Here is a 57,671-nt window from a genome sequence, read left to right as displayed (position 1 = left end):
CCAGGCGCGCGCCCGCGGCGACGGTCAGCGTGGCCAGCGGATAGCGCTCGCTGTCGAGCACCTCCACCAGCGCGTTCGCGCTCGCGGCGCTCGCCCCCGTGGCCGCCACCACGGAGTTGTACGGCCCGGCCCGCGTGTCGACCCGGTAGACGTCTCGCTGCTCCAGCGGGAGGAGCGTCTCCTGCCTGTCGTAGAACCCGCCGCCCACCTCGCTGCTGAAGCCGTACGCGTAGCTCACGTACAGCGTGTCGGGCACGGGCCGGCCCTGCGCGAAGGCCAGTCGCCCGAGGACCGGGTCCACCGCGACGAGGATGTTCCGATTCACCGGTGGGGCGTTCGGGTCCGCGCCGGGATAGGGGAGGGTGGCGGCGGGGCGGTGCCAGGTGGACAAATCACAGATGACGATTTCGTCCGGAGACACCTCCTCCAGCGTGTTCGGCGCCGTCTCGCGGTGGAGCGAGAACGGGGGTGCGGCCCCGAAGGCGTACTGCTCGGGCGTCCTGTCCTGGGCGAGCGCGGCGCGGCGGGCCTCCAGCTCGTCATACAGCGGCCGGCGTCGCAGCGGGCCGGGCACGTTCAGCTCTCCGGCCAGCGAGCTGAGCGTGGTCTCCGACTGCGGCAGGTTGAACAGGTGCGTGTCACAACCGAGCACGTTGAAGCGGAAGAGGCCCGCGTCCGAGGCACCGGGCTCCGAGCCTGGGAGCACCCGGAAGGCGGGCGCGAGCACCACCGGATACGCCTCCAGTCGCCACAGGAAGAGGCCGACGTTGGGGAGGTTGTGCTTGCCGCGTTGGTTGTCGATGTGGCGCACGTCCACCGTGCGCGTCGCGTTCTCGAAGGGGGAGCCCACCAGCTCCAGCGCGTTCGAATCCCGCAGGTCCGGGGTGCGAAGGCTCGCGAGGCGCGGGTGGTTGACGTGCTGGGTGGTGCCCACGCGCTGGAAGAACTCCACCGCGCGCGCGGGCCAGCCCGTCACGTCGCGCGCGAGCTGCTCCAGCATGGCCGCGGTGCCCTTGCGCCGCCGGTAGGCCAGGGAGTTGGCCACATAGGCGCGCTGGCTGAAGAGGCCCGGGTCCACCGGCACCAGATCGCGCACCTTGAGCAGGTCGCCGATGTACGGCACCACCCACTCCTGGCACGTCTCGATGAACCAGTTGTCGTGGAGCTGGCCGATGTCCTCCTCGAGCGCCAGGAACTCGCGCTCCATGACGGCCAGCAGCGCGCGCAGGGGCTCGCCCTGGAGCGTGTCCTTGGCGCGGTGGATGGCCGGCAGCAGCTTGTACAGCCTGTCCTGCGGCGAGGGGCTCACGGGCTCACCTCCGACTCCACGACGAGCGTCACGCCCCGGTTTTCACCCTGGAGCGACGGGTCCAAGAGCAGCAGCTGGGCGGGCCGGAGCGTCGTGCCCTCCCACCGCGCGCCCCGGGCCCGGAGGAGCGAGAACAGCTTCTGCGCAGGCACCGTGGGCGTCGTGGGGTGCAGCCGCTCCAGGTCCACCATCACCACGCCGGGCACGTCCTGGAGGACGCGGATGACCTCCGCGCCGCTCACCGCCTGGGCGAACTTCCTCCGCGCGAACGAGAAGGCATCGCGCAGCGCGGCCTCCGCGCGGGCCAGCACGTCCTCGGCCAGGTAGCGCGCGTCCAGCCGCAGCCGGGCCTCCAGCGCGAAGTAGAGCTGCTCGTAGGAGGAGAGCGCGAACTGGCGCACCGGGTCGTGGTGCGTGCGCATGGCTTCCTCCAGGCTCTCGTAGAGCTGGGAGTCCTCGGCGACCGGTCCTCCGCTCTTCGCCGCCACGGTGACGTGGACGAGGATGCGCTCGCCGTTGGTCAGGTCCGCCGCCTGGGCCTTGCCGATGCCGGCGAACGTCGCGGCGAAGTCCTCGTAGTCCTGCAGGGACACCACGCGTCGCAGCGTCAGCACGGAGGCCGGGGCGTTGTCGCGCGCGTCGTCGCGGGACTCGGGCGCGGCGGCGCCGGTGGCGGGGAGCGGGTTGGTGACCTCGCGGATGCCCAGCGGCCTCACCTTGAGGAGCGCGAGCTGCCCCCGGTCCACCTCGCCCTCCGGGCCGATGCCGGAGCGGTACACCGCCGTCACGTTCTCCTGACCCGTGGGCAGGCGCGCGCCGGATACGCCGTCGCCGAACGTCACCACCACGGCGCCGTCGTCCTGGATGCGCACCATGTACACCTCCGCGCGCGCGTCCTGGCCGTAGAGGGTGGGCACCTCCTTCCAGAGCACGCCGTTGACGCGGACCTCCAGCGTGCTCTCCCCTCCGGTGTCGGTGGGCGCGGGCACGTGGGTGAGCGGCGGCTTGCGCAGCACGAAGCGCTGGAGCATGCGCGAGCCATCGCCGCCCCCGAGCACCTCTCGCACCGTCTCGCCATGCGTCGACGGCAGCACGTTGCCGTAGATGCTGACGGTGGAGCGCACCAGGTACGTGGACAGGTCCTCGGTCAGCACCAGGCGCGTGCGTCCATTCGCCAGCGGCTCCGCGCGGTCCAGCACCACCACCTCGCGGACCCACTCCCCCGACTCGGAGGTCTCCCGGAGGGGGCGGCCCTCGATAAGCAACACGTGGCCCGGCTCCAGGCCCGCCACCGCGCGGTCCAGCTCGATGTCGTTGCCGCCCACCGGGTCCGTCCTGGGCATCTCGCCAATGGGCAGCTCCTCGCTCTGCGCGAGGACGACGGTGCTGCGCAGCGGGAAGTAGGACAGGTGCTCGTTGGTGTCGAACGTGAGGCGCGACACCTTGGCGTTCATCGTGAAGTCCTCACGCGCCCAGGGCTGGATGTCGGTGATGCGATACAGCTCCACGTACTTGGACTTCCAGAGCGCCACCCAGCTGCCGAGCACCAACGTGGGGTACTCGCGGTCCAGGTCGACGATGCCCTGGACGGCCGTCTGGTTCTCGAAGTGGGGCCACTGGGTGAAGCGATTGTCGCCGGGCCTGTAGTCCGGGTTGTAGAGCTTCTTGATGTCCTCCGGCATCGCCTTGAAGGACGGCGCGTTGTAGCCGAAGAGGTTGCCGCGCAGCCGCAGCACGTAGGCACGCGGATGGTCCGCCGGGTCCGTGCGAGGTGTCTCGCTGCCCAGCCCCGGCTCCCACTGCACCACGGTGTGGTTGAGCGCCGGCTCCGTCGGGTTCGTCACCCGGGTGACGCGCGTCACCCAGCGCAAATCCCACTGCTCGCTGCCGGGAACTGTCTCGCGCTCCTCGCCCACGAGCAGCAGGGCGTCTCCGGGCTGGATGCCGGGTTGGATGCCCTGGAGGTAGAGCGTGTCCTCGCCGCGCAGCAGTTCCTGGGGCTTCGTCCTGGGCACCTTGAGGACGTTCCACTCCGCGCGGGCCTCCATCGACTCCGTCGTCTCGAAGGTCTGCGGCCTCGCGTCCTGGCCGGGGATGCTGAGCACCTGCACGCCCACGGGCACCGTCACGCGCGACGGGGCGCCGGGCGCCGACTCCACGGTGAACACCAGGTACGTGCTGGCGGCGACACCGGGCTTCAGCTCGTAGCCAAGCTGTCGCGCCAGCTCCAGCACAGAGCGCCGCTCCGTGGCGGTGCGCAGGAAGCCCTCGTTGGCGATGCGCTCCTGGTAGAAGGTCAGCACGTCCGCGGCCGTGGCCCACGCATCCAGCAACGCGATGGACAGGTCCTCCGGACTGCGCGTGGACAGCGAGGCCAGGGGCCGGGTGTCCTTGAAGTCTCCGTCCGGCAGGAACTCGCTCGGCAGGCGCGCCAGCATGCGCTGGAGGAAGCTGGAGTGCGTGCCGATGCGATACGCGAGCGCGGGTTGCCCCGGTCGGTTGTAGAGCGGCGTGGGCTCCGGCGGGCCCCGGTCCTCACACGCCTCGCAGTCCCCCGAGCCCTTGGCTGACGTGCTCACAGGCCCCCCTGCATGAAGAAGTCGAGCTTCCCGTTCTCGGGTTGGCTCGGGTCATTGTCGAGCCGGGCAATCTCCAGCCGCTCCATGGCGATGAGCCCGTCCTTCCACTCGTCGCGCGGCACCTGGCCGAAGCGGCGGAAGCGCTGCGGCTTGCCCGGCGCGTCCTCGGTCTCCACCCAGGCCACGCCGGGGACCTTCATGGCCGTGGCGACCAACTGGCTCAGGTACACGGGCTCGCCGAAGGAGAAGTTGTCCGGGTGGAAGAAGCCGCGCCGGCCGCCTGGCAGCTCCGCCGTGCTGAAGACCTCCAGCAGCGCGGCCTTCACGTTGGCGGCCAGGTAGCCCGGCGACACGCAGACCGTCATGGCGATGTCCAACGGCACGAAGAGGGGCGCGTCGACGCGCAAGTCGTAGCCCGCGAGGCGGAAGCGCTCCAGGAACGCGGTGAGCCGCTCGGAGAAGTCCGCGTCGACGGGGAAGCCGCCGCGCCGGTCCACGGTGACGAACATGGTGTGCCAGCTCCCCGTCCACCGCAGGCTGCCCACCGCGCGCTGCACCTCGGGGTGGCGTTGGGCCACCTCCGCGTAGTCGTCCTCCGTCACCGCGCGCTGCTGGACGCGGAAGGCCTCCGGCGCGTTGACACGCACCCGCTCCACGGACTCCGGCTCCACGCCGCCCCGCGCGGGCAGCGGATTGCGCACGCGCAGGATGGCGTCGCGCCAGTCTCCGCCCACCGGCGAATACACGTGGGTGATGGACTCCGCGCCCACGTTGCCGGAGGTGCCGTTGCCGATGCGGTAGGTGGCCGAGAGCACCACGTCGGGGCCGGGCCGCTCGCCGAGCACGTTGTCTCCGAAGCGCAGGCGCGCCCTGCCATCGTCCTCGACCTCGGCGACGAACTCACGGCTGAACCGGCCGCTGTTGAGCAGCGTGCGGCGAGGCGTCCACACCCGCCCGCTCTCCGCCTCGCGCAGCCAGATGGCGGGCAGCGCCTCTTCAGCGGGTGTGCGCAGCGCCGCCGCCGCGGAGGCCGTGGGGTCCACCGCGCGCCGTCCGTCCACCCGAGACACCTGGGTGAGCGGCCCGCGCGCGAGGCGGGGGCGATAGCGGCCCTCGGCGGACACCACGGGTAGCTCTTCCGTCAGCGTGCGCCCGTGGTCCACCAGCACCACGTTGCCGCGAGCCACGCTCACCGGCGCGGGCTGTCCCAGCGGGTCCTCCGTCTCACCCGTGGAGTCCAACGGCACCACCACGCTCCACAGGCACAGCTCGAAGGGCAGCGCGTCCTCGGGGTGCCACGCCACCTCCACGACGTCCAGGTCCATCAGCGCGTCGCGGGTGAACTCCACCTGCGTCAGCCGCACGGCGTGACGGCGCGACGGCTCCGCGTCCACCACCCGTCCCGTCTCGGGGCTGCGCGCCTCTTCCAGCAGGAGCACCAACCCGGGCGTGAAGTTGCTCGGCGTCATGACCCGCTGCGCCGGGTCGAAGTCGGCGGGCGGATTCAGGAGCGTGGCGGCCGTGGCTCCCTGGGGCAGGCAGCATTGGTCCTCGCCCCAGGTGTGGAAGACGATGCGGCCATGGCCGACATGGAGGGTGGCGGGGTGGAGCGACTCGAACACCTCCGCGCCCGCCGTCACGGCCGCCTGGAGCTGCCGTGCATCCAGCACGCGCGGCGCGTCGACGGAGGTGACGAACCGCGTGCCTGGCGTCACCTCGGTGGGGCCGGGCAGGGGCCAGCCCTCCGCGTTGGCGGCCACCTGCACCGTCACCCATGCGCGCGCGTTGCCGCCATCGTGCATGGGGTAGTCCAGGAGCTTCGCGTGGCGGCGCACGGAGCTGCGCTTGCGCGCGGTGCCCAGGTACGCCTCGGTGGCCACCGCGTCCTGGTAGTAGCTGAGATAGTCGGCCGAGTAGGCCATCAGCTCCACCAGCGTCACGCCCAGGTCCGCGGGGTTGCGCTCCTTCCACTGCGGCGTCACCTCCGACAGCCGGTCCAACAGCAGGCGCCGGAAGCTGGCGTAGTCCCGCGTGAGGTAGTCGATGGGCGGGTCATCGCCCGTGGGCGCGTCGGCGTGCTTCGGCGGGGCGCAGTCGAACTCGCTCGGGCACTCCACCTTGAAGGTGAAGTCCACGCGGGACAGGGGCCCGTCGAAGCCCTCGGGCGGCACCGTGTCCAGGAAGCCCCGGAGGAGCGCGAGCGTGTACGTGGAGAAGTCGCCCGAGGACGTGGTGCGCACCACCAACGTCTGCTCCGTCTCGTGCGTGCCCTCGTCGTCGTCCAGTTGCTTGCGCCGCGCGTACTCGGCCCGCTCGGCGGCGGTGGTGAGCGGGTCCGGCGGCGGGGTGTCCATGCGGAAGGCCAGGGCCACGCCGATGTCCTTGAGCCGCACGCCTCCGGTGATGGCGACATTGTCCGCGTTGAACGTCGCGGGCAGCGGTTTGTAGCAGCGCACCCACAGCGTCCGCTGGCGCTCCAGGCCGAGCGCCTCCGCCTCCTCGTCGAGCACCTCCAGGAAGTCGATGCCGTTGAAGGTGGGGTGGGCGTCCACCAGCCGGCGCCGCTGCTCGCTCTTGCAGACGTAGCGCGCGCCCATGTCAGAGGTCCCTCGTGAACTGGGCCGTCTGGCGCTGCTGCGTGCGGCGCACCACGTAGCGCACCGTCACCTGGAGGGAGGCCTCCACGCTGAGCGTCTCCACGGCCTCCACCTGGATGAGGTCCCCCAGCCACTGCTGGAGCGCGCCCTGCACCAGGAACTGGGTGGCGGTGGCCAGCTCGGAGCTGTTGGGCGCGAAGACGAGCTGTCCCAGGCCCGTGCCGAACGTGGGCCGGTTGACGCGTTCGCCCGGCGAGGTGAAGAGCACCTGTTCAATCAGGTGCCGCACGTGCGTGTCCAGGTCCGCGTCCGCCGTGCGGCCCCGTCCATCCAGTCGGTAGGGGAAGGCGATGTGCATGGCTCAGGTTCCCTTCACCCGGACCTGCGTCATCACCACCTGGGGCGGCCCCAGGGGCGCGGCGCCAATGGACATGCCCACGCTGTTCTGCAGGATGACGAACTGGCCTCCCGCGCGCACGCGCACCGCGGGCACCAGCCACTTCACCTGCACGCAGGGCCCGCCGCTCTGGGGCGGGAAGGCGCAGCCGGTCACCATGTACTGGTCGGCCATGGTGGCCACGGGCTGTCCGCCCACCTTGACGCGCGGATTGCCGGGCGTGATTTGCACCTGGCCGCCATGCGGACACATCACCGTGGCACCGACGTGGAGGAAGAAGGCTCCCATGGCTAGATGACCTCCAGCGCGCCGTTGTTGACGTTGACGCCCGTGGGACCGAGCTTGATGTTGGCGGCGCCGAACGACAGCTCGATGCCGGTGGCGCTGAGCACCACCTTGGCGGTTCCCCCGTGGTCGATTTCGATGCCGGTCGCCGTGAAGGTGGCCTTGAGCGGCATGGGCACGGCCGGAGGGCTCACCTCGATGGTGAGTCCGCCCGCGCCGGGCAGGTCATCGAGCTTCAGGGTGATGCAGTCCGTCTTCCACACCTTGGTGGTGGGAAGGCCGGGCGTGGCGGGGGCCTCGCCCTCGCCCCAGAAGCAGCCGGCGACGATGGGGTAGTTGAGGTCTCCGCGCTCGAACTCCACCCAGACCTTGGCGCCCATGGGTGGCACCGCGAAGAAGCCCTTGCCGTTGCCGCCGTAGGGCATGCACGGCATGGCCCAGCCGAGCTGGCTGTCGCCCAGCACGGTGGGCACCTTCACCTGCACGCGGCCCATCATCAGCGGGTCGATGTTGTTGACGACTTCGCCGCGGTACTTCCCGAAGTACGTGCTCATGGCGGCACCACTGGGGTGAGCGACCCGGTCCCCTCACGCGTGAGCGTGAAGCGCTGCTTGTATTCACCGGAGCGGATGGAGTGCGTGACGTTGCGCACGTAGAAGAAGCCGTCGTGTTCGAAGCCCGCGCCGCGCACGCCCACCAGCCCTCGCGGGCGCAGCATGTCGCCGTAGCGGGTGGCGTCCAGCTCGCCGGAGCCGGTGAGCACCTGGTCCGTGGACGCATCCGTCTGGCCCTGCGCCTTCGCGAAGGCCGCGATGTAGCCCGCGCCGTCCGGCACGTCCTCCAGGAGCGAGGTGCGCACCTTGGACTGCGCCAGCAGCGCGGGCATGCTGGCCAGGGGCGGCACGCGCAGGCTCGCGAAGGTCTTCACCGGGAGCGCGCGACCGAAGGCCATGGCCTGGCCGCTCACCGTCGTCGGGGCCAGCGCGTTGTACTGGAAGTCGATGGTGTCGACGTTCGTCTGCGCGCCCAGGTTCACCGACAGCGCCCGCTGCGGAATGCCCAGCCGGTTGGGCGGGCCCCAGTAGGCGGTGTTCGTCAGCGGCGCGGGGCCGGGCGTGACTTGGAAGACGTAGCCGTAGCGGCGCGCCATCTCCTGGAGGTAGGCGTAGTCGGTGCCTCGGAAGACGGGCGTGCGGTAGATGGGCAGCGGCACGTCCAGCGAGGGCGGCGGGATGATGACGGGAATCAGGCCGTACTGCGCGTAGCTCAGGACGAGCTGCGCGATGATGATGGGCTCCACCTGGGCGGGGTGCTCGTGGACCTTCTGCTCCAGGTCCATGGCGGTGCTGATGTCCTCGCCTGTGATGGTGAGCGTGGACGCGCCCGGGTGCTGCGACGGACTGAGGGTGCGGTGGGTGATGAGCCCGTCGAAGAGCACCTGCGGAATCACGTTGAAGGTGACGAGCAGCACCACGCGGTTCATCGGCTTGAGCAGCGGGTGGCCCACCAGCCCGTAGTCCAACAGGTGCATGGGGCCCGAGCGGCCCACGCCGAAGGTGAGCTGGAAGCCCGAGCGGCCCTCGTCGTTGTGGGTGACCTCCACGTTCTGGAGGGCCTCCATGAACGACGCGGGCGCGGGCACCGCCACGGTGGGGCCCAGCATCAGGGTGAGGTGGATTCCCAGCAGGCTCATCGCGCGCTCAGAACTCCGGCATGGCGATGCGCACCAGGGAGCCAGTCTCACGCATCAATTCAAAGGGGTTGAGCGTGTCGTTGGCGTCGCAGACGCGCCAGAAGTGCTCCGGGGCTCCCAGGGTGCGGTGGGTGAGCAAATCCAACCGGTCCCCTTCCGTGACGGTGACTTCGGCCAGGACTTTCAGGGCATTGCCCGCGGGGATGAAGCGGCGGCGCTTGTAGGCCGCCACGCGCCCGTCGGGGAGCGTGAGGGTGGCGGTTTCCAGGGAGGCGTAGCGACTGGTGGGGTCGAGCATGAAAGCTCCCGTGAGGCGTGGCGCTCAGCGTGGCAGCGAGGCATTGGCGACGCCGGAGATGCTGCCGACGACGGCCATGGCCTCCTTGACGACCTGGTGCGTGAGGAAGAGGGCGTAGCCGGGGTGAAGGAGGGGCAAGTCGTTGTAGGAGAGGACGCGCAGCCCCAGCGACACCTTGGCGCGGATGGGATTGAGGTTCGGGTCGAACGCTTCCTCTGTGATGGTGAACTCGGTGAGCTTCACGGGCAGCACCCGCTTGGGGCCCCAGATGAAGAGCGTCAGCGGCGCGGTGGCCGGCACCACCTCCAGCGTGCCCACCTGCATCAGCACCGCGTTGAGGATGACCTGCGCCGTCTTGGGGTAGACGAGCATCTCCAGCGCGGAGAGCTGCGGGTAGATGCCCAGGCTGCCGGCGATGGCGTCGCCGTTGGCGAGCTGGTCCGTGGCGTCTATCTCCACCTCCACCCGGATGTTCTCCACCGGGGGGCCCGCGAGCCGCAGCGCCTCCGTGCGGTCACTGCCGCCGTCGCCCGACATCTGGGGCGTCAGCGTGCGCGTCATCGTGTCCGGGTTGTATTGGAACACCACCAGGCTCGCGACGGGGTTGAACGGGTCCACCGCGACGATGGCGCCGCGCTGTGTGCGGGGTGTGCGTGGGAACGAGCTCATGGCGTCACTTCCCCCGTCCCAGGCCGGAGTACACGGCCCGCGCCACCTGCGCGCCCAGCGACTGGGGCGCGGCGTGCGGCGTCACGTGCACGGCGCCCGCGTCCAGGCGGGCCACCTCGCCGCCGGAGAAGCCCTGGGGCAGTCCCTCCGTGGCGAGCAGCCGCGAGAGCTCCTGTCGCACCGCCTCGCCCACCTGCTCGCGGTGAGCGGGGGAGACGCCGTGGAGCACCAGCTCGTCGATGTGCAGGGAGATGCGTCGTGGCGTCATGTCCACCCCGAGACCTCGGCTTCCGCCAAGGGCTTGTCGAGCTTGCTGAACTCCGAGCGCACCGCGCGCTGGAGGTGGGCCATCCGCACCGGCTCATTGGCGTCGGCGGCCAGGAAGGCGGCGTTGAGGGCGATGGTGCGGATGTTTCCGCCAGTGACGCTGAGCCGCGCCAGTCGCGCCACGTCCAGGCCCTGGGTGGGCGTGGCGGCGGGGAACATGCGCCGCCAGATTTCCGCGCGCTGGGTGGCGTCCGGGAAGGGGAACTGCAACACGAAGCGCAGCCGGCGCAGGAAGGCCGTGTCCAGCGCGTCCTTCATGTTCGTGGTGAGGATGGCCAGGCCGCTGTACGCCTCCATCTGCTGGAGCAGGTAGCTCACCTCGATGTTGGCGTAGCGGTCATGGCTGTCGCGCACCTCGGTGCGCTTGCCGAAGAGGGCATCCGCCTCGTCGAACAGGAGGATGGCGCCGCCCTCCTGCGCGGCGTCGAACACGCGGCGCAGGTTCTTCTCCGTCTCGCCGATGTACTTGCTGACCACCTGACTCAGGTCGATGCGGTAGACGTCCAGCCCCAGCTCGAGCGCGAGCACCTCCGCCGCCATCGTCTTCCCCGTGCCGCTGGCCCCGGAGAACAGCGCGCTGATGCCCAGGCCGCGCGTGCCACGCGAGGCGAAACCCCACGTCTCGTACACCCGCGTGCGCTGCCGGACGCTCGCGCAAATCTCGCGGAGGATGGCTTTCTTGTCCGCGGGCATGACCAGGTCGTCCCAGCCCGCCGCGGGCTCCAGCCGCTGCGCCAGCTCCTCCAGGCGGGGACGCGACTGCACGCGGCAGGCGGCCCACAGCGCGGCGCCCAATGAGGCCTCCTCCTGGAAGGGACCGCGCTCCCGCACCTCCAGGCTGGCGGCGCGGATGGAGCGCAGGGGCAGGTCGAACTGCGTGGTGACGCGCTCCAGCGCGCCCGAAATGGGGACGGCCTCGGCGTCGAGCGACTGGGCCCAGAGCACCTGCTGCTCCACGCGCGTGGGCCGCTTCACGTCAACGTGGAGCGAGGCCCGGTGCCTCATGCGAAGAGGCTCGCGCGCGGTGATGAGCACCATGCCCTGGAGCCGCTCGGCGAAGGACACGGCCAGCCGGGCCGCTTCCGCGCTGGTGCCCTCGTCGCACTCCAGCAGCAGGCCGCTTCCCAGGAGCAGCGCCTCGCGCTCCCACAGCCGGGCGAGCGCGGCGCGCTCCTCGATTCCGGAGGGAAGCTGTCCCGCGCGCATGACATGGAGCTGGAGGCCGAGGGCCGCGCACGCGGCGCTGGCGACGGCCTGGGCCCCATCCGGCTCCACGCCACAGAGCTGCACGACGGGGGAGGGCGCGTGGCCCGTGGGTTCGCGCTCCCAGAGTCTGCGCAGCCGCTCCGCCAGCTCCTGGTGCGAGGGCGGCAGGGCCCCGGGAACGGACACCGGCGTGAGGAACTCTTGCAGCCTCCGGTCCAGGTACGAGAGGCCCGCGAGGTAGTGGAGGATGCGCTCGTCGATGCGCAGCGGGCTGGTGGTGAGCTGCTCACCTGGCGTCAGCGTCACCAGCTCCCAGCGGCGCAGGGGGGCCACCGGCGTCAGCGCGCTCCAGTGCGCCTCCGGCAGCATGGCCAGCGTCAGTCCGAAGGTCGGCCACGCCCTGCGAGGGTCCCCATTCACCGCCGCGAACAGCGGCCCGAAGCCCGTGCCCAGGTCCAGGCTGGCGCAGCACAGCAGGACATCGCGCTCGAAGGCCGACAGTCGGAAGGCGTCGCACAGGCTCTCCAACGCGGAGGGCGCGGGCATCGCCGCCTCGGCCTCGGAGAGCGCCGCGAGGGCCGCGTCGATGTTCGCGCCCTCGGTGGGGGGCTCCAGCTCCTGGGCGAGCGCATGACGGACGAGGCGCGCGCGCACCACCGAGAGCGCCGCGGTGAGCTGGCGCTGGTTCGCGGCCTGCCACGTCTGGGGGAGCGGGCTGCTCATGTGACGGTCACCCGCTGGGACGTGTCGAACACCGGAGGCGTCTGGGTCCGGTCGATGAGCAGCGAGTCCACGCCCTCGACGCGCAGACGGACGAAGTAATCCCCGGCGGAGACGTCCCGCGTGGTGAAGCTGATGCTGTCCACCGGCGCGGCGCGCTCGGGGGCGGGGATGTCCTTGCCGCCGAGCAGCAGGGAGACGCGCTGCTCCGGGCGGGCCCGAGGCTGGAAGGTGACGGTGAGCGTCACCTCGTCACCGGGGCCGCGAGGCGCGGGGTTGGGGGTGAGGAGGGTGATGCGGGGCGCGAGCGTGAGGGACAGCGCGGAGGTGGTGTGCTCCACGGCGTTCGCATCGGTGATGACGACGGACACCGAGTAGGTGCCCGAGGGCCAGCCGGCCGCGTCGTTGGGGATGGCCACGGTCAGCCGCGACGCGGTGACGTCCGTGGCGGGCCGGGTCACCGGCGCATTCCAGAGCGGATGCGTGAAGCGCACCCCCACGGTGCCTCCGGACAGGTACTGCCCGGTGAGGACCAGCACGTCCCCCAGTCGCGCGCTGGCCTGCAGCTGTGGCGGCGTGACGGCCTCGAGGCGCGGGAAGGGCGGGAGCGTGTCGGGCAGGACGGTCAGCACCGGACGCAGCACGGGCAGGGGCGCGCGATGCGGACGGGTGCTCTCGATGAGCACCACCGACACCTGGTAGACGACCGAGACGCGGTACTGCGTCTGGAACATGGTCCAGAGCTTGGAGAGCTCCTCCAGCGACAGCGGCTCCACGGTGATGCGCACGCGCTCGACCTGTTGGTACAGGTCATTGCCTGGCACCGCGACGCGCAGCTCCTCGGACCCGAGCAGCGGATGGTCGTGGAGGACGCTCATCGCCTTGCCGAGCAGCTTGTGGCTCTCCACGTCTTCGTCGGACGGCGCGTAGGGCGTGAGCAGGTAGGTCAGCCGCAGGGCCAGGGGCGGGAGGCCGGACTCGCCGAACTTCACCTTCGGCGGGAAGTCCATGTTGCGCAGGGCGGCGTCGGGGCTCACCTGGAAGAGGAAGACGTTGAGCTGGTGGTGCGTGGCGTCGCGGGCCCGCGCCTTGTCCGGGGGCAGCGTCGTCACCGTCACGTCCGGCGTCTCCACCTGGAGGTGGTTGAAGAGCAGGGTGCGGAGGGTCGCCGTCACCGTCGCGATGGAGAGGGAGTTGCTCACCGTCCACCTCCGTTGCGGCGCGCGAGGTACTCCTCGAGAGACGGAGACGGCGCGGCCCGCGAGGGCGCGCTCCTGGCGGGCGCGGAGGGCGACACCGCGCGGACCTCGATGCGGCCGATGGTGACCTGGATGACGGGTGCCGCCGGGCCCTGCGACACGTGGACCGGAGCCGTGTCCCCGCCGGACTCCCGCCGCGCTGTCTCCGGGGAGGACCGCGCCGCCGGAGCGGGGGCCGACGTCTCCAGCGCCACGGCCAGTGCCCGGGCTCGTCCCACCGCTGACGGGACGGAGCGCTCGTCGAACGAGCCCTGCTCCGAAGCGGTGGGAGCGCGTGCTCGCGCCAGCTCCGCGGAAGAATCGGTGTGTGAGCTCACGGGCAGGACACCGCCCCCCTGCCGAACCACCGAGGCCCCCGGGAGTGCGTTCGCCGGCTGTACGCCGACACCCTGCCGTTCCGTCGAGGACTCGGTGAATGGGCTCACGGGCCGGGCAACGGCGCTCCCTCGCGTGGACGCGTGGGCCTCCTCATTCAGCGAAGGCTCCACTCGCACGGCGGGAAATACGCCAGCGCTCCTCGGAGGAGCCTGGGGCCCGCGTGGCGATGGAGCCGCCGGGCCTCGCTTCTCGGAGAGGTCCATGCGAGCCGGTGCATCCGCCGCGAGCCCGAGGGGCCGTGACGCCGCGTCTCCGCTTCGCGGGAGGACATGACCTCCGGAAGTCGCGAGTGATTCCGACGGAACGGGGGACACGACCCTCGTCCGCTCCACGCGACCCACGTCCGTGTCGAGCCCGCCGCGCCGAGCCCCGGTGCCCGCGCTCTCTGAGCGGGACGGCTCCACGACGTCGCTGTCCTGGGCCTCCTCGACTCCGGGCTCCTGCGCCACGTCGAGCCTTCGACCCGCTGCCCCGCGCGTCCCGTCACGCGTGAGGCTCCCTGCCTCCGTGGCGCCGCGTGCGTCACCAGGCCCCGGGTCGCCCATGCTCCGCGCCCCCATGAGAGCCTGTCCCAGCGCGCTCCAAGGTTCGCGTCGGGATTGGACTGGACCAATGGGGGCGCGGGGCAGGGCGCCGGGGGGCTCGTGCCGTGTGTCGAGGACAGCCGCCTCGTCGCGCTCCACGGCCCGTGCCTCGGGAGCGAAGTACGAGCTGACGCGCGGTCGGACACCCTCGGTGGGGCGGTGCTGACGTGCCACGAGGTGGCTCAAGTAGTCGCTCATGTCCCCGCCAGCTCCAGGTAGCGCTGCCGCTTCCAGGGGCTCATCCCGAGGATGTGCTCCTCGGACCAGCCGTACAGCCTCGCCAGCGTGTGCACGTCGCGCAGGGTGCGCTGGGCCCACGCCTCCACTTCCCGCCAGAAGAACTCGGCGATGTCGAACGCCGCCGCCCACTGGTGCCCGCAGGCGGGACACGTGGTGGTCAGCTCCACCCGGGCCTGCGGGTCGGCGGCCTCCATCGCGTTGGCGATGGCGCCAATCACCTCCTCCGGCAGCTCCCCCACGTCCACGTGTGCCCCCTCCCGACGTGCCTCCACCACACACCGCGCCAGCATCCCCTCGCGCCCCGCTCCACCTCGTCCCGCCGCCAGCGCCGCCAGGTCCCGGCTGTCCGGCAGTCGGAACCGCACCGCGTGGCCCTCGCGCTCCACCTCCAGCACCTCCGGCGCGGAGGCGCCATGCGGCACCCGGATGTCATTCACCTCGAAGGCCAATTCGACCTGCTCACCGCACGGCGGACACGGCACCAGCCCCACGAGCGCCGAGCCGAACGTGCCTTCCCTCGCGGCCAGGAGCAGCGCGTCCCGCGCGCCCACCGGCAGCCGCGCCAGCTCTCCCGGACTCCGCTCCGGCCACGCCGCGCACAACAGCGCGAGCGCGCGTCCGGGAGCGGAGTGCGGGTAGCCCGCCTCCCATGCGCCCAGCAGCTCCGAAGCCGTCAGCGCGCGCATGGAGCCTCACCGCGTCAGGGGTTGGGCTCGTTGAAGCTGGGCTCGGTGGGCTCGGTGATGTCGTAGTCGCGCTCCCAGCCCTCGTTCTCCAGCTTGAGCGTCTGGATGGCCACCGCGTTGGCGTTGGCATCCAGGTCCGGCATCGCCTGGTACTCGGACACCCAGCAGCGGAAGAGCTTGTAGGAGATGGCCAGCTGTCCCGCCTCGTTGTAGACCTCCAGGATGATGTCCTTGCGGAAGTCCTTGAGGGACACCTCGGTGCCCAGGCCGGAGCCGTAGTTCCAGACCTTGTTGGCCCACCGCTCGAACTCGGTGTCGTGGGTGACGCCGCGCTCCAGGGTGAGGGCCTCGTACTCGCTGCGGCCCGGGGACTTGCGGCTGCTGCTGGGGTCTCCTCCCTCGCGGTGCTTGACGACCTCCGTGGTGCGCTTGAGCGCGCCCACCTTGCTGACCCCCGCGACGTAGCGGCCATCCCACTTCACGCGGAACTTGAAGTTCTTGTACGGGTCGAAACGCTGAGCGTTGACGCTGAACTGAGCCATGGAATGGGTCTCCCTTACGCCGCGACCTGGCCGGCCATCTGCTGGAGCTTGAGGACGACGAACTCGGCCGGCTTGAGCGGCGCGAAGCCCACGACGATGTTGACCACGCCCAGGTTGATGTCGTTCTGCGTGGTGGTCTCCTTGTCGCACTTGACGAAGTACGCATCTCGCGGCGACTGGCCCTGGAACGCCCCCTGCCGGAAGAGGTTCTGCATGAAGGCGCCCACGTTGAGGCGAATCTGGGACCAGAGCGGCTCGTCGTTGGGCTCGAAGACGACCCACTGGATGCCCCGGTAGAGGCTCTCCTCGACGTAGAGCGCCAGCCGCCGCACGGGCAGGTACTTCCACTCGTCGGCCAGCAGGTCGTTGCCGCGGGTGGTGCGCGCGCCCCACACCACGCGGCCCGCGGCCGGCATCGAGCGCAGGCAGTTGACGCCCAGCGGGTTGAGCTGGCCGTTCTCCTGGTCCGTCAGCGGCACGCTCAGCTTCGGCACGCCCGTCAGGAGCGAGTCCAGCCCCGCGGGCGCCTTCCACACGCCCCGCTGGGTGTCTGTCCGGGCAATCACCCCGGCCACCGCGCCGCAGGGGGCGAAGGTCTCCAGCTGGTTCTCGCGCAGCGGGTTGGCCTGGATGAGGCGGGGGAAGTACAGGGCCGCGTTCTTGCTGCGCAGGCTGCTGCTGTTGAAGCCGGTGACAGCGTCCGCCACGCTGTCCCAGCTCACGGGCGGGTCCGCGATGAACACGGCGCGCCGCTCCTCGCAGTAGGCCGCGGCGTCCGTCGCCAGGTCCGCCTCGATGTCTCCATCCAGCGCGTGCGGTGGGATGCACAGCAGGTTGAACACATCCACCTTCTCCAGCGCGTAGAGCCCCTTCTTGTCGGCGCGCAGCCCCGCGCCGGTCGTGAACTGGGTGCGCGTCAGCGCGTTGCCATCGCCTCCCAGGTCGGGCGACACCGGGACGCGCGTGGCCGCCTCCGGACGGACGGCGGGAGAGGGCAGGGTGCCCACCCGGACGAGAGTGGAGCCCTGCTCCAGCACGGTGGGGAAGTAGCGCGGGCTGGCGGGGTCGATGGAGAGGTTGATGAACTTCTCCGTCGTGCGCGTCGCCGTGTCGGTGACGGTCAGGTTGAAGAGCAGGTCATCGACGGACGCGTTGCCGGTCTTCTTCGTGTTGTGGTCCACCACCACGCTGAGCTTGCCGCCCCAGGCTCCGGGGCTCGCCGCCACCAGCGTCGTGTTGCCGGAGTTGGTGAGGTCCAGCTCCGCCGCCGCCCCGCCGTTGTCCAGCCGGACGATGACCGCCTGGCCTCCTCCATTGAGGAAGAAGTCGCGCACGGCGAAGCTCATCGAGCTGTCTTCCCACAGGCTCCCGAAGGAGCGCTCGAAGTCGCCGTACCCGTTGCAGATGACCGGCTCGTTCACCGGCCCGCGCTGTGCGCGTCCCACGAAGGCGGTCACCGATGTGGGCACCCCGCTGATGGTGCGGACCCCACTGGGTACTTCCTCGATATAGACGCCCGGATAACTGAGAGCTGCCGGCATGGACGACTCCTCCCTCTGCGGGTTCGTCAACTCCGCCCCTCAGGTCGCGAGGCAAGAGCCCTTCCAGCGCACGGCGCGCTCCCACGTTCACGGGGGCGCCCGCACGGCTGTGTCACATCCATCTGTATGAGGAGGACGGCAATTGATGCCGTGGCGGCAAATGCAAACGCGTGAAACCGGTCGACCCCCCCTCGCTACCGGAAGCGTGTTGCTGGCTTCCTCAACGTCGTCTTGAGACTGTGCCAGAAACTCAACGGGAAGTCATTCATTCCGGAGTAGTGGATCATACGTAGACCGGCATCGCCCCAATCCAATACATGGGTGTGAGCTGTCGCACATGGCTCGTCCAACGTGTGTTGGATGACAGTTTCCCGTGGGGTCGCGCGAGGATGGCTCATGTGTGTTCATGAGCCGGCACACCCAAAAGGGGGCGTGAAAAGGTCGTTCGGGTTCGCCGCGTGAGGCCCGAGTCTTCCGGTGCCAGGCCCGCTGCGGGCTCTGGACAGGAGAAAGACGATGAGCTCGGACGACAACGACACGCCCTCCCGCCGCCAGGTGATGGGAGGTCTGGCCACGGGGATTGCCGCCGTGTTCTCCACGACGGCTTCGGCCCAGCAGGACGGGGGAGCGCCGGCGCGCCCGGAGGTCCCCCTGCGGAACCCCGTCACCCTGTACCCCAAGCCGCCGTTCCCCTCGCAGACCCAGCCGTGGCCGGGGCTCGCCAGCAAGATGCAGCCCCGGCCGGACCACGGCGAGACGAGCTACAAGGGCTCGGGGCGCCTGCAGGGCCGCAAGGCGCTCATCACCGGCGGGGACTCCGGCATCGGCAGGGCCGCGGCCATCGCCTATGCGCGAGAGGGCGCGGACGTGGCCATCAACTACCTGCCCGCGGAGGAGCCGGATGCGCGCGAGGTCGTGGCGCTCATCAAGGAGGCGGGGCGCAAGGCGGTGGCGCTGCCCGGAGACATCCGGAACGAGGCCTTCTGTCGCAAGCTCGTCGCGGACGCCGTGAAGGGGCTCGGCGGTCTGGACATCCTCGTCAACAACGCGGCGAAGCAGCAGACGCAGGACTCCATCCTGGATGTGACGACGGAGCAGTTCGACACCACGGTGAAGACGAACCTGTATGCGATGTTCTGGATTACGAAGGCCGCCATGCCGCACCTCAAGCCAGGCTCGGCCATCATCAACACGACGTCGGTGAATGCGTATGACCCGTCGGAGAACCTGCTCGACTACGCCATGACCAAGGGCGGCATCATGATTTTCACCAAGGCCCTGGCCAGGCAGGTGGCGAAGCAGGGCATCCGGGTGAATGGCGTCGCGCCGGGGCCCTTCTGGACGCCGCTCCAGGTGAGCGGAGGGCAGACGCAGGAGAACCTGGTCAAGTTCGGACAGGACACGCCCATGGGCCGCCCCGGCCAACCGGCGGAGCTGGCGGGTGTCTATGTCGAGCTGGCGAGCGCGGGGGCCAGCTACACCACCGGCCAGATATATGGCGCGTCCGGCGGTCGTGGAAACCCCTGACGGTGGCTCGGCGTCAGGGAGCCTGTCTGGATTGTGTTAGCCTTGGCGCCGCCGTCCCCATCGAAAGGCTTGTCATGCGCAAGGGATTCCAGAAGTGGGTCTTTGTCGTGGGCGTCGTTGTCGGAGGCGCGTTGGGCGTGCTTCAGCCGGCGCAGGCGGAGGCGGGCGCGCTCTTGTGTCAGAACCTCTGCACCAATGAGGACTGCTCTTGTTTCTTCCAGTGCGGAATGATGGGAGGCCAGTGCGTCTGCGCCGACGCCATGGTCTGCATCTGAGCTTCGGTCCTCACTGCTCCGAGCGAAGGGCCTCGCTGGGTGGGATTTGGAGGGCGCGGCGCGCGGGCAGCCAGCTCGCGAGCAGTGCCACGACGCCCAGCAGGCCGGGGACGGTGAGGAACGTCGCCACGTCGAAGGCGTGTACGCCGTAGAGCATTCCCGACAGGCTTCGCGCGAGCAGGGCGGCGCCCACCAGGCCCACCGCCACGCCCGCGGTCGCCAGTCGTGCTCCCTGGCCCACTACCAGCCGGAGCACCTGGGAGTCCGTCGCTCCCAAGGCCATGCGGATGCCCAGCTCGCGCGTCCGCTGACTCACTGAATACGCCACCACGCCATAGAGCCCCACGCCCGCGAGGGACAGGCCCAAGCCCGCGAGCAGCGCCAGCAGTCCTCCCATGACACGCGTGGGGCCGAGGCTCGCGTCGACCACGTCCTCCAGCGCTCGCGCGGCGCCCAACGGCAGGTCCGGGTCCACCGCGCGGAAGCGCTCGCGCAGGGCGGGGACGAGCGCGTCCAGTGGCGTCGAGGAGCGCACGACGAGCACCATGTACAGCGCTGGGAACTGGTTCATGGGGAGGTAGACCTCCGCCTGGGGCGCCTCGCCCACGGAGCCGTGGCGGACGTCATGCGCCACGCCCACCACCTCGCGGAAGTCCTCGCCGTCCATCGTCAGCTTCACCTGCTTGCCCAGCGCCTGCCCGTCCGGGAAGTGCCGACGCGCGAAGGTCTCGTTGACCACGATTACCCGGGGCGCGCTCCCGGTGTCCGTGTCAACGAGGGTACGTCCCTCCTTCAGCGAGATTCCCAGCGTCTCGAAGAGCCCCGCGCTCACGGTTCGGAACGTGGCCAGCTCGCGCGTGTCCGCGGCGGCCGGTGACTCGCCGGGGAGCAGCACCGCGCTGACCCCGTTGCGCCCCCACAGGGGCACGGTGCTGGCCAGCGCCGCCGAGGACACCCCGGGAAGCGTCCGCACGTCCTCCACCAGCGCTGCGAGCGCGAGCCGCTTCCTCGCGTCATCCTCGTACTTGTTTCCAGGGAGCAGCACGTCCGTGGCGATGACGTCGTGGGGCTCGAAGCCCAGCGGCGCCTCATGCAGCGCGCGCAGCGTGCGCAGCATCAGCCCCGCGCCGACGAGGGGAACCAGCGCCAGCGCCACCTGCGCGACGACCAGCAGCGCCCGCAGTCGCCCGGTGCCCGTCGCGCTCTGTCCGCCGCGTGCCACGCCCAGCGCACCCAGGGCCTCCGCACGCGCAGCGCGCAGCGCCGGCACCAGTCCGAACAACAGGCTGGTGGACAGCGACACGCCGAGCGCGATGAAGAGCACGTGCGGCTCCAGCCGCAGGCTCTCGGGAGGAAGCACGCCCTGGGGGATGAGCAGGCGCAGCAGGTCCAGGCCCCACAGCGCGAGCAGGAGCCCCGTGCCACCACCCGCCAGCGCGAGCAGGGCACTCTCCACCAGGAACTGCCTGGCCAGCTGCCACCGTCCGGCGCCCAGCGCCGCGCGCACGCAGACCTCACGCTCGCGCGCGCTGGCCCGTGCGAGCAACAGGTTGGCCACGTTGGCGCAGGCCACGAGCAGCACCAGCGCGACGATGCCGGACAGGAGCCACAGCCGCTCGCGCGCCCCTTCCACCACCAGCTCGTGCAGTGGCACCAGCCGCACCCCGGGCGCCTGCCCCGCCATCACAGGCTCCTGGGCCAGTCGCGCGGCCACGCCCTCCAGTTCCTTGCGCGCGGTGTCCAGCGGCGTGCCCGTCCTCAAGCGACCTATCGCGCGCAGCGTGACGTCCCCGGGATGATGGGCCTCCCAGACGGGCTCCAGCACCAGCGGCTTCCACAGGTCCACGTCGGGTGCGAAGCGGAAGGACGCCGGCAGCACGCCCACCACGGTGTGCGGCCTGCCATCGAGCATCAGGCTCTGTCCCAGCGCCTCCGGCCTTCCTCCGAAGCGACGCTGCCAGAGGCCATGGCCGAGCAACACCACGTCGTCCTGCCCCGCCGCCACCTCCTCCTGTCCGAAGGCGCGGCCGAGCGACGGCTGCACGCCGAGCATGGACAGGAGCCCCGCTGTCGCGCGGCCGGTGCGCACCCGCTCCGGCGCGGCGCCGTCCCCCGTGAGCGTGCGGTCCCAGAGCGCCAGTCCCTCCACCTGCTGGAGGGCGCGGACATGCTCACGCCACGCTTGCAGCGTGAGGTGGCTGACCCCCAGCCGCTCCCGCTGCGCGCTCGACTGGTAGAGGCGCACCAGCTGCTCGGGCTCGGTGTAGGGCAGCGGGCGCAGCATCACCTGATAGACGACGCTGAACACCGCGGTCGTCGCGCCGATGGCGAGGGCGAGCGTGGCCACCACCACCGTGGTGAAGGCGCGCTCGCGCGACATCCGACGCAGCGACAGCCGAACTTCCTGGAGGAACGAGGGCATGGGGGCGGTGGCGTTGGTGCAACTCTAGCGCCACGGACTCCCCCGCGAGGAGCGAGGGCGGCTTGCCCGCCAGGTGGACCGGGGTCCGGGCTCGGGTGTCCGGATGTGGCACGCGGGTTTCCCGGAAGCGGACATGCTCGCGCGTGTCCGTTGTTGTTGACAGGTCAGTCCAGTATCGTTACCCATGGGGCATGGCACGTCCGAAGGAGTTCGACCGTGAGGAGGCCGTGAAGCGGGCGATGGTCGTCTTCTGGGAGAAGGGCTACGAGGCCACGTCGACGGACGACCTGCTCCGGGCGATGGGCATCGGACGCCAGAGCATGTACGACACCTTCGGAGACAAGCACCGGCTCTTCCTGGAGGCGCTCCAGCGCTATCAGGCGGAGAACGCGGCGGGGCTCATGGAGCGGCTTCGCTCGGAGCCCTCGCCCCTGGCCGCGCTGGAGCAGGTCTTCCTGGTCATCGCCAACGAGTCGCCCGCGGAGCGCGCCCGAGGCTGCCTGGGCGTGAATGCCATCACCGAGCTGGCGCGCGTGGACCCGGAGGTCGCCTCGGTGTCCCGGGCCGCGGCGATGACCTGCGAGGCGGCCTTCGAGCGCGTCGTCCGTGAAGCCAAGCGCAAGGGGGAGGTCCGCGCCTCCGTCGACGAGCGACAGGCGGGGCGCTTCCTGCTCACCGCCCTGCAGGGCCTGCGCGTCACCGCCAAGGCGGGGGCCTCCCCCGAGGCGCTCCGTGAAGTCGCGTCCTTCACCGTCTCGGGCTTGAGGGCCCGCTAACTCCTTGTTGTTCCTTCTTCCCCGGCGCGCATCGACGCGCGCCTTGTTTTGGACTGAATTGTCCAGAAAGTTGGTGTCACCATGTCCGTCAGCCACTCCTATCTGCTGGGCCGCTCGGGTCTGCGGGTCAGCCGCATCTCCCTGGGCACGATGACGTTCGGCAAGGACGGCCCGTTCGGCGCCTGGGGCTCCACGGAGGAGACGTCGCGCGCCGTGTTCGACCGCTACCTCGCCGCGGGAGGCAACTTCATCGACACCGCGGACTTCTACACGAAGGGCACGAGCGAGAGCCTGCTGGGGAAGTTCATCGCGGACGCGGGCGTGCGCGAGCGCGTGGTCATCACCACCAAGTTCAGCAACAGCGTGGAGTCGGGCAACGCCAACGGGGGCGGCAACGGCCGCAAGCACATGATGCGCGCCGTGGAGGCGTCGCTGCGGCGGCTGCGCACGGACTACATCGACCTGTACCTGCTGCACACCTGGGACCGGATGACGCCGGCCGAGGAGGTGATGCGCACGTTCGATGACCTGGTGCGGGCCGGCAAGATTCGCTACGCGGGGCTGTCGGACGTGCCGGGCTGGTACGCGGCCCGCGCGCAGACGTGGGCGGAGGCGTACGCGCTGACGCCGCTCATCAACCTCCAGCTCCAGTACTCGCTCATCGAGCGCGGAATCGAGCCGGAGTTCGTGCCGCTGGCGCAGAACCTGGGCCTGGGCATCACCGCCTGGAGTCCCCTGGGCGGAGGGCTCCTGTCCGGCAAGTACCGGCCGGATGCGTCCGGCGCGACGGGCGCGGGGCGGCTCAACGTGGAGGCCACGGGCCAGCGGCTGGGCCACTTCAGCGAGCAGAACTGGCGCGTCGTCGCCGTGCTCGAGCAGGTGGCGCGCGAGCTGGGGCGCAGCCCCGCGCAGGTGGCGCTGAACTGGGCGGCCACGCAGCCCGGCGTGGGCTCCGTCATCGTCGGCGCGAGCAGGCCCGAGCAGCTCGACGACAACCTCGCCGCGCTCGACTTCGAGCTGCCCGCATCGGCGCGACAGGCGCTCCAGGAGGTCAGCGCGCGGCCCCCGCCGTTCCCCTACGGAATGTTCACCGATGCGTACCAGGCCTGGCTGCTCAACGCCGGCGTGTCGGTGGGGGACAAGCCCCAGGGCTATGCGCCCCGCGTGTGGAGTGGACAAGCTTCGAAGCCCGCCTGACGCGGAGGTGTGAATCCCACCGCACGTGCTGTCCCTCCAAGCAGGCGAGCAAGGTAGGTCTTGGGGCCACTTTGCACCGGGCACCACGGGACACACCCTCCCTCCCAGTCTTTCCTGTAGGGGGCTGCATGTCGTGGCGCGGTGGGTGGATGGTGTCGTTGCTGGTGGTGGGGGCGGGCTGCGGGGGAGCACTTCCAGGGGAAGAGCTGGCTGGCTCCCCGGGGGAGGTGGAGCAGGGGCTGGACTCGTCGTATTGCCTCCCCACGGAGGCGAGCACCCAGCGAGTGAAGGCCATCCTTCCCCCCTCTGAGCTGGGCAGCGCCCTCTTCGCTGCGGGCCCCGGTCCCTTCGAGGAATTCCGGGGGACGCTCCACTTCGCGGTGAACTTCGAGGACGGCCGCCGCGCCCTCTGGAAGAGCGATGGCACCGAGGCGGGCACCACGCAGGTCAAGAGCCTCCCTGACTCGACGGGGACGTTCTGGCCCATTGTCACGGGCCTCACGGCGACGCCCTCCCGGCTGTTCTTCATGGCGGGGGACTCGGCCCATGGGATGGAGCTGTGGGCGAGCGACGGCACGGGGGCGGGCACCGCGTTGGTCAAGGACCTGACACCTGGCCCGGCCCACTCCTCGCTGAGCCACCTGACGGCGGTGGACGACGCGCTGGTGTTCTTCAAGGAGACGTACGACGGCACCACGTCTCCGAACACCCGCTACGAGCTGTGGCGGTCAGATGGCACGTCCTCGGGGACGGTGCGCCTGCGCGACTTCGGCACGGAGATGGACGTCAGCTACCTGGACGCGAAGAAGGACGACGCGCTGCTCTTCTTCGTGCGCGAGCTGTCCGGCGCGGGCACCAGCCTGTGGAAGACGGACGGCACCACGCAGGGCACCGTCCGGCTCAAGAAGCTCACCTCCGGGGCGCAGGCCTTCATCCGCTCGGTGGAGACCTCGGACGAGCGCACCCTGTTCATCCTGGGTGAGTCCTCCGGGCTGCAGGAGCTGTGGAAGACGGACGGCACCGCCGCGGGCACCGTGCGGCTGGCGTCCTTCGGCTCCTCGCGCGTCGTGGAGCTCCTGGGGACGCTGGGCTCCTGGGCCTATGTCACGACCACGTCGGTGACCACCCAGTACATGGTCGTCTACCGCGTCCCGCTCGCGGGCGGCAATCCGACGTCCGTGGTCAGCCTGCCCAATGACTTCGCCTCGCAGGGGGTGGCGTTCCCCTTCATCGACCAGGTGAGCAAGGCGCCGGGTGGCTCCAAGCTCTTCTTCTCCGTCAACATCGGCACCGAGGGGCCGGGGCTGCGTGACACGCAGCTGTGGGTGACGGATGGCACCGCGGCGGGGACCACCCTGCTGCGTCGGCCCCTGAGCCTGTCGGACGAGTACGGCTCCCCGCTCGTCGCCGTGTCGGATGACCTGGTCTTCTTCAGCTCGCTGGAGCTGGGCAACGTCGGCGTGGAGCCCTGGGTGAGCAACGGCACGCCGGGCGGGACGCGACGGCTGAAGAACATCGGCGTGGGGGGGACCTCGTCCTACCCCTACGGGTTCCGCAAGGTGGGCTCCCGCGTGTTCTTCGGCGCGTATGACGAGACGCTCGCGGGCCAGCTCTGGTCCACCGCGTTGAGCAACACCTGCGTGTCGCCCGACGCGGGGCTGTAGGCGGAGGCGACGTCCCTCCTCGCGCTCACCTGCGGCGCGAGGAGGCCCCGAAAGAAAGCCCCCGCTTCCCGTGTGGGGCTCAGGGGCCGGAGACGACCTTGAGCGCGGACTTGGGGTCTTCGCGCGTGACGGGCTCGGTGGGAGTCTCCTCCTTGATGGTCAGGGACAGCTCCAGGCTGCGGGCCACCAGCTTCTTCAGCGCCCAGACCTGGGGAACGTTCTCGAGGTAGACGCGGCTGGTTCCCAGGGCGGGAGGCGCCGCCTCCACGTCGAAGTCGGCGGTGAGCGCCTTGGCTTCCTCGACAGGCACCCACGTGACGATGCTCTTGCGTCTGCCGTTGCCGAAGAACCGGGCGAACCACTTCGTCGGGCGCTTGAAGGACACATTGAAGTAGTTCGACGTGTCCCGGAAGAGGATGTCCTCCGCCGCGTGGCCATTCTTGACGCAGATGTCCCGGATGACATTGAAGAACGCCAGCTCCTCCTCCGTGGTCTCGACGGCAGCGCGGTTCTTCCGCTACCTCTCCGAGCCGCTCCAGCACCACCGTTGTCCGCTTCCCCTCGTAGATGTTCTCGGCTTGGCGGTCTCCTCATTCGAGATGAACGACTTGTTGTCCTGATAACGCTTCACCAGGTCCAGCAGTTGATTCGCATCCATGGTGTTTCCCCCCAGCTTCTCGAGTCCCGCTTCGGCCGACGGAAGGCTCAAGCCCGGCGACTCTTGGGACTACAGGCGGGATGACAGGGATTGTCCATACCACCCCGGGGTGGTTGTGTTATCGCGACGCGCGCCTCGGCGAGGTCAATCGAGACCTGGACTTGGGCGAGCTCGCCTGGACGCCATCGGAGTCCGGGTCGGATGCGCCTGCGGGTATCAGGTGTTCTCCGTTGTCTTTGGGGCGCGGCTGCTGTTGCCTCCCGTCCATGGACGAAAGCCTTCACCCGGACATCCTGGATGCGCTCGGGCGTCAGCCTCGGGAGTTCGGAGCGGTGCAGCTTCACGTGGAGCCCATCCTCCAGCCCCCTGGAGGCACCGAGGCGCGCGCCGTCATCTGGCTCCAGGCGGCCTTCGCGCCCTTGCCGCCTTCGATGAGCCTGCGCGTCGTCGACGCCGTGACGCGGCGAGAGGTGCGGCGTGGGGGCCTTCCCTCGCTGGAAGGCGGGAGGGTGCTGCGGTGGGTCTTGCCGTTGACTCTCGATGCCGACATGAAGGAACTGCTCTTCCTCATCGAGGCACCTGTCCCCGAGGACGCCATGCGGGTGCGTCCTCCCTGGCGCTTGTTCGACACGCTGGAGCAGGTGGAGGTCCAGCCCGTGGCCCGCCCGCTGTCGAGCACGCTCCTCAGGGCCGGTGTGTTTGCCTCCACGGGCGTTGGCCTTCCCGCCCTCGCCGTTGCGCTGGCCCCGTCCATGGGCCTGGGGCCCGCCGAGCCGGGGACGCGGCGTCATGTGGCGCGCGCGATGCCGGAGGGCTTCATCGCCGCTGTCACGCCCGGCGTCTTCACGAAGGACGCCGAGCCCGGCAGCACCCTCATCTGGGAGCCCGGTCAGGACCTGGACACGGCGCGCTGGGCCGAGGCCACGGACGCGACCGAGAACGCCGCGCGCGTGCGCTGCACCTGTGGCGCCGTGGCGCCACGCGACGCGGAGTTCTGTCCTCGGTGTCTCGCCTCGCTCGCGGGCGCGACGCGCGAGTCCTCGCCGCCCGTGTTCGAGGCGCTCTCCGCCGGCATGGACCCGACCCCCACCGAGGCGCCGACGGAGGCCACGACGGCACGCTGCCCCCGGCACCCTCGGGTGGAAGAGGTCCAGAGCTGCCCGCGCTGCGGAGGGTTCTTTTGTGAGGCCTGTCTGCCAGAGACGCTCGCGTCCGAGCGGACGCACTGCGCGGATTGTCTCGACAGAGAGAGGGAGCCCGCTGTCCTCCGTCGTGCGTTGTTGCGGGACCTGATCATCACCCAATGTGGCGTGGCTGCGCTGGTTGTGGTGATGGGCACCCTGTCCACGATGGCCTCGCCCAAGGGAGAGCCCTTCTATCCGATAATGGGCACCCTGTGTCTCGCGTCCCCCGTCCTGGGACTCGCCGGGCTGGCGATGCTCACGCGGAGCGCCATCCCCGGTTGGATTGCCGTCCCGATTGATCTCCTCTTCGGCGTCGCCATCTTCCTCCTCGGGGGCTACCTGATTGGTGCTCTCATTCTTCTCTGTGCCGTCATCTCCTGTTTCCAGCTCTTCAAACTGCACAGCCTGTCGAGTCCGCCACCCACCGTGACGGAGCCTCCGGAACCGTGAAGCGAGGCGTTGACGCATGAGCAGGGCGCTGGTGCCGCGCGGAGTTGCTGCCCGCCATCGTTCGTGAACTGATGCCCGGCGCTGGTAATCTCTGGCTGGGAGTTTCTGGAACATGGCGGCGAAGCAGGGGGCGGTGACGAACTGGGGGCGTGAGGTTTCAGCGGGGGAGGCATGGACTCGCGTGGAGTCGGCGGCGACGCCCAAGTGGAGGCAGCAGCTGTCCTCCTGGTGGAAGGGTGTCACCGACGAGGGGGTCTTGCTCCACGAAGGTGACCTGGAGGCGGACACGCTGGTCGTCGGGCCCCGGCCGCTCGTCGTCTCCGGAAGCGTCCGGCTGAAGGGGCTGCTTGAGGACGGACACGCGGCCGACCACACGCTCCTCGTCGTGCTGGGAGACCTGGAGGTGGAGAACGTGGCGACGGTCTCCGCCATGTTCATCGCGGGGAGCGTCCGGATTCGAGGGCTCCTCTTCGGAGACTCGCTCGGCGACGACGTCTTCTCTGTCGCGGGTGGATTGAAGGCGCGGGCGCTCGTCGAGGAACACCACCACCTCCATGTGGCGGGCGCGCTCGACGTGGACGTCCTCGTGGGCAGCAAGCTCACCGCTCCGGACAAGCCTCGCCAGAAACTGGAGCCGCACGAGGCGCTGCTGCGAGGGGCCTACACGGTCGAAGAGGAGGACGAGGATGGCGTCGTCGACTCGACGCTGGACCGGAAGGGGCTCCGCGAGAAGCTGCGCAAGGGCAAGCCCGTGCTGGCGGACACGCGGCTCGGTCCGGTGGAGAAGGCGATTGCCGCCGCGAAGGAGAAGGTGACGAAGGGGGAGAAAGCGCCTCGGCTCGGGCTCTCGCTCAAGAAGCTGAAGGCCATTCCCGAGGAGGTCTTCTCCCTCACGGGCTTGGAGGGCCTCACGTTGGACTCCAATCCCATCGAGGTGATTTCACCGCGCATCGGTGAGTTGCGCGCGCTGCGCTCCCTCAGTGTGGAGCGCTTGCCGGTGAGCACACTGCCCGAGGAGCTGTGCCGGCTGCCCGCGCTCAAGAAGCTGAGCCTGCGCTACTGCGACAAGCTCAATCGCCTCCCGGAGGCGTTCGGCCAGCTGGAGTCCCTGGAGGAGCTGTATCTGGATGTCACGGGGCTGGACGGCTTCCCAGAGGTGCTGACGCGCCTGCCGAAGCTCAAGAAGCTCTGGTGGTGGCGCTTCTTCAAGACGTCGCCGAAGAAGCTTCAGATGTTGGTGGACGGCCTGGGCCGGATGCCGAAGCTGACGCACTCCGGTTTCTTCCAGGGCGAAGTGGCGGAGCTGCCCGCGAACCTCGCTCCGCTCGCGCGCCTCAAGCAGTTCAAACTGGGGCTGGAGAAGATTCCCGCGAAGGAGGTTCGGCGCCTGGAGGCGGCGCTGCCTCCAGGCCGGCTGCACGTGGGTTATTGAGCCGCCGATGCCACGCGCGGGTGAGAATGGGAGACGGGGATGACGGCGGCCTATGAGCTGTTCAAGCGGGAGGTCGATGCACAGGGGCGGGAGCGGCTCGACGGGTTCTCGTTGGGCAACCTGAGACAGCTCGGTCCGGATGAAAAGGTCCAGGTGCGCGCCACGCTGACGCGGCTCCTCTCTCAACGGGAGGTGCGTGCCCCGGTGGCGCTGGCGGTCCTGGACCCGACGCCGGCCACCGTCACCTTGCTGCGCGAGGCCGTCCCGCTGCCGTGGAGGCCCGGTGGGGTGCCCACGTACTTCGAGCTGGAGGCGGCAGCGGCGCTTGTCGTGCTCGTGGACGAGCCGATGGCGCTGGACCTGTTGGAAGGCACGGTGGCCCGGCTCGAGGACCAGTGGGCCAAGGGCATCGCGTCGGAAGGGTTGCGCCGTGCCTTGCCTTCGAGCGACGCCAGTGCGCGCCTCGCGCGGCTCCTTTGCGAGCGGCCTCGGGATTCGGTGCGGCTGGATGCCGCGGAGATGTTGATGGCGAGGCATGGCCTGTGGGTGCATGACCCCGAGCGAAGGCAGGAGCAGGTGGCGCTTCTGGACGCGCTGGTGGGGGATGACGTGGCCGCGCGCGACGCGGCGCTGCGACGGGTCCTCTCCGAGCCCATCAAGGCCTGGCCTTGAGGTTGAGAGCCTGCCTCGGAGCGTGATGCGCGGGGGCCGTGCGACGCGAGAGGCGCATGCGGTGATGGGAAGCCATGGATGGCGGGTGAGGCACCGGGGCAGCGGTTCACCGCGCGCACCAGCCAGGCCTGTGGCTCCTGAGGCCGAGGATGGCGGGTGAGGCGCCGGGGCAGCCTCTCACGTGAGGAGGCGGCTCCAGCAAGGGCTTTGGCGGCATCTGGTCCCACCTCTCCATCGCGAGGGCGGCGTGCCGGGGACGCATGCCTCCCCGCCCACGTCGCCCACCGGGCGCCCCTGCGAGCGGGGGAGCTTTCGGGCGACGCGGTGCGTGAGCACATGAGGACATTCATCGCGGACAGGGGAGGCTCGCGGATGCATCGTCTCTTGCGCCACATCCGGAGGTTCTTCCGACTCCAGCCGGGCAGGCCGGCATGGGCGGCCGGTGTTCGCGCGGCGCTGGCCGTCACCATTCCGTACTCGCTTGCCACGCTGCTGGGCTTCAAGGACGCGGGCTGGTTGGGGCTCACCGGATTGCTCGTGACGCTGGCGAATCCAGGAGGGGCGTATCGGGGCAGGGCGCGAGTGATGGGTACAGTGACGGTGCTTGGAGCGCTCGTGGGCGCCATCGCCGCGCTGGCGGGCGGGCGTCTCTTCGTGGATGCGATTCTGCTCCTGGTGGGAGTCTTCGTCCTGACGTTCGCCCGGTGTTACGGCGACACGGCGGGCTCGGTGGGAGAGAAGCTCGCGGTCATCTTCGTGGCGTCGCTGGGGGCGCATGCGGTGGAACTGGACGCGGCGCTGACGCGGGGAGGGGCACTTCTATTGGGGGGCGGATGGGCGATGTTGCAGTCGCTGGTGCTCTGGCCGGTGCATCCCTATCGCCCGTCGCGTCGGGCCATCGCACATGTGTACACGTCGCTCGCGGAGGGGGCGCGGGACCTCGCCACGCTTGCTCGCGCGGGGGCGCCCGCGGAGGTGTGGACGGCGGGCACGACGCGGCACCTGCCGCTGCGCGCGAAGATAGAGCGAGCCCGGCAGACGCTGGCGTCAACACGGGTAGGGCGCTCCGATGAATCGCGGCGAGGTGAGCACCTGCTCGTGCTCCTGGAGGTGAGCGAGCAGGTGCTGGGGGTGTTGTTCGCGCTGGCGCAGGCGATGGAGGTGGCGAGCCCCGAGCGCAGGCTGCGTCCCGTGCGGGAGCAGGTGGCGCGGGCGTGCGACTGGTACGCGGAGATTTCCCAGCGGGTGGCGACGGTGTCGCTCGCGCCGGATACGGCGGCTGTCTACTGGCCGCGCTTTCCCACGCACCATGAGGAGCTGGGGCTCCGGGGCAAGTGGCTGCGGGTGGTTCCCGCTTCCGTGACGGAGTTGCTGACGCGGTTGAGAGGGCACGCCGTCGCGGCGCAGCGAGCCGCCATGGCGATGCGGCGTGGCGACCCGGTGGCCGTGGGGCATCCGCGGTCCATGTTGCTGGCGAGCCAGCGGCGTCCGCTGCTGGAGACATTGCGTGCGAACCTGAACTCACGGTCCGTGGTGCTCCGGCATGCGTTGCGAGCGGGGACGGTCGCCTGTCTGGCGCTGGTCCTCACGCGGGTGCTGGGGCTGGGCGAGGCGTACTGGGTGGTGCTCTCCGCCATCGGCATTCTCCAGCCCTATTCGGCGAACACGGAGGAGCGTGCGCTCCAGCGGGTGACGGGGACGTTGCTGGGTGGGACGCTCGCGGCGGTGATTGCCACGGGGGTGGGGTCTCCGCTGGTGTTGATTCTGGTGATTGGGGTGCTGACGGCGGTCTCCGTGTCGTTGCTGCCGCTCAACTTCGGTGCGTTCCAGATACTGCTCACGCCGGACTTCCTGCTGCTGGCGACGCTGAGCGCGGGGGACTGGAGCGTCGCGGAGAACCGGGCGCTGGGGGTGTTGGTGGCGTGTGTGCTGGCGCTCGCGGGGGTGTGGCTGTTGTGGCCATATCCGGAGCGCAGGCGCTTCCCGGACGCCGCGGCGACGATGCTGCGGGCGGATGGAAACTACTTCAGGCAGGTCGCGGCGAGCCGCAGCGGCACCGAGCCGAAGGTCAGCGCGGCGCGCAGGGACCTGGGGCTCGCGATGATTGACGCGGAGGCGTCCTTCGAGCGGCTCATGGCGGAGTATCGAGGACCTGCGCACCGGCTGGAGCCGGCGATGGCGTTGCTGACGTACTCACGCAGGCTCGCCGCGTCGGTGACGGCGCTGGGGGAGCAGAAGGCGGTGATTCCGTCGTCGGAGGTCCTGGACGTGGTGGCGCACAAGGCGGGCGGGACGCTGGATGTGCTCGCGGACTCGCTGAATCAGGGACAAACGCCGCCGCCGATGCCGGAGCTTCCGTTGCGCCGTATCGCGAACGACCCGGTGTCGGGGCCGTTGGTGGAGCGGGTGCCGCGTCAGCTCGAAATCCTGCATGGCGCGGTGGGGAGGCTGGTGTGGACGTGACGGCTGAAAGCTGACGTCAAAGGCGTGGATGAAAGCGAGGGCTCGGGACCAGCGTCCCGAGCCCTTTCTTCACAGCCTCACCGGTGCATTACAGCGGGAAAGGGCGCGGTTTGCAGTCAATAGACTCGATCGGGGGCAATGTTGATACAGCGGACTCCGTCGTCGCCCAGCCTGGTTCGAACGTCAAATCGTAGACAGGAGGGCACTTGCACGCGGGATACTCAAGCATTTCTCCATCGCAATTGTTGTCTATCGTGTCACAGGCTTCGGAGGCTCCCGGGTTGACGGTCGCACTGTTGTCGTTGCAGTCACCGGAAGCAGCAGCGTAGCCGGCGGGGCGCGTGCAGGCAGAGACCGTGTTGCTCACGACCCCATAGTTGTCTCCATCCACGTCGCGGTACCAGGTGGGCGTGACATTTTCGTCCACCGTGCCGTTGCAGTTGTTGTCCACTGAGTCGCAGACCTCCGACGCGCCGGGCCGAATGGCGCTGTTGCTGTCGTTACAATCGGTGGTGTTCGCGACGTAGCCAGCGGGCTGGGCGCAGGCGAGCGTGGATTGGTCTGACCTGCCATGGCCATCGCCGTCCGCATCGCGATACCAGGTGGGCGTCACATTCTCATCCACTGAACCATTGCAGTTGTTGTCCACCGAGTCGCAGACTTCCGATGCGCCGGGCTGGATGGCGGCACTGCCGTCGTTGCAGTCGGTGGTGTTCGCGACATAGCCAGCAGGCTGGGTGCAGGCGCGCGTGGTCTGGTCCGACCTGCCATGGCCATCGCCATCCGCGTCGCGGTACCAGGTGGACCCGACGTTCTCATCCACTGAGCCATTGCAGTTGTTGTCCACGGAGTCGCAGACCTCCGTCACACCGGGCCGGATGGCGGCACTGCTGTCGTTGCAGTCGGTGGTGTTGGCGACGTAGCCCGTGGGCTGGGTGCAGGCCACTACGGACTGGTCTGACCTGCCATGGCCATCACCGTCCGCATCGCGGTACCAGGTGGACCCGACGTTCTCGTCCACGGTGCCGTTGCAGTTGTTGTCCACGGCGTCGCAGACCTCTGTCGCACCGGGCCGGATGGCGGCACTGCTGTCGTTGCAGTCGGTGGTGTTGGCGACGTAGCCCGCGGGCTGGGTGCAAGCGAGCGTGGACTGGTCTGTCCTGCCATGGCCGTCACCGTCCGCGTCGCGGTACCAGGTGAGCTTCACGTCTTCGTCCACGGTGCCGTTGCAGTTGTTGTCCACGGAGTCGCAGACCTCTGTCGCACCGGGCCGGATGCCGGCACTGCCGTCATTGCAGTCAGTGGTATTCGCCACGTAGCCAGCAGGCTGGGAACACGCGACCACGGACTGGTCCGACCTGCCATGCCCGTCGCTATCCGCGTCGCGGTACCAGGTGGACCCGACGTTCTCGTCCACCGCGCCGTCGCAGTTGTTGTCCACGGAGTCGCAGGCCTCCGTTGCGCCGGGCCGGATGGCGGCGCTGCTGTCGTTGCAGTCGGTGGTGTTGGCGACATAGCCCGTGGGCTGGGTGCAGGCGACCACGGACTGATCCGGCCTGCCATGCCCATCGCCGTCCGCGTCGCGGTACCAAGTGGACCCGACGTTCTCGTCCACGGTGCCGTCGCAGTTGTTGTCCACGGAGTCGCAGACCTCCGTCACACCGGGCCGGATGGCGCTGTTGCCATCGTCGCAGTCACCGGCCGTCGCGACGTAGCCCGAGGGCTGCCGACAGTCCTGCACGGACTGGCTCGCGTTGCCCGCTCCGTCCCCATCTGCGTCGCGGTACCACGCCTGCGTGGGCATCCCTTCGTCCACCGAGCCGTCGCAGTTGTTGTCCACCGAGTCACAGACCTCGGCGGCAGGGCGCTCCTTCTGCACGCATGCGATGACTCCGTGGCTGCAGAACGTCACGCCCGCTCCACAGATGCCCAACTGCTTCGTGTCGCACGTGTCGAGCCCGCCCGGGTTGCCCTCGTCGGCCTCGCCGTCGCAGTCGTTGTCCAGCAAGTCGCACTGCTCCGCGGAGGCGACCTGCGTTTGCTGGCAGACCACGCTGCCGTTCGTGCAGGCGGTGACGCCCGTCGCGCAGACACCGAGCAGCCCCGTCGAACAGCCACCGCCGCCCTCGGGATTGCCGTCATCCACCAACCCGTCACAACTGTCATCCACCCCGTTGCACAGCTCCGGCGCGCCTGGATAGGTCGTGGACGTGTAGTCGTCGCAGTCCAGCTCCTCCACGAAGCCCGGAGACGGCTCGCACGCCTGCTCGGAGACGTACTCGTTGCCGTACCCATCCATGTCGGTGTCGAAGTAGAAGGTATCGATGATCAGCGTGGACCCGGCCACCGTCGTCGGCGTGCTGGAGGCAGTGCCGGTGCCAAGCTGCCCCTGCCCATTGTTGCCCCAGCCCCACACGGGACATCCCGGGCGCAGCGCCAGCGAGTGCTGCGCGCCAGCGGCGATGGCCTTCGCGTCCCCGAAGCCCGTCACGCCCAGCGCCGAAGCGCTGCTCACCGTGGTGCCATCACCCAGCTGACCGAATGCATTGTGGCCCCAGGCCTTCACCAGTCCGTTGCCCATGATGGCCAGTGAGTGGTTATGCCCGGCGACGATGGCGGTGGCCGCGAACACGCCACTGACTGGACCCGGCGTCAGCACGGACGTGGAAGACGCCGCCCCGGTGCCCACCTGGCCGAAGGTGTTCTGGCCCCAGGCCCACACATTGCCGAACTGCTCATCGATGATGAGCGAGTGCCCCGCGCCGGCGGCGATGCCCTTCGCGTTCGGAATCCCCACAATCCGCCGGGGCACCAGCACCGTGGCCCCCGTGCTCCCGGTGCCCACCTGTCCGGAGGTGTTCTGACCCCAGCTCCACACCTTCTCATCCGCATCCAGCGCCAGGACGTGGTTCAGACCCGCGGCCACGGCTCGAATGGTGGGAAGCGCGGCCACGGCGGTGGGCGTGGCCACCGAAGCGCTCGTCGCCCCCGTGCCGACCTGTCCCGCCGTGTTCTGCCCCCACGCCCACACGCGACCATCCACGCCGAGCGCGAGCGAGTAGTTCCCATTGGCCGCGATGGCCTGGATGCCAGAGAGCGCTGTCAGCTGCGCCGGCATCAGCACCGTCCCGCCGGCCGTACCGAGTCCCGCCTGTCCGTTCGCGTTCTGCCCCCACGCCCACACGTTGCCGCTCACATCCAACGCCAGGGAGTGGGCGATGCCGGCCGCGATGGCCTTGATGGCCGGGAGCCCATTGACCTTGAGCGGCTGCGCCTGTGGCACACCGGTGCTGCCCGTCCCCAACTGCCCGGCGACGTTCTGGCCCCACGCCAGGACCTCTCCATCCTTCTTCAAGAAGAGGGAGTGAAAGCCACCCGAGGCCACTGCCTCTGGCACCCTCGTCGCCGTGAGGGTTTGCCGCGTCGTGGCGGCTTCGAGCTCCTGCTCGGGGAGACTCTCCGGCCCACCACAGCTCAGCGTTGTGAGAGCAAGGACTGCCACGCAAGCCGCGAGGCGGCTCGTGGGTTCTACGGACGGCTGTCTGGTCAAGGGCTGCTCCTGGGAATGCCACGAATTACAATGGCTCGGCTTCCCCTGTCATTGACGCGCGGCGACCACGGGGAACCCGAGGGGTCCTTCACATGGCGCTGCTTGGACCCGGGGGAGGATTCCGACCCCAGGCACGCAACTGGAATTCGCGCTTCTCGATAATCTTGTCATGAGCGCCATTCGAGACCTGACCCGCCGTCAGCAGCCGGTGTTCGTCCCCGAGCCTCTGCCCAAGAAGGCTCCGGCGAAGGCCGAGGAGGCCGCCCCGAATCGCCTGTTGCGCGACGAGTCGCGGTTCGAGTCCCGGTCCCCGGCCAAGGCGCCCGTGGAGCTGAATCCGACGGTCCCCGTCAAGGCGCCGGTGCCGGGCAAGGTCGACATCGAAGGCATCGCCAACATCAAGGACCCGGTGGCCCGCAACCACGCCATCACCCAGGGCTACTACGAGCTCTCCAACCAGATGGCGGGCCTGCTCGGCAAGGAGAACGCCAACTGGGCCACCTTCGGTGTCTGGGCTTCGAAGCAGGCGGGCGTGAGCATCCGGCAGGAGGACCTGCCGAAGGCTTTCATGGACCAGCTCAAGGGCGACAACAAGTGGCTCGGTGCGCTGACGAACATCGGCCTGGGCGCTATCAATCCCCTGGCGCCGGCGCTGACGGAGGCCCTGAAGATTCCCATCCGGGACGCGCTGAACCGCGTCAGTGATGCCATCGCGGATGGCAACCAGAAGCTCTTCCGGGACATCGCGCCGGAGTTCCAGCGCTTCACGGAGACCTTCAAGGGCGACACGAAGTACGACGCCGCGAAGGTGGAGAAGTACCTGGAAGGCTTCCCTCCCGGGAAGGAGAACCTCAAGGCCGCCTTCTCCGACTACGCCAAGGCGATGTTCGAGCAGGACCCGAACAAGAAGGCGGAGCTGATGCTCTCCGCCAATGACCGGGTGGGCGTCCACGAGCAGAGCCTGATTCAGGGCGAAGTCGAACGCGCCCTCAACGCCCCGCTCAAGGAGACCTTCGCCCCCATCGTGAAGGCCACGCTCGACGCGGCCGGCAATGCGCTGCCCTTCCCGGCGAACCTCGCCTACAAGGGCGCCAAGGCGGCCGGCCTGGTCGACAAGGCGGTGGACAGCGTCGTGGACAGCCTGACGGGGCAGTTCCGCCAGTTCGCCACCGAGCACATGATGAAGATTGGCCTGCCGGAGGGCAGCCTGAGCCTGGGTGACGACGTGAAGCCCGGGGCGCAGGGCGACTTCCCCGAGCACCTGCGCACCATCGAGAGCGGCGAGCTGAACAAGCTCCTGTCCCAGTACGACAAGACGCCCAACTCGCTGAAGGGCTCGTCGGCCAATGACTGGTCCCAGTTCGACCAGCGCATGAACTACATCGTCGACCTGTTCCGCTCCCGCCAGGGCGACCCGCGCCTCTTCGACGCGCCCTGAGCCGCGTCAGTCGTTGCTGCCGAGGCAGGGCTTGCAGGCGTGGTTCCCCGTCTGGGACACGAACCCGGTCCGCTGTCGCACCACGCGGATGCAGCACCACGTCTGGTTGCACAGTCGTCCCCTCGAGCCGCTACCGTGGAAACCCTGGCGCGGGGACGACAAGAATCGCCAATCACAGCCCGCACCTCAGGTGAAGGCCCTGGCCCTCGTGCCACGGGTGGGCACGGACCTTCCCGCAGCGCACGGACTTCGCTGCTGGCGCGGGCCACCATCGCCCCCAGTGGCGCCAGGCGGGAGAGCCACGCTCGCCCTCTCGTCCGCTCTCTCACGCCTTGGATTTCAGGCGTCCTGCTTTGAATCCAGGCGCTGAAAACCTGCGCTCCGGGCATTGACGGTGCCTCTCCAGGCAGGGCTCACGGCTCGCCTTGACATCACCTCGTGGGTGCGGTTGAACTGCCCGCGATTCGCAATTGCGAATCATTATCAGTTGGCGGTTCCCGAGGAGGACATGGCGACATCGACCCTGCTGATGGTGCTGGGCCTCGCCGTGCTCCGTGGCGTCGCGCTTCCTCCGCTGCTGACCGGCCGTCCCCTGTGGGGGAGGGCGCTGGGGGCGTTCTGCCTCCTCACCTCCGTGGGGTTCGCCGTGAAGGCCCAGGGGCTCGCGGTGGGGCTGACCTGCGCCGCCGTGCTGGCGATGCTGGTGGTTCCCCTCCTCGCGTTCGCGGTGCCGCTGTGGCCTCGCGCCACGCGGTATGTGTGGCCGCTGGGCGCGCTGGGGCTCGCGGTGCTGTGGTGGGGAGGCGCCTGATGGCCCACCAGCATGGAGCCGGCCGTATCGCCGCCGCCGTGACGGGTGCTCCCGGCGCCGCGGTGCTCGCGAGCCTGGCCGTACCGGCGGTGTTACCCGTGCCGGCGGATGTCAGGCTGCTCATCGCGGTGCTCGCAGTCCTGCCCGCCGCCGCCACCGCCGTGTGTCTGGCATTGCTTGCCCGCAGCGCCGCGCGTGCCTGGGCTGTCTCCGCCGGAGTCGCCGCCGTGGCGGCCGTCGTCCTGGTGCTCGCTTGAAGCTCTCTGCCCGTGCCTACGAGATTCTCTGGGATGCCCACGCGTGGGCCGGCGTGCTGTCGTCCCTGGTCCTGTTCGTGACGTTCTTCCTGGGGGCCTTCGCTCTCTTCGCGGAGGAGCTGTCGCCCTGGCAGGAGCCCACGTTCCGCGCGCCCATCGCCGTCCCGGAGGCGCGGGCCGTCGAGCTCGCGCAGCGGCTGGCGGACTCGGAGGCCGCGTCTCGACCCGTGTGGTTCGGCATCTCCCTGCCCACCGCGGAGGAGCCGTGGCTGCGCTTGTGGCGGATGACCGACGGCGCCATCCATCCGCTCTGGTGGGACCCCGTCACCGGCCGGCAGCTCGGGGAGCGCAGCGACCTGGGCGAGTTCCTCAACGCGATGCACTTCCTGGAGCCGATACCCGGCGGACAGCACCTGTCGGGGCTCGCCTCGGCCGTGCTCGTCCTGCTGGTGGGCACCGGGCTGCTGCTCCAGCTCGGCAGGATGATGCGCGAGCTGGTGCAGTTCCGTCCGGGCTCCGCGCGCCGGGTGTTCTGGTCCGACACGCACAAGGTGATTGGCGTCATCAGCGCGCCCTTCCTGCTCGTCTTCGGAATCACCGGTGGGATTCTCTGGCTCGACGACTGGTTCGAGCCCGCCGTGGTGAAGACGTCGATGAAGGGCGACCCGCAGGTGAAGGCGCTCGCCGTGGACTGGCCTGCTCCTCCCGCCGCGTCAGGCAAGCCCGCGGGTGCTCCCGACCTGGCCCATGCGCTCGCCCTGGCGAAGCAGCGCTTCCCCGCGTCGGAGCACTCCTGGTTCTTCTTCGACAACCTCGGTGACGAGCAGGGCATCGTCCATCTCCCCGGGGAGCGCGAGGGCACGCTGCACGCCTTCACCCACGTGCGCGTCTCGAGGACCGGAGAGCTCTTGTGGGCCCGCGACACGGGCGGTGGGACGCTCTACTCGCGGGTGATGGACCCGCTGTACGGGCTTCACTTCGCCACCTGGGCAAGCTTCCCCGCAAAGGTGCTCTACGCCCTGCTGGCCTTCGTCTCCGCGTTCGGCATCCTCGCGGGCAACCTGCTCTGGCTGGAGCGGCGGCGCGCGAAGGCGTCCAGTCGCTTCGACCGCGTGCTCGCGATGCTGACCTCCGGCTTCTGCGCGGGACTCGCGCTGGCGGTCGCCAGCCTCTTCCTCGCCAACCAGCTGCTCCCCGCGGAGCTGTCCGCGCGTCCGAGCTGGGAGCACGCTGTCTTCCTCGCGGCCTGGGGGCTCGGAATCGCGGGCGCCTTCGTCGACGGCGAGCCCGCGCGGTATGCGCGCCGCCTGCTCCTGGGCGCCAGCGCGCTGCTCGTCGTCGTCCCACTCATCGACGGGGCGAGGATGGGGCGGCTGCCCTTCGTCTCGGGCTCGTCGCACGTGCTGGCGACGGAGCTGGGCCTCGTGGCGCTGGCGCTCCTCCTCGCGGGCGCCGCGCGTGCCATCCGGCGCCTCCAGCGCCCCACGCCCGTGGCTTCTCCCTCCACCGTCGAGCCGGACGCTTCAGCCTCCGTGCCGACCTGACCCTCCACGCCTCACCCCCCTCAACGGAGTCCATCATGCGCACCCTCCGCCGTCTCGCCACGGCATCCGCCGCCACCTCGCTCCTGCTCACCACCGCCCTGGTGGGCTGCGGAGACGACGACGAGAAGACGCCGGGCCCGTCCGATACCAAGGAGCCCGTGTACAGCCTGGCCACGTCGGTCTTCTCCCAGGCCGGAAGCGCCACGTACGTGAGCGTCTTCAACTCCCTGGACATCACCGCGCTGGATTTGACGAAGGCCCGCGAGCACTCCGGCTTCGCGACGATTGGCGCCGTTGACGGGATGCTCTTCGTTGGCGCGGGCGAGGCGCCCGAGGTGTCGCGCTACACGGTGAAGGATGACGGCACGCTGGAGGACGCGGGGCGCATCAGCTTCGCCAACTACGGCCTCACCACCTCGCCGCTCTACTTCAATCAGTTCGTGGACTCGACCAGCGCGTACATGTCGCTGGAGGAGTCCCGGCGCATCATCTGGAACCCCTCGACGATGGAGATCTCCGGTCCCGCCGAGGTGCCGGGCGTGGTCCGCGAGCGCGAGGACCTGGTGGTGAAGACGGGCTATGACCGCGCCCGCGTGGTGCGCGGTGAGTATGTGTTCCAGTCGTTCTATTGGACGGATGGCAGCTACTTCAACTTCCTGCCCACCTCGCAGATCGCCATCTACTCGAAGACGGATGACAGTCTGGTGAAGCTGCTGGATGCGCCGTGCCCCGGGCTCGACGTGGCGACGCAGGACGAGGCCGGCAACATCTACTTCTCCAACTGGGTGTTCAGCTCCGCGGCGCCCGTCCTCAAGGAGACCGCGCCCGCCACCTGCATGGTGCGCATCAAGGCCGGGGCGCAGGAGATTGACACCACCTTCACGCGCTCGCTCTCCTCGATGGTCGGCGGCCGTCAGACGGCGGCGTTCCGCTACCTGGGCAATGGCACCGGCGTCGTCGCCGTGTTCCACGACGAGAACCTGACCATCGACGAGAACACCAAGGCCACGGACATCACCAGCGGCCTGCACTGGAAGCTGTGGCGGGTGAACCTGGAGGCCGGCACGGCGTCGCCCATTGAAGAGCTCGGCTTCATCGCGGGCGGTTACTACTCCTTCACGCTGGACGGCCGGACGTTCCTGCTGCTGCCCACGGCCGACTACAGCAAGACGGCCATCTGGGAGCTGGGCGTCAGCGGCGCGCCGGTGAAGCGCTTCGAGACGCTGGGCTGGGCGTACCAGTTCGTGAAGGTGCGCTGAGCCGTCGTGCCCGACGCGCCTGGCTTCGTTCGAGGCCGGGCGCGTCGTCCTTCACGTCCGTCAGTACTCGAGCGTGCCCTTGAGCCAGGCCGCGCGGCCGGGCCGCTCGACGCCGTAGAAGTCGAAGACGCGCGCGTCGGTGACGTTCTCCAGCTCGGCGGTGAGCCCCGCGGTGAGCTTGCCTCGCCGGACGCGGTAGCCGACTCCCGCCGCCTGCACGAACTGGGTGGCGATGGTCTCCTTCGACTCCACCGTGCCCAGGCTCTCCCAGTTGCGGAAGAAGCCCTTCACGTAGCGGGTGCTCCAGAACGGGGACAGCTCGTCCTCCGCCAGCGCCAGCCCTCGCAGGGACACGCGGGCCGTGGCGTTGGCGAAGAGCCACGGACGGTTCGGCAGGCGGCTTCCCTCGAAGGCGCCGAAGGTGCCCTGGCCGGAGACGTTGCGCGGGTTCTGCACGGTGGCGTTGGCGTCCAGGCTGAAGAGGCCGCCTGGTGAACTCCACCCGGCCGAGCCCTCCACGCCGAGAATCCGGGCCGCGTACACGTTCTGGTAGCTCCAGTCCCGGTCTCTCCCCGCGAGCAGGATGAGGTTGTCCGCGAAGCGGGCGAAGCCGTTGAGCTCACCCCGGAAGGTGCCCAGCTTCGTGCGCAGCGGTACCGAGGCGAGGCCCAGGTTCAGGTTGTGGCTGTGCTCCGGCTCCAGGTCCAGGTTCTCCTGGATGAGCACTCCGTTGCCGAAGACCTCGTCGGGGCGCGGCAGGCGCGTGGCGCGCTCGTAGCTGGCCTTGAGGTAGACGGGCGAGCCCAGCCGGAGCCGCAGCGCCGTGCCGCCTCCAAGCTGATGCAGCTCGCGGTCCTTGTTCCGCCAGCCCCCCGTTTCCATCGGCTGCTCGGCCTTGCCCTGGTAGACGTAGTCCTTGCCGAAGAGGATGACCTCCAGCGCGTCGTCGAACAGGTCGACTTCGTATTCGAGCCCGGTGACGAAGGTGAGCTGCGAGCGCTCCGGGGCGAGCCGGTCCGGGTCGCTGGGGCTGAGCTTGCGCCGCTCCTCACCGGTCCGCGCCGTCCTCGTCGGAGCGAAGGCGAGCCGCAGCGTCTGGTGCTCCGCCACGTCCCAGCCCACGTTGACGCGGCCATAGAGGGAGCGCTGCCAGACCGTCTGATCGACGGGGGTCCCACCCAGCTCCCCCGCCACGTCGCGCTGACGGACGCGGTTGCCGAACCAGTCGTAGACCCACTCGCCCACGTCCGTGAGCTTCGTGGCCTGCCACGCGTAGCCCGCCAGCACGTCCAGGTGGACGCTCGGCGACAGCGTCTTCGCGTAGAGCACCTGCGCGCCCAGCGTGTCGGAGTCGTAGCGGGCCTCTCCGTACGGCGTGCCCGACATCACCAAGTTGTGTTGCAGCTCCTTGTCGTGCTGGGAGCCGAAGGCGCGCACGACGAGGCGGTCCGCCCAGGACAGGCCGGTGTAGCCCGCCTCGACGCCACCGCCGAGCGCCTCGTAGCCGTCGTGGAAGCGCTTGACGGTGACGGGACGGAGGCTGCCCCGGTCATCCGCGGCCTCCACGTCGACGGAGTAGTCGTTGTTCGTGGTGTCGGCGAAGAAGTGGGCCCGCGCGTAGAAGCCCTCTTCCGCGGGCTTGTAGCCGCCGCCGAGCGTGAGGCGGAAGGTGCCGAAGGCTCCACCCTGGAGGGACACGGCGCCATGCGCGCCTGTCTCCAGCGGCGCGGAGATGAGGTTGACGGCGCCACCGAGCGCGTCCGCGCCGTAGCGCACCGGCACCACGCCCCGGTAGAGCTGGATGGAGTCCACCAGGTTGACGGGCACGTTGGCGATGCCGAAGGGATAGCCCGAGAGGTCCAGCGGCACGCCGTCCAGGAAGAAACGAATCTGGTCGTCGGTGAGGCCGTTGAGCGCGAACAGCGCGGTGCTGCCGAGCCCGCCCGTGCGCCGCACCTCCACGCCCTCCTGTGAGGCCAGCACCTGGCCCAGGTCTCCAGAGCGCGAGCGAGCGCGCTGGATGCTCACGATTCTCACGGCCTCGGCGGACTGGCGCCGCGCTTCCGCGTCCGAGCGCGCGGAGACGGTGGTCTCCAGCTTCTTCTCCTCGGGGACTGGCGGCGTGGGCTCCGCAATCGCGCCAGGCTCCGCCGTGGGCTCGGCGCCAGCGGGCGCCTCGGGGACGGGAGGCGAGGCAGGCGCGTCGAGCTTGAAGGTGTGGGCCAGCTCAATCTGGCAGGCCACGGCCTCGCCCCGGACGCGCGCGGGCTCGAACTTGAAGGAGAAGCTGGCGGTCCTCACGGCTTCGTCGAAGGCCGCGCCCGCGGAGCGGACGACCTCCGAGTCCGTCACGGTGCCGCGCTCATCGAGCGTGAGTCGAAGGACGACCTCTCCCTCGCGCCCGGCCGCCTGCTCGGCTTCAGGATAGGGAACCCCGACGCTGTCGAGGCGCCGAGGCACCTGGACCTCATCGCCCGGTGGGACCTCCGCCGTGGCCGAGGCCGTGGCTGGAGCGGGCGCCTCCGAGGGGGACGGCGTGGACGGGGCCGGGGAGGCCACCGAGAGGAGCAGCGCGAGGGAGGTGACCGGTGAGAACATCCGCAATCCCGGACTACTTGGTTTTGCGACGCAATCTCAATTGCGCGCCACGGGGGATATCGGGGATTGCGGCGAGGCGGTCAAGGCGCGGGGCCCTCCGCCTCGTCGGGTCCTGCTTCCTCGCTCGCGAGCCTCACGTCACGGGCTCGCGGCGAGGCAGGGGCCTGCTCACTGGACGATGGCGCCCAGCTCCGTCTCGCCCGGCTCAATCTTCGCTTCGGGGTTGGACCAGACGAAGGGGATGCCCGGCTGACGGTACAGGGTGTTGGGGATGTCCTTGGCCAGCTGCGCGTGCAGCTCCGGGAGCTGGGACCAGTGCACGCCGTGCTTCGCGTGGTGGGCGGTGTGGAAGCCCAGGTTGCCCGTCATCAGGTTGTAGCCCCGGTGAACGATGTTGTACGAGGCCTGCGTGTGCTCCTTCGTCTCCAGCCCCACGTGGTGGAAGTAGGTGGCCCAGACGGTGACGTAGAGCGACGCCACCATGGGGAGCAGGAACACGAAGAGGGCGTTGTACCAGTTGTGCCAGAACAGGACGCCGAGCAGCGCCACCTGGAGCGCGCCCATGGCCAGGAAGATGCGCAGGGCCTTCGGGTGTGAGCGCCCCACGGCGTAGGCCCGGGGGTAGGCCTGCAGCGTGTTGATGACGGAGAACTCGACCTCGCCCATGGTGGACCCGTCATCGCGCTTCCAGCGGGCCTCGTCCTTCTCCTGGTCCAGGTAGTTGCGGTGGTGGCCGACCACGTGGTGGAGGAACCAGGCCTGGGACGTCACACCCGTCTGGAAGCCGAAGATGACCTCCAGCAGGCGGTTGGGCAGCGCGTGCCGGAACATGGGCACGTGCTGGTGGTGGTGGTTCCAGGCGCTGATCCACCCCTTGGGAATCACCCAGAGGGCGAGCCAGAGGAGGGGGAGCCACCAGTTTCTCGCCGTGAAGTAGACCGTCAGGTCCAGGGCGAACACCGTGGCGAACAGCAGGACGGGGATGCGGTCTCTGGGATGTCGGAACAAGGTCATGCGGATTCCACAGCGGGGGTGGGACGGGCTCCCAGGGGAGGGTAGAGGGTTTGCCGCTCGCGCGGGACAAGCTTTCCAGAGACGCCCTTCGGAAGCACCACGCCGAAGAAGAAACCCTCCTCGAAGGGCTCCGTCGAATCGACGTGGACGCGTACCCGGGCGCCGAGGGTCGCCAACGCGGTGCGCAGGAACACCATGGCGAAGTCCCCGGCCACGCAGGCCCGAGGGCCCCGGCCGAACGGGAAGAAGTGGCCGCTGCCGAGCGGGTTGCTGGCCGCGCCGCCGTTGAGCCAGCGCTCCGGGTCGAACGTCTCCGGGCTCGTCCAGTGCGTCGCGTCGCGGTGCAGGTGCTGGTTGGAGATCATCAGCGTGGTCTCCGGCGGCACCATGACGCCCGCCAGCTTCGTCTCGGTGGCCGGCGAGCGGCGCATGAGGACGCGCACGGCGGGGAGGATTCGCAGGGCCTCGAAGGCGACGGCCTCGCCCCAGGGCGCTTCGCGGAGCCGCTCATGGGTCAGCGGCTCCTGCGCCAGCGCCGCGGACTCCAGCGCCAGGCGCTCCCCGGTGGCGGGGTACTTCTGGAGCTGGTGGAACGCGCCCACCAGGGTGGTGCTGGAGGAGAAGACGCCGCCAAAGAAGAACGAGCCGAGCAGGTTCGCGTGGACCTGGTCATCCAGCTCCGGCATCTCGCGCAGCGTCCACGACATCAAGTCCACCCGGTGCGCGGCCGGGGCCTGGCGCGCGGCGCGAATCTTGTCCGCGAACAGCCCGTAGAAGCGCTCCCTGGCCGCCGCGAAGCCCTTGGGCACCGAGACGAACCTGAGGGGGAGCTTCGCCTGGATGCGCGCGTCCGCCGCGGCGGCCAGCAGCATGAAGTCGTCGTACGTGGACGTGGGGAGCTTCTCGCCCACCGTGGCCACGCAGAACGCATCGAAGGTCAGCTTGCGCAGCGCGGGCGTCAGGTCGACGAACGACGGCGTCTGGAGCAGCGCCTCCACCGACTCCGCGATGGCCGCTTGCAGCGGCGGCACCTGGGCCTCCTGCCATGCCCGGACCCACGGCTGCGCCAGCGGGTCCATCCCGTGCTTGCGCTTCCAGTCCTCGCCCTGCTGCGCGGTGAACGGCGTGTCGTCCGTGACGGAGTGGCGGATCTGCTCGCCGATGTTGCCCTTCTCGAACTCCAGCCGGCGCGTCTCCATCACCTCCTGGATGACGCCGGGGTCATTGAGAATGAGCGCGGGGGACGGCCCCAGCCAGGCGACGGTGACGGGGCCGAAGTCCCGCGCGTAGCGGGCGCAGACATCCCACGGCTGGGCGCCCAGGAAGTCCCCCAGGTTTCCCAACAGGCCCGGAGTCGGCCCCGGCAGGCTGGCGAGGGGCTTTCGCCGGGCGCCGAAGAACAGGTTGAACAGGCCGCGAGAGAGCAGGTTCGGCACGAGGAGGCCTCCGGTGCTGCTCAGACGGTGATGCCGCAGGGAATCTTGTCGGGCTGCAGGACGGTGTAGGGCACGTCGGCGCGCGCGTTGCGAGCCTTCACCGCCGCCAGCTGGTCTCGCATGCGCTGGTGGAAGCGTTCGCGCAGGGCCAACAACTCAGGCTCCTGGAAGTACTCCTCGCGCCAGCCGAACTCGTTCAGCAGGTACTCCTCATCCTCCCCGAAGCTGGAGAGCGCCCGGCCGATGGCCACCTGCCAGAGGGTCTGGGACTTGCTGGGAATCATGGCGGCGATATCGCTCGGGCCCAGGACGCCCTTCTGACGGGGCGGCTCCCGGCGCATGCACAGGGGCGCGTTGGGTACGAAGGCGTAGTGCTCGTATTGCAGGTAGTTGACCGCCGCGTGCTGGACGCTGACCGTGAAGAGGACGGTGGCGAGCATGTCGACCAGGTCGTCCACGCGGGAGAGCTCCTGGCAGGGCAGCTTGTCGACGGGCAGGCCGTGCTCGGTGAGGTCCTTCCACCAGCTTTGCATCTCGGTGTCGCCCTCGAGGTCCGCGTCGGTCCGATAGAAGTGCCGGAGCACCCCGCCGACGTACTCCTCGAAAGCATCCCACAAGGGGAGGGCGTCGTCGCGGTAGGGGTAGTAGGGCAGGACGTCAGGGGACAGCACGCCCCGGCGCTCGAAGTCCGGCCGAGGCTTGTTGTCCATCAGCTTCCAGCGCTGGTACCCCTTCTTGCCGAGCTGGAGGTGGCCCTTGTCCGGTCCCCCGGTGGCGATGAAGTCATCGAACACCCCGCCCTCGGCGAGCAGGCCCTTGCGTGCTCCCTCGTTGATGGCGAGCGTGTAGCGGAAGTGCCGGCGCAGCAGCTTGTAGACGGGGTGCGGGTCCGGGAGGTTGCGCATCGTCGCCATGACGAAGGGCTCCGCCACGAAGTGGGTGCGCAGCGCGTGGCCCACCATCTGGTGCGTGTTGCCCTCGCTGCAGCGGACGTAGATTTTCGCCGCCAGCCAGTCGTACTCGCCGTCGTTCGGCGTGAAGACCGGGTCCTTCTGGGGGTCGCGCCCCAACTGGATGGCGAGCGGGCGGAGCTGCCGGGTGTCGTCCAGGTACAAGAGGCAGCGGGACGCCGGCGCCCAGCGCCGCTCCTCGACGCCCCCCTCGTTGACCTTCCGGTACATGGGGATGTCGTCGAGGATTTCGAAGTCGAGCAGGAAGATGCGCTTGCTGTCGAGCGCGAGCGCCAGCGTGGTGCCGGGCGACAAGAGGCCGCGCACGTCGTCATCCGTCAGCGGCATGCCCTGGGGCAGGCTGGGGATGAGCGTGATGTGCAGCGGGTTGATGCCCTGCACGGCCTGCCGGGCGAACTCGTAGTCGTCCTTCCACCGCTGGGAGAGCTGGGGGACTTCCAGGCCCTTGAAGAAGTCGAAGATGTCGACGAGCCCGTTCCACGCGCTGGACAGCATGGGCAGGTGCAGCTTGATGGACGCCAGCGTCTTGGCGATGACGACCTCGTAGCTGCCCTCCGTCAGCCCCCGGTACAGCTCGTCCTTGGGCAGGGGCCGCGCCTCGCTCAAGTCCAGCGCGCCGGGGAGCCCCTCGGTGGCCGAGGCGGCACGCCAGGGATACAGCTGCTGACGGTGCTTGAGCAGCTCGCGCCGCGCCATCGACTCGCGGGCGTGGTTCACCTGTCGCGAAAGCTTCGCGGAGCCCTCGAGCACGTCCACCGTGGCGCCGCCCTGCACCCACCGGAAGAACGGAAAGCGCCATGGCCTTCCCTCCGACGTGACGTGGGCCCAGTCCATCAACCAGTCACCCGCGACGCCTCCCGCGTTGGTGAAGCGCAGCAGGACCAGGTCGCCCAGGTCCATGGATTTGACGGAGTAGACATCCTCCGCTCCCGCCTCGAAGTCATTGTGGAAGCGCTTGTCCAACGCGTGCGGTCCGCTCTCCCCCAACGTGCCCACCAGGGTGACGGAGATGTCTGCATTCGTGCCCGCGCCGAGCTTCGCGCTGGTGCGAATCTTGATCTTGTACTCGACAGTCATGGAACCCTCTACGGAACGGGGCAGACCGTAGGACGGGGAAAGCGAGGGCTGCAAGCCATGGTACCCTCCCCGCGGACGGATGCAGGCGTCGCTCAGCGCACGGAATCAGCGAAGGTTCCAGTGGCCCTGTCATGAATGAGGGACACCCGTGGAGGTTGGGCTGATGACAGACGGTGGCACGGACAGGCCCGAGGCCAGGGGCAGGGGACGGGGATGATGTTCGCGGTGCTGCGTCGGTGGATGGGCGCTCTCGGGTTCAGAGGACGCGAGAGTGGCGGGAATGAAGTGCTGGACGCCGAGGAACTGGCGCGGTGGTACTCGGGACTGAAGCTCGAGGAGCGGCTGGCCCTGAGTCGTCAGCTCGCACCTCGGGTCCGTGCGGGTCGCACCGTGCGGGACCCCTCCACGCTGCCCGCGGTGGTGGTGGGACGTCTGGTTTTCGAGCAGGACGGCGCGGATGGCCCCATCCCCTTGCATCACATCAAGGTGGAGCTGTGGGACCGGGACTTCGGCGCGCCGGATGACTTTCTCGGGGTGGGTTTCACGGACCCTGAGGGTGGGTTTTCGGTCCGCTACGACCCCGCCGACGCGGGCGTGGGAGACCTGCCGGACCTGGAGGTCCGCTTCTTCGAGCCGCAGCACACCTTCCGTCCGGACGGGCAGGTGGTGGAGACCTGGAGGCGCATCGGCTCCGAGCATGGGCCGGACGACCACGGGGGACTGCACCACGACTTCGGGACGGTGAGGCTGCCGTATTGGGAATACGATTCGACGACGCCGCTTGCCCGCCTGCTCGTGACAGAGGAGGGGACGCCGCCCACGGCCTATGCGCCGGGCCGCGCGCTGGCGATGTTGAAGGCCGTGGCGCCGATAGAGCTCGTCAAGCGCGGGCACCTGCTCCAGGGGAAGCTGGGACAGGCTCCCGCGCTCGACAAGATTCAAGCGGACTATCCGGAGGCGCTGACGGTGCGGATGGAGCGCGAGTCGCCGGGCTCCACGCGCACGGATGCCTTCTTCGGAGAGCGGCTGCTCAACGGCATGTTCTCCAGCGTCCTCGACAGGGACCCGGAGGCGGCCGGAGAGGCGAACGCGTTCCGGCTCTACTACCCGTGGAACGCGTATGAGCAGGATGGCATCCACTGTCTGCCGGATGTGGACGTGCGGCTGCGGCTGGTGGAGGAGCGGCTGTTGCCGGTGCGCATCATCCTGGGCCTGCGTGAGCCTGGCGCGACGGCCCCTGGCTCACCGGTGACGCGGCGGAGCTTCACTCCCGCGGATGGCGCGGGCTGGGAGGCCGCCAAGCGGATGGCGCGGGTGAGCGCGACGCTGGACACCGAGCTGGGCAACCACCTGGGGCAGTGTCACTTCAACGTCGAGCAGTACGCCATCGCCGCGCATCGCAACCTGCGAAAGAGTCCGCTGCGCTGGCTGCTGATGCCGCACCTGCGCGAGGTGGTGCTCATCAACCGCTCCGCCAACGGCTTCCTCGTCGGGCCCACGGGCTACATCACCCGCGCGAGCGCGCTGACGGAGCGGGGCGTGCAGTCGCGGCTCCAGCACCTGCTGGGCAGCTACGACTGGAAGGGCTTCGAGCCCGCGCCGCCCGTCTGTGAGGGACACCGCTACGCGCGCGCAGCGGGGCTGTTCTGGAAGCTGTTGGGCGAGCACGTGGACGCGTTCTTCGTGGAGCACGGCGCGGCGCTGGAGGCCGAGTGGCGCGAGGTGCGGCGCTTCTCGGACGACCTGGTGGCGCACTCCGCGCCGGCCTTCGTGTGTCGCTACCTCCGGGCGACGGTGCCGGGGAAGGCCGCGCCGTGGTTCGTGCGCTCCGAGCGCATGGACCTGGACGCGAAGACACAAGGGCCTGGGCCCAAGGCCGTCAGCGCGGTGACGTGGACGGACGTTCCCCAGCCCGGGGAGCTGGAGTCGCTCAAGCGGCTGTGTCGGTATGTCATCTTCTTCGCGACCTTCCGTCACGCGTGGGCCAACAACCTCCAGTGGGACGACGCGGGCGAGGTGCTGTACGCGTGTCTGGGATTGCGCTGGGGCAAGGGTGGGGCGCTGTCGACGGAGGCGGACCTGGACGTGGCGCCTTCACCAGAGGAAGCCACGGAGATGCTGTGGATTTCGTGGATGTTGTCCAAGACGAACTACGGCTTCCTCCTGTCGAACGAGGAGGATGACGTGCACCCCCGGTTCGTGGAGCTGTTGCGCGCACACGCCGCCGAGTTCTCCGCGCTGGGCCTGGACATCAGGACGGTCAGCTCGCGCATCAACATCTGAGCGGAAGCTGTCATTCGCCAAAGTTACGCTGGCGATGGTGGTAGGTTTCCAACGCCTCACGGAAGTCCTCGTGAGTGAAGTCGGGCCAGAGCACCGGGGGGAAATAGCACTCGGAGTAGGCGCTCTGCCAGGACATGAATCCGGACAGGCGATGCTCCCCGGAGGTCCGGATGATCAGATCGGGATCCGGTTGGCCCGTCGTAAACAGCTTCCCGGCGATGTCTTCGGCGCAGAGCGTGGAGGAGAGCTGCTCGAGGGGTGTGCCGTTCAAGGCGTGCTCGGCCAGCAGCGCGCGCAGGGCCCAGACAATTTCATCCCGTCCACTGTAGGCAATCGCGACATTGACATTCATGCTGTCGGATTTCGCCGGGAGCCGGGTCGCCAAGGTCAGCGAGTTCGCGATGCCGGGGGGGGCAGTTGGGAGGTTTCGCCAAGAGCCCGTATGCGCCAACGCCCATCCGCCGCGAGCTCATCAATCAGGTTCTTGATGATGGAAAGCAGGACACCGAGCTCGCGGCGATTGCGACGCAGGTTCTCGAGTGAGAGCACCCAGACGGTCACCCAGCGGATGCCCGCCTCGTCACACCATTCGAGAAACTCATGCACCTTGGCCGCGCCGCGCGAATATCCCTCCTGGGCGTCCAGGCCATGGGTTCTGGCCCAACGACGATTCCCGTCGAGGATGACCGCGATATGTCGCAAGGGTGTACTCAAGGTGCAAGGCCGAGGGTTGGGTGCTTTCGGTGTCCTTCATGCTCGGCGAGTGACAGCGCCCACAGCGGGAAGATGCGCAGATAGGTGTCGTAGTGGATGGCGCAGGTGCGACTGAAGACGCCTGCCTTCGGCTCGCCTGGCCACCGGCCCTCGGCTTCCTGTCGCGCGCGCAGCCACGCCACACCCCGACGCGTGGCCTCCGAGTCGGCCTCTTTAGCGGCCATGAGCGACAGCAGCGCCCATGACGTCGTCACCGCATGTCCCGTGGGCCCGTCCACCCAGCGACGCTCACGGCAGCTTTGGATGGTCTCGCTCCAGGAGCCGTCCTCGCGCTGGTGCTCCTCGAGGAAGCGGACCGCCCGGCGCAGCGCGGGGTCTCCAGTTCGAGCGCCACCTGCGACGAGGCCCGTCACCCCGAACCACGTGCCATAGCTGAAGCACACGCCCCACGAGCCCTCCCAGCCTCCGTCCGGCCGCTGCGTGCGGCGCAGGAAGTCCAGGCCGTGCGAGATGGCTTGACCCACCGGCGCATCGGGTTGGAAGTTTCGCCAGGCGATGAGGGCCTGGACACAGGCGGAGGTGCACTCGACGTAGCTTGCGTCCACCATGATGCCGGAGAACACGTCCGAGGGATTGAACCGCTCCAGCCAGTGGGGTCCCCGCGTCAGCTCGTAGGTGGCCCATCCCCCGTCGCGATTCTGGAGCGAGAGGATGAACTCCACGGCCTGGGCCAGTCGCTCGCGAGGCACGCGGTTGAGCCCCAGCGGCTCCAACAACAGACACGCCTTCACCGCCTCCGCGGTGCAGTCGCTGATGGGCCAGCCGTGGGCTCGCGTGCTGAAGGGCCAGCCCCCTCGGCTCGGATGTCGGTGGAAGCGCTCGGCGCGCGGAGAGTCCTCCAACACCTGCTCCGACTCCAGGAAGCGGGCCGCGCGCGCGAGCGGGGCCCGTGCCTCCTCCTGACCGGAGGCCACCAGCGCCTGGACCGCGAACGCGGTGTCCCAGAGCTGCGAGGAGTTGTAGCCGTTGACCGTCACTCCCTCCGGGGTGTGCTGGAGGTAGTCCGGCAGGCGCTCCAGGTGGGCGCGCACCTCGGGGCCGTCTGGCCGGGCCAGGTGCCACACCACGGCGTTGAGCACCTTGTTGATGGGCCCGATGCAGATGAAGTGCGTGGCCTCGTCTTCGCCGCGAATCTGCGCCAGCGACTCCTCCAGCGCCCGGGCGCGGAGCCGCCTGGAATGCACCCGCTCGTAGAGCCCGAGCACGCGATTCACCGCCCGCAGCCATGCGCCGCGCGGGGTGTAGACGTCGGTGGCGGCGACCCGGTTGCGCGCCGCCTTCCAGTCCACGTCCACGTAGGGCAGGGGATACAGCTCGCGCCGCAGCTCGGCCAGCAAGGGCGTCTCGGCGGCGCGCGCGCGGCGGCCATGGAGCCAGCCCATGGGCAGGTACACCATGCGGCAGTGGCACCACAGGCGCGACGGATGGAACGGCAGCGCGCGCGGCAACAGCCACAGCTCCGGCGGCGTGGGCGCGAGCCCGTCGTATTCGTAGAGCCCCAGCAGGGCGAGGATGGCCTTGCCCCAGGAGCCGCTGCCCAGCGGTCCGCCCCGAGGGAGGAACCAGGCCCGTGCGCGGACGAGGCCCTCGTCCTCGGCCTCGACACCGAGCAGCCGCAGCGCCACGTAGTTGAGCACCGTCGTGAAGACGAGGCTCGGTGACTCCACGTCCAGCCCCCAGCCGCCGTCCTCGTTCTGACGGGCGCGAGCGTAGGAGACCAGCCCCTCCCGGGTGCGTGCGTCCGGAGCCCGTCCCATCACATACAGCCCGGCCACGTAGACCGGACTCAAGAAGAGGGGCCCGCTGTAGTCGCCCTTCCAGGAGCCATCCGCCTCCTGGGTCCGGGCAAGCACGTCACGGGCCCGCTGCGTCATCGCATCGCCTCCACCCCCTCGGGCACACGCGAGCACTCCGCGTAGAACGCCCGGAGCGCCGCATCCGAGGCCACCCGCTCCTGCGTGAGGAGCATCGCATTCAGCACCGCGTCCCGGCCGAGCTTCACCGGCGCGGGGTCGAACACCGCGGGATTCCCCTCCACCACGTTGAGTGTCATCACCGCGAAGAAGAGAGGGTACAGGCAGAACAGCCGGAGCCCTGGCTCTTCGGGTGGAAGCGCCAGCGAGTATTCGAGCGCATCATCCAGCTCGCGGCGCGCCACCGCCACCAGCTCCGTGTGCAGCGCCATCGCCCGTGCGCGATTGCCTGGCAGGGCGAGCGTGGCCGGCTCCAGGCCATACGCCGCCATCCGGTCCAGCGGCAGCCAGCAGCGTGCGTTGTCCAGGTCCTCGCGCACGTCCTTCAGGATGTTGACGAGCTGCAATGCCTTGCCAAATGCGACGGCCTTCGGGACGAGCAGGGCCTGTCTGGCGGGAGTGACGCAAGGCGAGTAGTCGATGAAGAGTCCGGTCAGCATCTCGCCCACCACGCCCGCCACGAAGTAGCAGTACGTGAGCGTCGTCTGGAGGTCCGGCAGCCCCAGGACCTGCCCGGTGCCTCCATGCTGTCGCTGAATCTGGCTCATGCCATCGGTCATGATGCGCATGCAGCGCTGGACGTGGGGGTGGACCCAGGAGGGGAGCGAGGCCAGGGTCTTCAGCACCGTGGAGATGCCCATGAGGAGCTCCACTTCGGCCTCGGGCGCGGACGCGCGCAGCGCCGACGTGGCCCGGCGGGCGAAGGCCGGGGCGCGTGCTTCCCAGCCCGGCTCCAGCCTCACGAGCCCCATCAGTTCGTCGAACAGCTCCTCCTGGAACGGCAGGCGGGCTTCATCTTCCAGCGTGTCCGCGATGCGGCAGAGCAGGTAGGACACCGTGACGGCGAGGTCCAGGGGCTCGGGCAGCAGGGGGATGTTCAGCGCGAACGTCCGGGAGACCTTGGGGAGCACCGCTCGGCAGAACGACTCGTCCAGAGCAACCATGGCTTCCTCCGCTGCGTCATGTCGTATCCATGACCAGTAGTTGCGTCATGGGGGTGGCCTGCGTGCATGACGTCGATGTGGTGATTGTGGGGGGCGGCCCCGCGGGCTGCGCCACGGCGGCGGCGCTCGCCGACCTGGGGCTGTCCGTGCTGCTGGTGGACGCGGGCGTGGACCGCCACAAGCAACTCTCGGGGGAGCTGCTTCACCCCGCGGGAGTGCGGGCCTTGCGCGGGCTCGGTTTCGGCGACGTCGTGGACGCCTGGCCGGCGCAGCCCGTTCATGGCTTCGCGGTCGTCTTCTCCTCCCCCGCGCGCACCGTCCTGCTGCCTTATGGGCATGGCGACACCGGCCTGTCGCTCGAGCACGCCACGCTGACGCTTCCCCTGCTGGAAGCAGTGGCCCGGCGACCGGGCGTCACCCTGCTGACCCGCGCCCGCGTGACGGCCGTGGAGCACAACGACGCGAGCGGCGTGCGGCTGCGCTTCGCCCATGAAGGCGTCGAGCACACGGTGAGCGCCCGGCTGCTGGTGGCGGCGGACGGACGCGCGTCGCCCGTGCGGCGGATGCTGGGCATCGCCGAGCACTTCACGCGCATCTCCACCATGCTGGGCCTCACCGTGGACAGCGCCTGCCTGCCATACCCCGACCATGGGCACCAGTTCGTGGGGGGGCCGCTGCACACGCTGGCCTATCCCATCCAGGCCGGGGTGGCGCGGGTGATGGTGGACCTGCCCTTGGGCAGCACCGCCGGGATGCTGAAGGAGCGGCCGGAGTTGCTGCGCACGCTGCCCTCCGCGCTGAGGTCCGAGGTCCGTCGGGCGCTGGCGGAGGACCGGACACCGCGCATGACCTCCAATGACGACCGCCTCTCGGCGCGGGTGCACGTGGGGAGCGCCGTGCTGGTGGGCGATGCCGCGTCGTGCTGCCACCCGCTCACCGGCAGCGGCATGACCTCGTGCTTCCACGACGCGCGCGCGCTCCAGGACGCGCTGCGCCTCCACCGGGAAGACCTCCCCCTCGCGCTGGAGCGCTATGCGAGTGCGCGGCGTCCTGCCCAGCGCACCCGCGTCGCGCTCGCCTCCGCGCTCTACGAGGCCTGCGCCGGACAGGACGAGGGCATGCGCGCGCTGCGCCAGGGGATGCTGCACTACTGGGAGCACAGCCCGCGCGGAGCCAGCGCCTCCATGGCCCTGCTCGCGTCCGAGGAGTCGCGGATGCGGGTGATGACGCGTGAGTACCTCTGCGTCGTCGGCCATGCCCTGGTGGGCATCCGCCCGTCGCGCCGGCAGCCGGTGGGGCTCCGGGCCGCCGTGCCGCTGCTGCGCTCGGTCGGGCCGCCCCTGCGAGATGCCGTGTCGACCACGATGGAGCAGATGGGGAACTGGTGGCATTGTCGCGTCGGCCGTCCTGTCTACACGCTCGCCTGCTCGGGCAGGGCCTCACCCAAACGCGCCTTGGCATCCAGCTGATAGCTCCGGCCGCGCCAGTCCACCTCGCGCGACAGCCGCGCCGACAGCGCCACGCCCGCGCCCAGCAGCGGCAGCACCGCGGGCACCCAGTAGTGTCGGGGGGAGATGCGCGGCCCGTTGCATTCCCGCTGGAGCCGGAGCTGGCTCCACACGGAGAAGCCGATGGGCAATGACGCCACGGCCGCGTGCCCCCACTTCCTCCGCGTGACGGCCGCCACCAGCCCTCCCCACGCGAGCCAGCCCATCACCCCGCGCACCCAGTTGGGACGCGCGAAGTTCCAGGGGAGGCCCGCCTCCGAGAAGAGCACCCACCGCCGGAAGATGCGCAGGAAGGAGCGCAGCTCCAGCTGTCCCGTGACGATGCGCAGGGGGGTGTGGATGACGCGGTTCTTCCACCCCGCCTCGTGCAGCCGGCGCCCCAGGTACATGTCATCGACGAACTGACCCGCGGCGCAGCCCACGCCGCCAATGTCCGTGAGCGCCTCCCGGCGGAACACCATCAACTGCCCCATGATGAAGGGCAGGGCACCGTCGGGCCCGGCCGCGCGCGCCACCGACGAGCCGTACCAGGCATTCACCAGGAGCCCGTAGCCCACGTCTCCCGCGAGGGGCGCCTCCGCCGCCGCGTAGATGGGGGCGAACGTCGCGCCCGTCCGCTCATCCTCCAGCAGCGCGCTCACCAGCGCGGTGAGCACCCCGGGCGCGGGCCGCGTGTCGGAGTCGCTGAAGGCCAGGAGCGTGCCTCGGGCGCGTGCCACGCCCATTTGCATGGCATTGAGCTTTCCCGTCAGGCCGCGCGGAGGCTCTCCCGCCACGAGCAGCTCCACCCGCTTCGCGCGCGTCGGCCAGGCGCCAAGCTCCTCCCGGGTGACGGCGAACGCGGGGTCCTCCTCGCTGTCGAAGACGAAGAGCACCTCCCACTCACCGGGATAGTCCAGGTCGAGCAGCGCGCGGACGTTCTGCCGCGCCTCCACGTCCAGGCCCCGGATGGGGCGGATGACCGTCACCGAGGGCGGCTCGAACTTCCTCGGGGCCGGGACAGGACGCCGTCGCAGGCCCGCCATCAGTCCCCGGTGTCCTTGGGCCAGCACGCCGAGCGCCGCCGCCCCCGCCGCCACCCACGCCACGTCCCGCGTGTTCATGGCCGCACCTCCGTCCTTTCGTCCTGGGCCGGCTGAGCCGGTCGAGCCGGCGGGTGCCCATGGTGTCCGGGTCCCCACCAGTTCAGGTCTCCCATCAGGCGCATCATCGCGGGGACGATGAGCACGCGGACCAGCGTAGCATCCAGCGCCACCGCGATGGCCATGCCCAGCCCCATCGCCTTCACCACCACCACCGACGCCAGCGCGAACGCCGCGAAGACGGCCACCATGATGGCCGCCGCGCTGGTGATGAGGCCTCCCGTCTGCTCCAGTCCTTCGGCCACCGCGTGCGTGTTGTCACCCGTGCGCAGCCACTCCTCGCGGATGCGGCTGAGCAGCAGCACCTCATAGTCCATGGACAGGCCGAACAAGGCGCAGAACAGCAGGATGGGGAGCGACGGCTCGATGGGCCCCGGCTCGAAGCGCAAGAGCCGGTGCAGGTGTCCTTCCTGAAAAATCCAGACGAGGGCCCCGAACGAGCCCGCCAGCGAGAGCAGGTTCATCAGCAACGCCTTCAGGGGCAGCACCACGGAGCGCAGGAGCACGAAGAGGACGATGCACGTCATCCCCATCACGAAGCCCACGGCGGCGGGGGTGTAGCGCTTCAGGAAGGCCGTTGCGTCCACGTCCGTGGCCGTCTGCCCTCCCACGAGCAGCTTCCCGTCCCCCACCGAGCGCTCCTCGCGCAGCGTCCGGACCAGCTCGCGCGCCTCCTTGCTGCTGGGATGCGCGGACGTCAGCACTTGGAGCACCGCCACGTTGCCCGTGAGGTACGCATCCCGCGCGACGCGCAGCTCGGGAGGCAGCATCTCCGGAGGCGCGGCGGCCAGTTGCTGATACGCGGCCTTGTCCATGCCGGGCGCCAGGTCCACCGCGCTCTCCACGCCCACCACGCCGGGCAGCGCCGCCATCCTCCGGCTCGCGTCGAAGAGGGCGGCGGCCCGCTGGGGGGTGAAGGGTTCTCCCGAGGGAAACTCCACCGCCACCAGCACCCTCGTGGCGGCCTCGCGCGGGAACAAGCGGGCCAGCGTCTCCGCGCCCCGGCGGGCCTCCGTGTCGGGGGGCAGCGCGGTGATGTCCGTGGCGGCCAGCTCCAGGCGC

Annotated in this window: 43 protein-coding genes and 1 pseudogene (2 of these 44 cut by a window edge); 16 read left to right on the top strand and 28 right to left on the bottom strand. The window is 69.6% G+C overall.

Annotated features, from left to right (window positions below; translation table 11 throughout):
* From LZ199_RS25815 to LZ199_RS25740, 16 genes are all read right to left on the bottom strand, one after another.
* Positions 1-1,309: the 5' portion of a hypothetical protein gene (locus LZ199_RS25815; protein WP_253996422.1), read on the bottom strand. The gene continues 881 nt to the left of window position 1, outside the view; only the first 1,309 of its 2,190 coding nucleotides appear in the window; its start codon is at positions 1,307-1,309; the stop codon falls past the left edge of the window.
* Complete coding sequence (locus tag LZ199_RS46770; protein ID WP_253996421.1) at positions 1,306-3,888, bottom strand: putative baseplate assembly protein; 2,583 nt, start codon at positions 3,886-3,888, stop codon at positions 1,306-1,308. Before LZ199_RS46770 ends, LZ199_RS25815 begins: the two co-directional genes overlap by 4 nt.
* Entirely contained in the window at positions 3,885-6,485 is a 2,601-nt protein-coding gene (locus LZ199_RS25805) for a putative baseplate assembly protein (protein ID WP_253996420.1), read from the bottom strand. The genes LZ199_RS46770 and LZ199_RS25805 overlap by 4 nt, the downstream gene beginning before the upstream one ends.
* A gap of 1 nt (position 6,486) precedes the next feature.
* Complete coding sequence (locus LZ199_RS25800) at positions 6,487-6,843, bottom strand: GPW/gp25 family protein (RefSeq protein WP_253996419.1); 357 nt, start codon at positions 6,841-6,843, stop codon at positions 6,487-6,489.
* Between the two features lie 3 nt (positions 6,844-6,846).
* Complete coding sequence (locus tag LZ199_RS25795; RefSeq protein WP_253996418.1) at positions 6,847-7,170, bottom strand: hypothetical protein; 324 nt, start codon at positions 7,168-7,170, stop codon at positions 6,847-6,849.
* Positions 7,171-7,172: 2 nt separating this feature from the next.
* Positions 7,173-7,721: a phage baseplate assembly protein V gene (locus LZ199_RS25790; RefSeq protein WP_253996417.1), complete on the bottom strand. Its 549-nt coding sequence runs from the start codon at positions 7,719-7,721 to the stop codon at positions 7,173-7,175.
* Positions 7,718-8,860, bottom strand: a complete 1,143-nt coding sequence (locus tag LZ199_RS25785) for a hypothetical protein (protein WP_253996416.1) — start codon at positions 8,858-8,860, stop codon at positions 7,718-7,720. Before LZ199_RS25785 ends, LZ199_RS25790 begins: the two co-directional genes overlap by 4 nt.
* A 7-nt stretch (positions 8,861-8,867) precedes the next feature.
* Entirely contained in the window at positions 8,868-9,158 is a 291-nt protein-coding gene (locus LZ199_RS25780; protein WP_253996415.1) for a LysM domain-containing protein, read from the bottom strand.
* A 24-nt stretch (positions 9,159-9,182) separates the two neighbouring features.
* A complete protein-coding gene (locus tag LZ199_RS25775) occupies positions 9,183-9,827 on the bottom strand; it encodes a hypothetical protein (protein WP_253996414.1) in 645 nt (214 codons plus the stop codon).
* A gap of 4 nt (positions 9,828-9,831) precedes the next feature.
* Positions 9,832-10,095: a hypothetical protein gene (locus tag LZ199_RS25770; RefSeq protein WP_253996413.1), complete on the bottom strand. Its 264-nt coding sequence runs from the start codon at positions 10,093-10,095 to the stop codon at positions 9,832-9,834.
* Entirely contained in the window at positions 10,092-12,083 is a 1,992-nt protein-coding gene (locus LZ199_RS25765) for an ATP-binding protein (protein ID WP_253996412.1), read from the bottom strand. The genes LZ199_RS25770 and LZ199_RS25765 overlap by 4 nt, the downstream gene beginning before the upstream one ends.
* Entirely contained in the window at positions 12,080-13,282 is a 1,203-nt protein-coding gene (locus tag LZ199_RS25760; protein ID WP_253996411.1) for a DUF4255 domain-containing protein, read from the bottom strand. The genes LZ199_RS25765 and LZ199_RS25760 overlap by 4 nt, the downstream gene beginning before the upstream one ends.
* Positions 13,279-13,656, bottom strand: a complete 378-nt coding sequence (locus LZ199_RS25755) for a hypothetical protein (RefSeq protein ID WP_253996410.1) — start codon at positions 13,654-13,656, stop codon at positions 13,279-13,281. The genes LZ199_RS25760 and LZ199_RS25755 overlap by 4 nt, the downstream gene beginning before the upstream one ends.
* Before the next feature lie 839 nt (positions 13,657-14,495).
* The gene (locus tag LZ199_RS25750; RefSeq protein WP_253996409.1) at positions 14,496-15,227 is read right to left on the bottom strand and encodes a T4 family baseplate hub assembly chaperone; all 732 of its coding nucleotides are present in this window, start codon (positions 15,225-15,227) and stop codon (positions 14,496-14,498) included.
* Between the two features lie 14 nt (positions 15,228-15,241).
* Positions 15,242-15,769, bottom strand: a complete 528-nt coding sequence (locus LZ199_RS25745; protein ID WP_253996408.1) for a phage tail protein — start codon at positions 15,767-15,769, stop codon at positions 15,242-15,244.
* Between the two features lie 14 nt (positions 15,770-15,783).
* Positions 15,784-17,310 carry a phage tail sheath family protein gene (locus LZ199_RS25740; RefSeq protein ID WP_253996407.1) on the bottom strand — a complete coding sequence of 509 codons (1,527 nt, stop codon included), beginning with the start codon at positions 17,308-17,310 and terminating at the stop codon, positions 15,784-15,786.
* A 516-nt stretch (positions 17,311-17,826) separates the two neighbouring features.
* Between LZ199_RS25740 and LZ199_RS25735 the strand changes: the two genes are divergently transcribed.
* Together LZ199_RS25735 and LZ199_RS25730 are read left to right on the top strand one after the other, a co-directional pair.
* Positions 17,827-18,837 carry an SDR family oxidoreductase gene (locus tag LZ199_RS25735; protein ID WP_253996406.1) on the top strand — a complete coding sequence of 337 codons (1,011 nt, stop codon included), beginning with the start codon at positions 17,827-17,829 and terminating at the stop codon, positions 18,835-18,837.
* A gap of 74 nt (positions 18,838-18,911) precedes the next feature.
* Complete coding sequence (locus LZ199_RS25730) at positions 18,912-19,112, top strand: hypothetical protein (protein ID WP_253996405.1); 201 nt, start codon at positions 18,912-18,914, stop codon at positions 19,110-19,112.
* A 10-nt stretch (positions 19,113-19,122) separates the two neighbouring features.
* Here the strand turns inward: LZ199_RS25730 and LZ199_RS25725 are convergent, their stop codons facing one another.
* The gene (locus LZ199_RS25725) at positions 19,123-21,534 is read right to left on the bottom strand and encodes an ABC transporter permease (RefSeq protein WP_253996404.1); all 2,412 of its coding nucleotides are present in this window, start codon (positions 21,532-21,534) and stop codon (positions 19,123-19,125) included.
* 191 nt (positions 21,535-21,725) lie between these two features.
* Here LZ199_RS25725 and LZ199_RS25720 point away from each other — a divergent pair, with 191 nt between their 5' ends.
* The 3 genes from LZ199_RS25720 to LZ199_RS25710 all read left to right on the top strand — a co-directional run bounded on the left by LZ199_RS25720 (position 21,726) and on the right by LZ199_RS25710 (position 25,171).
* Positions 21,726-22,310, top strand: coding sequence for a TetR/AcrR family transcriptional regulator (locus tag LZ199_RS25720; protein ID WP_253996403.1), 585 nt, complete (start codon positions 21,726-21,728; stop codon positions 22,308-22,310).
* An 81-nt stretch (positions 22,311-22,391) separates the two neighbouring features.
* Positions 22,392-23,507, top strand: a complete 1,116-nt coding sequence (locus LZ199_RS25715) for an aldo/keto reductase (RefSeq protein ID WP_253996402.1) — start codon at positions 22,392-22,394, stop codon at positions 23,505-23,507.
* A 128-nt stretch (positions 23,508-23,635) separates the two neighbouring features.
* Entirely contained in the window at positions 23,636-25,171 is a 1,536-nt protein-coding gene (locus LZ199_RS25710) for an ELWxxDGT repeat protein (RefSeq protein ID WP_253996401.1), read from the top strand.
* Positions 25,172-25,250: 79 nt separating this feature from the next.
* On the opposite strand, the gene LZ199_RS25705 is transcribed toward LZ199_RS25710, so the two are convergent.
* The gene (locus LZ199_RS25705) at positions 25,251-25,556 is read right to left on the bottom strand and encodes a hypothetical protein (RefSeq protein WP_253996400.1); all 306 of its coding nucleotides are present in this window, start codon (positions 25,554-25,556) and stop codon (positions 25,251-25,253) included.
* 539 nt (positions 25,557-26,095) lie between these two features.
* Between LZ199_RS25705 and LZ199_RS25700 the strand changes: the two genes are divergently transcribed.
* The 4 genes from LZ199_RS25700 (at position 26,096) to LZ199_RS25685 (ending at position 32,030) form a co-directional block, all read left to right on the top strand.
* Complete coding sequence (locus tag LZ199_RS25700; protein ID WP_253996399.1) at positions 26,096-27,463, top strand: hypothetical protein; 1,368 nt, start codon at positions 26,096-26,098, stop codon at positions 27,461-27,463.
* A 112-nt stretch (positions 27,464-27,575) separates the two neighbouring features.
* Entirely contained in the window at positions 27,576-28,895 is a 1,320-nt protein-coding gene (locus tag LZ199_RS25695) for a leucine-rich repeat domain-containing protein (RefSeq protein ID WP_253996398.1), read from the top strand.
* A gap of 39 nt (positions 28,896-28,934) precedes the next feature.
* The gene (locus LZ199_RS25690) at positions 28,935-29,567 is read left to right on the top strand and encodes a hypothetical protein (protein WP_253996397.1); all 633 of its coding nucleotides are present in this window, start codon (positions 28,935-28,937) and stop codon (positions 29,565-29,567) included.
* Between the two features lie 372 nt (positions 29,568-29,939).
* Positions 29,940-32,030 carry an FUSC family protein gene (locus tag LZ199_RS25685; protein ID WP_253996396.1) on the top strand — a complete coding sequence of 697 codons (2,091 nt, stop codon included), beginning with the start codon at positions 29,940-29,942 and terminating at the stop codon, positions 32,028-32,030.
* A gap of 88 nt (positions 32,031-32,118) precedes the next feature.
* Here LZ199_RS25685 and LZ199_RS25680 read toward each other — a convergent pair whose 3' ends face one another.
* Complete coding sequence (locus LZ199_RS25680; RefSeq protein ID WP_253996395.1) at positions 32,119-35,427, bottom strand: MopE-related protein; 3,309 nt, start codon at positions 35,425-35,427, stop codon at positions 32,119-32,121.
* A 322-nt stretch (positions 35,428-35,749) separates the two neighbouring features.
* Between LZ199_RS25680 and LZ199_RS25675 the strand changes: the two genes are divergently transcribed.
* The 5 genes from LZ199_RS25675 (at position 35,750) to LZ199_RS25655 (ending at position 40,889) form a co-directional block, all read left to right on the top strand.
* Positions 35,750-37,018: a hypothetical protein gene (locus LZ199_RS25675; RefSeq protein ID WP_253996394.1), complete on the top strand. Its 1,269-nt coding sequence runs from the start codon at positions 35,750-35,752 to the stop codon at positions 37,016-37,018.
* A gap of 508 nt (positions 37,019-37,526) precedes the next feature.
* Positions 37,527-37,829 carry a hypothetical protein gene (locus LZ199_RS25670; RefSeq protein ID WP_253996393.1) on the top strand — a complete coding sequence of 101 codons (303 nt, stop codon included), beginning with the start codon at positions 37,527-37,529 and terminating at the stop codon, positions 37,827-37,829.
* Complete coding sequence (locus tag LZ199_RS25665; RefSeq protein WP_253996392.1) at positions 37,829-38,086, top strand: hypothetical protein; 258 nt, start codon at positions 37,829-37,831, stop codon at positions 38,084-38,086. Before LZ199_RS25670 ends, LZ199_RS25665 begins: the two co-directional genes overlap by 1 nt.
* A complete protein-coding gene (locus LZ199_RS25660) occupies positions 38,083-39,630 on the top strand; it encodes a PepSY-associated TM helix domain-containing protein (RefSeq protein ID WP_253996391.1) in 1,548 nt (515 codons plus the stop codon). The genes LZ199_RS25665 and LZ199_RS25660 overlap by 4 nt, the downstream gene beginning before the upstream one ends.
* Before the next feature lie 35 nt (positions 39,631-39,665).
* Positions 39,666-40,889, top strand: a complete 1,224-nt coding sequence (locus tag LZ199_RS25655; RefSeq protein WP_253996390.1) for an MxcI — start codon at positions 39,666-39,668, stop codon at positions 40,887-40,889.
* Positions 40,890-40,949: 60 nt separating this feature from the next.
* Here the strand turns inward: LZ199_RS25655 and mxcH are convergent, their stop codons facing one another.
* The 4 genes from mxcH to LZ199_RS25635 form a co-directional block, all read right to left on the bottom strand.
* A complete protein-coding gene (gene mxcH / locus LZ199_RS25650) occupies positions 40,950-43,487 on the bottom strand; it encodes a TonB-dependent siderophore myxochelin receptor MxcH (RefSeq protein WP_253996389.1) in 2,538 nt (845 codons plus the stop codon).
* Positions 43,488-43,655: 168 nt separating this feature from the next.
* Entirely contained in the window at positions 43,656-44,501 is an 846-nt protein-coding gene (locus LZ199_RS25645; RefSeq protein WP_253996388.1) for a fatty acid desaturase, read from the bottom strand.
* Positions 44,498-45,937, bottom strand: a complete 1,440-nt coding sequence (locus LZ199_RS25640; RefSeq protein ID WP_253996387.1) for a cytochrome P450 — start codon at positions 45,935-45,937, stop codon at positions 44,498-44,500. Before LZ199_RS25640 ends, LZ199_RS25645 begins: the two co-directional genes overlap by 4 nt.
* 20 nt (positions 45,938-45,957) lie before the next feature.
* Complete coding sequence (locus LZ199_RS25635; protein WP_253996386.1) at positions 45,958-47,985, bottom strand: lipoxygenase family protein; 2,028 nt, start codon at positions 47,983-47,985, stop codon at positions 45,958-45,960.
* A gap of 213 nt (positions 47,986-48,198) precedes the next feature.
* Here LZ199_RS25635 and LZ199_RS25630 point away from each other — a divergent pair, with 213 nt between their 5' ends.
* On the top strand, positions 48,199-50,268 hold the full coding sequence (locus tag LZ199_RS25630; protein WP_253996385.1) for a lipoxygenase family protein: 2,070 nt from the start codon (positions 48,199-48,201) through the stop codon (positions 50,266-50,268).
* Between the two features lie 10 nt (positions 50,269-50,278).
* On the opposite strand, the pseudogene uppS reads toward LZ199_RS25630, so the two are convergent.
* The 3 genes and pseudogenes from uppS to LZ199_RS25610 all read right to left on the bottom strand — a co-directional run bounded on the left by uppS (position 50,279) and on the right by LZ199_RS25610 (position 53,959).
* Positions 50,279-50,970, bottom strand: a pseudogene (uppS, locus tag LZ199_RS46765) (polyprenyl diphosphate synthase).
* Positions 50,971-50,978: 8 nt separating this feature from the next.
* Positions 50,979-52,916: a 2,3-oxidosqualene cyclase gene (locus LZ199_RS25615; RefSeq protein ID WP_253996382.1), complete on the bottom strand. Its 1,938-nt coding sequence runs from the start codon at positions 52,914-52,916 to the stop codon at positions 50,979-50,981.
* On the bottom strand, positions 52,913-53,959 hold the full coding sequence (locus LZ199_RS25610) for a squalene/phytoene synthase family protein (RefSeq protein WP_253996381.1): 1,047 nt from the start codon (positions 53,957-53,959) through the stop codon (positions 52,913-52,915). Before LZ199_RS25610 ends, LZ199_RS25615 begins: the two co-directional genes overlap by 4 nt.
* Before the next feature lie 62 nt (positions 53,960-54,021).
* Between LZ199_RS25610 and LZ199_RS25605 the strand changes: the two genes are divergently transcribed.
* Positions 54,022-55,428 (top strand): FAD-dependent monooxygenase, encoded by a 1,407-nt coding sequence (locus tag LZ199_RS25605; RefSeq protein ID WP_253996380.1) that lies wholly within the window; start codon positions 54,022-54,024, stop codon positions 55,426-55,428.
* On the opposite strand, the gene LZ199_RS25600 is transcribed toward LZ199_RS25605, so the two are convergent.
* Both LZ199_RS25600 and LZ199_RS25595 read right to left on the bottom strand, forming a co-directional pair.
* Positions 55,371-56,570 (bottom strand): glycosyltransferase, encoded by a 1,200-nt coding sequence (locus LZ199_RS25600; protein ID WP_253996379.1) that lies wholly within the window; start codon positions 56,568-56,570, stop codon positions 55,371-55,373. The genes LZ199_RS25605 and LZ199_RS25600 overlap by 58 nt on opposite strands.
* Positions 56,567-57,671: the 3' end of an MMPL family transporter gene (locus LZ199_RS25595; RefSeq protein WP_253996378.1), read on the bottom strand. 1,169 nt of this gene lie beyond the right edge of the window; 1,105 of the gene's 2,274 nt are visible here — the last part of the coding sequence; its start codon lies off the right edge, out of view — the gene reads right to left on this strand; the stop codon is at positions 56,567-56,569. Before LZ199_RS25595 ends, LZ199_RS25600 begins: the two co-directional genes overlap by 4 nt.

Origin of the sequence: Myxococcus qinghaiensis, assembly GCF_024198215.1 — a bacterium.
In the GTDB taxonomy this organism is placed as follows: Bacteria; Myxococcota; Myxococcia; order Myxococcales; family Myxococcaceae; genus Myxococcus; species Myxococcus qinghaiensis.
The sequence above is the reverse complement of the archived record's forward strand: the minus strand, read 5'-3'. Positions and strand labels throughout refer to the sequence as shown.

Coding starts and splice junctions, on each gene's coding strand:
- LZ199_RS25805 (WP_253996420.1), bottom strand. CDS start 6,485: ATGGGCGCGCGCTACGTCTGCAAGAGCGAGCAGCGGCGCCGGCTGGTG.
- LZ199_RS25800 (WP_253996419.1), bottom strand. CDS start 6,843: ATGCACATCGCCTTCCCCTACCGACTGGATGGACGGGGCCGCACGGCG.
- LZ199_RS25795 (WP_253996418.1), bottom strand. CDS start 7,170: ATGGGAGCCTTCTTCCTCCACGTCGGTGCCACGGTGATGTGTCCGCAT.
- LZ199_RS25790 (WP_253996417.1), bottom strand. CDS start 7,721: ATGAGCACGTACTTCGGGAAGTACCGCGGCGAAGTCGTCAACAACATC.
- LZ199_RS25785 (WP_253996416.1), bottom strand. CDS start 8,860: ATGAGCCTGCTGGGAATCCACCTCACCCTGATGCTGGGCCCCACCGTG.
- LZ199_RS25780 (WP_253996415.1), bottom strand. CDS start 9,158: ATGCTCGACCCCACCAGTCGCTACGCCTCCCTGGAAACCGCCACCCTC.
- LZ199_RS25775 (WP_253996414.1), bottom strand. CDS start 9,827: ATGAGCTCGTTCCCACGCACACCCCGCACACAGCGCGGCGCCATCGTC.
- LZ199_RS25770 (WP_253996413.1), bottom strand. CDS start 10,095: ATGACGCCACGACGCATCTCCCTGCACATCGACGAGCTGGTGCTCCAC.
- LZ199_RS25765 (WP_253996412.1), bottom strand. CDS start 12,083: ATGAGCAGCCCGCTCCCCCAGACGTGGCAGGCCGCGAACCAGCGCCAG.
- LZ199_RS25750 (WP_253996409.1), bottom strand. CDS start 15,227: ATGCGCGCGCTGACGGCTTCGGAGCTGCTGGGCGCATGGGAGGCGGGC.
- LZ199_RS25745 (WP_253996408.1), bottom strand. CDS start 15,769: ATGGCTCAGTTCAGCGTCAACGCTCAGCGTTTCGACCCGTACAAGAAC.
- LZ199_RS25740 (WP_253996407.1), bottom strand. CDS start 17,310: ATGCCGGCAGCTCTCAGTTATCCGGGCGTCTATATCGAGGAAGTACCC.
- LZ199_RS25735 (WP_253996406.1), top strand. CDS start 17,827: ATGAGCTCGGACGACAACGACACGCCCTCCCGCCGCCAGGTGATGGGA.
- LZ199_RS25730 (WP_253996405.1), top strand. CDS start 18,912: ATGCGCAAGGGATTCCAGAAGTGGGTCTTTGTCGTGGGCGTCGTTGTC.
- LZ199_RS25725 (WP_253996404.1), bottom strand. CDS start 21,534: ATGCCCTCGTTCCTCCAGGAAGTTCGGCTGTCGCTGCGTCGGATGTCG.
- LZ199_RS25720 (WP_253996403.1), top strand. CDS start 21,726: ATGGCACGTCCGAAGGAGTTCGACCGTGAGGAGGCCGTGAAGCGGGCG.
- LZ199_RS25715 (WP_253996402.1), top strand. CDS start 22,392: ATGTCCGTCAGCCACTCCTATCTGCTGGGCCGCTCGGGTCTGCGGGTC.
- LZ199_RS25710 (WP_253996401.1), top strand. CDS start 23,636: ATGTCGTGGCGCGGTGGGTGGATGGTGTCGTTGCTGGTGGTGGGGGCG.
- LZ199_RS25700 (WP_253996399.1), top strand. CDS start 26,096: ATGGACGAAAGCCTTCACCCGGACATCCTGGATGCGCTCGGGCGTCAG.
- LZ199_RS25695 (WP_253996398.1), top strand. CDS start 27,576: ATGGCGGCGAAGCAGGGGGCGGTGACGAACTGGGGGCGTGAGGTTTCA.
- LZ199_RS25690 (WP_253996397.1), top strand. CDS start 28,935: ATGACGGCGGCCTATGAGCTGTTCAAGCGGGAGGTCGATGCACAGGGG.
- LZ199_RS25685 (WP_253996396.1), top strand. CDS start 29,940: ATGCATCGTCTCTTGCGCCACATCCGGAGGTTCTTCCGACTCCAGCCG.
- LZ199_RS25675 (WP_253996394.1), top strand. CDS start 35,750: ATGAGCGCCATTCGAGACCTGACCCGCCGTCAGCAGCCGGTGTTCGTC.
- LZ199_RS25670 (WP_253996393.1), top strand. CDS start 37,527: ATGGCGACATCGACCCTGCTGATGGTGCTGGGCCTCGCCGTGCTCCGT.
- LZ199_RS25665 (WP_253996392.1), top strand. CDS start 37,829: ATGGCCCACCAGCATGGAGCCGGCCGTATCGCCGCCGCCGTGACGGGT.
- LZ199_RS25655 (WP_253996390.1), top strand. CDS start 39,666: ATGCGCACCCTCCGCCGTCTCGCCACGGCATCCGCCGCCACCTCGCTC.
- mxcH (WP_253996389.1), bottom strand. CDS start 43,487: ATGTTCTCACCGGTCACCTCCCTCGCGCTGCTCCTCTCGGTGGCCTCC.
- LZ199_RS25645 (WP_253996388.1), bottom strand. CDS start 44,501: ATGACCTTGTTCCGACATCCCAGAGACCGCATCCCCGTCCTGCTGTTC.
- LZ199_RS25635 (WP_253996386.1), bottom strand. CDS start 47,985: ATGACTGTCGAGTACAAGATCAAGATTCGCACCAGCGCGAAGCTCGGC.
- LZ199_RS25630 (WP_253996385.1), top strand. CDS start 48,199: ATGATGTTCGCGGTGCTGCGTCGGTGGATGGGCGCTCTCGGGTTCAGA.
- LZ199_RS25615 (WP_253996382.1), bottom strand. CDS start 52,916: ATGACGCAGCGGGCCCGTGACGTGCTTGCCCGGACCCAGGAGGCGGAT.
- LZ199_RS25610 (WP_253996381.1), bottom strand. CDS start 53,959: ATGGTTGCTCTGGACGAGTCGTTCTGCCGAGCGGTGCTCCCCAAGGTC.
- LZ199_RS25600 (WP_253996379.1), bottom strand. CDS start 56,570: ATGAACACGCGGGACGTGGCGTGGGTGGCGGCGGGGGCGGCGGCGCTC.